Annotated in this window: 45 protein-coding genes, 1 tRNA gene and 1 pseudogene (1 of these 47 only partly in view); 18 read left to right on the plus strand and 29 right to left on the minus strand. The window is 49.3% G+C overall.

What is annotated here, in order from left to right:
- Positions 1-111 precede the first annotated feature (111 nt).
- The 13 genes from recD to A1WG_RS25245 form a co-directional block, all read right to left on the minus strand.
- Positions 112-1,938 (minus strand): exodeoxyribonuclease V subunit alpha, encoded by a 1,827-nt coding sequence (recD, locus tag A1WG_RS17235; RefSeq protein ID WP_001516983.1) that lies wholly within the window; start codon positions 1,936-1,938, stop codon positions 112-114.
- A complete protein-coding gene (recB, locus tag A1WG_RS17230) occupies positions 1,938-5,480 on the minus strand; it encodes an exodeoxyribonuclease V subunit beta (RefSeq protein WP_001516984.1) in 3,543 nt (1,180 codons plus the stop codon). The genes recD and recB overlap by 1 nt, the downstream gene beginning before the upstream one ends.
- Complete coding sequence (ptrA, locus tag A1WG_RS17225; RefSeq protein WP_016242539.1) at positions 5,473-8,361, minus strand: pitrilysin; 2,889 nt, start codon at positions 8,359-8,361, stop codon at positions 5,473-5,475. The genes recB and ptrA overlap by 8 nt, the downstream gene beginning before the upstream one ends.
- A gap of 175 nt (positions 8,362-8,536) precedes the next feature.
- A complete protein-coding gene (gene recC, locus A1WG_RS17220) occupies positions 8,537-11,905 on the minus strand; it encodes an exodeoxyribonuclease V subunit gamma (RefSeq protein WP_001516986.1) in 3,369 nt (1,122 codons plus the stop codon).
- Positions 11,906-11,917: 12 nt separating this feature from the next.
- Positions 11,918-12,241, minus strand: coding sequence for a prepilin-type N-terminal cleavage/methylation domain-containing protein (locus tag A1WG_RS17215; protein ID WP_001276464.1), 324 nt, complete (start codon positions 12,239-12,241; stop codon positions 11,918-11,920).
- Positions 12,226-12,633 carry a DUF2509 family protein gene (locus A1WG_RS17210; RefSeq protein WP_001516987.1) on the minus strand — a complete coding sequence of 136 codons (408 nt, stop codon included), beginning with the start codon at positions 12,631-12,633 and terminating at the stop codon, positions 12,226-12,228. Before A1WG_RS17210 ends, A1WG_RS17215 begins: the two co-directional genes overlap by 16 nt.
- Complete coding sequence (locus A1WG_RS17205) at positions 12,630-13,193, minus strand: prepilin peptidase-dependent protein (RefSeq protein ID WP_001516988.1); 564 nt, start codon at positions 13,191-13,193, stop codon at positions 12,630-12,632. Before A1WG_RS17205 ends, A1WG_RS17210 begins: the two co-directional genes overlap by 4 nt.
- Complete coding sequence (locus A1WG_RS17200) at positions 13,184-13,654, minus strand: prepilin peptidase-dependent protein (RefSeq protein ID WP_016242540.1); 471 nt, start codon at positions 13,652-13,654, stop codon at positions 13,184-13,186. The genes A1WG_RS17205 and A1WG_RS17200 overlap by 10 nt, the downstream gene beginning before the upstream one ends.
- Before the next feature lie 185 nt (positions 13,655-13,839).
- Complete coding sequence (gene thyA / locus A1WG_RS17195) at positions 13,840-14,634, minus strand: thymidylate synthase (protein WP_001516989.1); 795 nt, start codon at positions 14,632-14,634, stop codon at positions 13,840-13,842.
- A 6-nt stretch (positions 14,635-14,640) separates the two neighbouring features.
- Positions 14,641-15,516 (minus strand): prolipoprotein diacylglyceryl transferase, encoded by an 876-nt coding sequence (gene lgt, locus A1WG_RS17190; RefSeq protein WP_000204650.1) that lies wholly within the window; start codon positions 15,514-15,516, stop codon positions 14,641-14,643.
- Positions 15,517-15,666: 150 nt separating this feature from the next.
- On the minus strand, positions 15,667-17,913 hold the full coding sequence (gene ptsP / locus A1WG_RS17185; RefSeq protein ID WP_000957931.1) for a phosphoenolpyruvate--protein phosphotransferase: 2,247 nt from the start codon (positions 17,911-17,913) through the stop codon (positions 15,667-15,669).
- A gap of 12 nt (positions 17,914-17,925) precedes the next feature.
- The gene (gene rppH, locus A1WG_RS17180; RefSeq protein ID WP_000564487.1) at positions 17,926-18,456 is read right to left on the minus strand and encodes an RNA pyrophosphohydrolase; all 531 of its coding nucleotides are present in this window, start codon (positions 18,454-18,456) and stop codon (positions 17,926-17,928) included.
- A gap of 352 nt (positions 18,457-18,808) precedes the next feature.
- Positions 18,809-18,955: a hypothetical protein gene (locus A1WG_RS25245; protein WP_001516990.1), complete on the minus strand. Its 147-nt coding sequence runs from the start codon at positions 18,953-18,955 to the stop codon at positions 18,809-18,811.
- A gap of 185 nt (positions 18,956-19,140) precedes the next feature.
- Between A1WG_RS25245 and mutH the strand changes: the two genes are divergently transcribed.
- The 6 genes from mutH to A1WG_RS25075 all read left to right on the plus strand — a co-directional run bounded on the left by mutH (position 19,141) and on the right by A1WG_RS25075 (position 23,062).
- Positions 19,141-19,830: a DNA mismatch repair endonuclease MutH gene (gene mutH / locus A1WG_RS17175; RefSeq protein ID WP_000082178.1), complete on the plus strand. Its 690-nt coding sequence runs from the start codon at positions 19,141-19,143 to the stop codon at positions 19,828-19,830.
- A gap of 69 nt (positions 19,831-19,899) precedes the next feature.
- Complete coding sequence (locus A1WG_RS17170) at positions 19,900-20,613, plus strand: TerC family protein (protein WP_000895631.1); 714 nt, start codon at positions 19,900-19,902, stop codon at positions 20,611-20,613.
- Between the two features lie 137 nt (positions 20,614-20,750).
- The gene (ygdR, locus tag A1WG_RS17165; protein WP_000758660.1) at positions 20,751-20,969 is read left to right on the plus strand and encodes a lipoprotein YgdR; all 219 of its coding nucleotides are present in this window, start codon (positions 20,751-20,753) and stop codon (positions 20,967-20,969) included.
- A gap of 107 nt (positions 20,970-21,076) precedes the next feature.
- Complete coding sequence (locus A1WG_RS17160) at positions 21,077-22,117, plus strand: NADP(H)-dependent aldo-keto reductase (protein WP_001516991.1); 1,041 nt, start codon at positions 21,077-21,079, stop codon at positions 22,115-22,117.
- A 281-nt stretch (positions 22,118-22,398) separates the two neighbouring features.
- Positions 22,399-22,728 (plus strand): DUF4140 domain-containing protein, encoded by a 330-nt coding sequence (locus A1WG_RS25070; RefSeq protein ID WP_233432068.1) that lies wholly within the window; start codon positions 22,399-22,401, stop codon positions 22,726-22,728.
- The gene (locus tag A1WG_RS25075) at positions 22,688-23,062 is read left to right on the plus strand and encodes a DUF4139 domain-containing protein (protein ID WP_001516993.1); all 375 of its coding nucleotides are present in this window, start codon (positions 22,688-22,690) and stop codon (positions 23,060-23,062) included. The genes A1WG_RS25070 and A1WG_RS25075 overlap by 41 nt, the downstream gene beginning before the upstream one ends.
- A 38-nt stretch (positions 23,063-23,100) precedes the next feature.
- On the opposite strand, the gene lplT is transcribed toward A1WG_RS25075, so the two are convergent.
- Positions 23,101-24,294 (minus strand): lysophospholipid transporter LplT, encoded by a 1,194-nt coding sequence (gene lplT, locus A1WG_RS17150; protein ID WP_001516994.1) that lies wholly within the window; start codon positions 24,292-24,294, stop codon positions 23,101-23,103.
- Positions 24,287-26,446, minus strand: a complete 2,160-nt coding sequence (aas, locus tag A1WG_RS17145; RefSeq protein ID WP_001516995.1) for a bifunctional acyl-ACP--phospholipid O-acyltransferase/long-chain-fatty-acid--ACP ligase — start codon at positions 26,444-26,446, stop codon at positions 24,287-24,289. Before aas ends, lplT begins: the two co-directional genes overlap by 8 nt.
- Before the next feature lie 587 nt (positions 26,447-27,033).
- Here aas and galR point away from each other — a divergent pair.
- Complete coding sequence (gene galR, locus A1WG_RS17140) at positions 27,034-28,065, plus strand: HTH-type transcriptional regulator GalR (RefSeq protein ID WP_001516996.1); 1,032 nt, start codon at positions 27,034-27,036, stop codon at positions 28,063-28,065.
- A gap of 6 nt (positions 28,066-28,071) precedes the next feature.
- Here the strand turns inward: galR and lysA are convergent, their stop codons facing one another.
- Positions 28,072-29,334 carry a diaminopimelate decarboxylase gene (lysA, locus tag A1WG_RS17135; protein ID WP_001516997.1) on the minus strand — a complete coding sequence of 421 codons (1,263 nt, stop codon included), beginning with the start codon at positions 29,332-29,334 and terminating at the stop codon, positions 28,072-28,074.
- Between the two features lie 121 nt (positions 29,335-29,455).
- Between lysA and lysR the strand changes: the two genes are divergently transcribed.
- Positions 29,456-30,373 (plus strand): DNA-binding transcriptional regulator LysR, encoded by a 918-nt coding sequence (gene lysR, locus A1WG_RS17130; RefSeq protein WP_001516998.1) that lies wholly within the window; start codon positions 29,456-29,458, stop codon positions 30,371-30,373.
- A gap of 4 nt (positions 30,374-30,377) precedes the next feature.
- On the opposite strand, the gene ygeA is transcribed toward lysR, so the two are convergent.
- The 5 genes from ygeA to A1WG_RS17105 form a co-directional block, all read right to left on the minus strand.
- Positions 30,378-31,070, minus strand: a complete 693-nt coding sequence (gene ygeA / locus A1WG_RS17125; RefSeq protein WP_001516999.1) for an amino acid racemase — start codon at positions 31,068-31,070, stop codon at positions 30,378-30,380.
- Positions 31,071-31,200: 130 nt separating this feature from the next.
- Entirely contained in the window at positions 31,201-32,619 is a 1,419-nt protein-coding gene (gene araE / locus A1WG_RS17120; RefSeq protein WP_000256427.1) for an arabinose-proton symporter AraE, read from the minus strand.
- Positions 32,620-32,933: 314 nt separating this feature from the next.
- Positions 32,934-33,695 carry a 2-dehydro-3-deoxy-D-gluconate 5-dehydrogenase KduD gene (kduD, locus tag A1WG_RS17115; RefSeq protein WP_001517000.1) on the minus strand — a complete coding sequence of 254 codons (762 nt, stop codon included), beginning with the start codon at positions 33,693-33,695 and terminating at the stop codon, positions 32,934-32,936.
- Positions 33,696-33,724: 29 nt separating this feature from the next.
- On the minus strand, positions 33,725-34,561 hold the full coding sequence (kduI, locus tag A1WG_RS17110) for a 5-dehydro-4-deoxy-D-glucuronate isomerase (protein ID WP_000383241.1): 837 nt from the start codon (positions 34,559-34,561) through the stop codon (positions 33,725-33,727).
- Positions 34,562-34,849: 288 nt separating this feature from the next.
- On the minus strand, positions 34,850-36,031 hold the full coding sequence (locus A1WG_RS17105) for an acetyl-CoA C-acetyltransferase (RefSeq protein ID WP_000656046.1): 1,182 nt from the start codon (positions 36,029-36,031) through the stop codon (positions 34,850-34,852).
- Positions 36,032-36,286: 255 nt separating this feature from the next.
- Here A1WG_RS17105 and A1WG_RS17100 point away from each other — a divergent pair, with 255 nt between their 5' ends.
- The 5 genes from A1WG_RS17100 (at position 36,287) to A1WG_RS17085 (ending at position 42,307) form a co-directional block, all read left to right on the plus strand.
- Positions 36,287-37,516 (plus strand): amino acid permease, encoded by a 1,230-nt coding sequence (locus tag A1WG_RS17100; protein WP_000036848.1) that lies wholly within the window; start codon positions 36,287-36,289, stop codon positions 37,514-37,516.
- A 458-nt stretch (positions 37,517-37,974) separates the two neighbouring features.
- Positions 37,975-38,607 carry a helix-turn-helix transcriptional regulator gene (locus tag A1WG_RS17095; RefSeq protein WP_001517001.1) on the plus strand — a complete coding sequence of 211 codons (633 nt, stop codon included), beginning with the start codon at positions 37,975-37,977 and terminating at the stop codon, positions 38,605-38,607.
- A 344-nt stretch (positions 38,608-38,951) separates the two neighbouring features.
- The gene (locus tag A1WG_RS0121465) at positions 38,952-39,767 is read left to right on the plus strand and encodes a winged helix-turn-helix domain-containing protein (RefSeq protein ID WP_010378573.1); all 816 of its coding nucleotides are present in this window, start codon (positions 38,952-38,954) and stop codon (positions 39,765-39,767) included.
- Complete coding sequence (locus tag A1WG_RS17090) at positions 39,754-40,236, plus strand: hypothetical protein (protein ID WP_001517003.1); 483 nt, start codon at positions 39,754-39,756, stop codon at positions 40,234-40,236. Before A1WG_RS0121465 ends, A1WG_RS17090 begins: the two co-directional genes overlap by 14 nt.
- A 664-nt stretch (positions 40,237-40,900) precedes the next feature.
- Positions 40,901-42,307, plus strand: a complete 1,407-nt coding sequence (locus A1WG_RS17085) for a winged helix-turn-helix domain-containing protein (RefSeq protein WP_001517005.1) — start codon at positions 40,901-40,903, stop codon at positions 42,305-42,307.
- A 480-nt stretch (positions 42,308-42,787) separates the two neighbouring features.
- Here the strand turns inward: A1WG_RS17085 and A1WG_RS17080 are convergent.
- The 7 genes and pseudogenes from A1WG_RS17080 to actS all read right to left on the minus strand — a co-directional run bounded on the left by A1WG_RS17080 (position 42,788) and on the right by actS (position 49,498).
- Positions 42,788-43,667 (minus strand): annotated as a pseudogene (locus tag A1WG_RS17080) (hypothetical protein).
- 69 nt (positions 43,668-43,736) lie between these two features.
- Positions 43,737-44,246 (minus strand): hypothetical protein, encoded by a 510-nt coding sequence (locus A1WG_RS17075; RefSeq protein WP_001517008.1) that lies wholly within the window; start codon positions 44,244-44,246, stop codon positions 43,737-43,739.
- Between the two features lie 297 nt (positions 44,247-44,543).
- Complete coding sequence (locus A1WG_RS17070) at positions 44,544-45,272, minus strand: Rha family transcriptional regulator (RefSeq protein WP_000082601.1); 729 nt, start codon at positions 45,270-45,272, stop codon at positions 44,544-44,546.
- Between the two features lie 931 nt (positions 45,273-46,203).
- Positions 46,204-46,857, minus strand: a complete 654-nt coding sequence (locus tag A1WG_RS17065) for a DUF4145 domain-containing protein (protein WP_001517009.1) — start codon at positions 46,855-46,857, stop codon at positions 46,204-46,206.
- Positions 46,858-48,456, minus strand: coding sequence for a site-specific integrase (locus A1WG_RS17060; RefSeq protein WP_001517010.1), 1,599 nt, complete (start codon positions 48,454-48,456; stop codon positions 46,858-46,860).
- A gap of 134 nt (positions 48,457-48,590) precedes the next feature.
- Positions 48,591-48,664: transfer RNA gene (locus A1WG_RS17055), tRNA-Gly, on the minus strand.
- Between the two features lie 78 nt (positions 48,665-48,742).
- Positions 48,743-49,498 carry an amidase activator ActS gene (gene actS / locus A1WG_RS17050; RefSeq protein ID WP_001517011.1) on the minus strand — a complete coding sequence of 252 codons (756 nt, stop codon included), beginning with the start codon at positions 49,496-49,498 and terminating at the stop codon, positions 48,743-48,745.
- 388 nt (positions 49,499-49,886) lie between these two features.
- Here actS and xdhA point away from each other — a divergent pair, with 388 nt between their 5' ends.
- From xdhA to xdhC, 3 genes are read left to right on the plus strand one after another with little or no spacing between them, the layout of a single operon-like run.
- Complete coding sequence (gene xdhA, locus A1WG_RS17045) at positions 49,887-52,184, plus strand: xanthine dehydrogenase molybdenum-binding subunit XdhA (protein ID WP_000388122.1); 2,298 nt, start codon at positions 49,887-49,889, stop codon at positions 52,182-52,184.
- A gap of 10 nt (positions 52,185-52,194) precedes the next feature.
- A complete protein-coding gene (gene xdhB / locus A1WG_RS17040) occupies positions 52,195-53,073 on the plus strand; it encodes a xanthine dehydrogenase FAD-binding subunit XdhB (RefSeq protein ID WP_001517012.1) in 879 nt (292 codons plus the stop codon).
- Entirely contained in the window at positions 53,070-53,549 is a 480-nt protein-coding gene (gene xdhC, locus A1WG_RS17035) for a xanthine dehydrogenase iron sulfur-binding subunit XdhC (RefSeq protein ID WP_001016641.1), read from the plus strand. The genes xdhB and xdhC overlap by 4 nt, the downstream gene beginning before the upstream one ends.
- 39 nt (positions 53,550-53,588) lie before the next feature.
- On the opposite strand, the gene A1WG_RS17030 is transcribed toward xdhC, so the two are convergent.
- A complete protein-coding gene (locus A1WG_RS17030) occupies positions 53,589-55,367 on the minus strand; it encodes a sigma-54 interaction domain-containing protein (RefSeq protein WP_001517013.1) in 1,779 nt (592 codons plus the stop codon).
- A 478-nt stretch (positions 55,368-55,845) separates the two neighbouring features.
- On the opposite strand from A1WG_RS17030, the gene ygeW reads away from it, so the two are divergent.
- Entirely contained in the window at positions 55,846-57,033 is a 1,188-nt protein-coding gene (gene ygeW, locus A1WG_RS17025; RefSeq protein WP_001360948.1) for a knotted carbamoyltransferase YgeW, read from the plus strand.
- A gap of 57 nt (positions 57,034-57,090) precedes the next feature.
- On the plus strand, positions 57,091-57,671 hold the beginning of the coding sequence (dpaL, locus tag A1WG_RS17020) for a diaminopropionate ammonia-lyase (protein ID WP_001517014.1). It continues 616 nt past the right edge of the window; 581 of the gene's 1,197 nt are visible here — the first part of the coding sequence; the start codon lies at positions 57,091-57,093; the stop codon falls past the right edge of the window.

The raw sequence follows: 57,671 nt of genomic DNA on the forward strand, positions 1-57,671 counted from the left end.
TCGAAGACGTTGATGGCGGATTTAGGGTAAGTGGTTGAAATCGCCAGATGCGATATGCGCAATGCCCGGGGGCATAATAAGACGCGCATGCGTCGCATCAGGCATTCGCGTTTATCCCCGCGAACTAAATAACGCTGCCAGTCCGCTACGCCGCTCGGTACGTGTGGCGATTGCCGCACTTAATATGCGCTCATCGGCATACAACGATAAACGGCGACGCGCACGGGTCACTGCGGTGTAAACCAGCTCTCGCGTCACGACCGGCGTGCGCTGGCTCGGCAAAATCAACGCCGCATGGTCGAACTCAGACCCCTGCGATTTATGTACCGTCATCGCCCACGTGGTTTCGTGTTCCGGTAAACGACTTGGTTGCACTGACTTGATATTACCGTCCGGCATTGCAAACCAGACGCGCGTTCCTTGCCCGCGATCCAGTGCAATACCAATATCACCATTAAACAACCCAAGGGCGCTGTCATTGCGGGCAATCATCACCGGCCTGCCTTCGTACCAACGCGAGTGCGGATGGCGATGGATTTTGCGCTTCTGTTGCATAAACTGCTCAATTCGCTCATTCAACCCGGCTACGCCAAACGGCCCTTCCCGCAAGGCGCACAAAAGCTGGTATTCATTGAATGCCTGAATAATTAAATCCGGCTCGGCACGCGCTTGCAGCAGATCCAGATAGCGTCCGTAACCCGCAAGAGCTTCCTCAAGCATCGCAATATAATCTTCGCCACTCTGTAAAATCCGTTTTTCGATATCAGTAAAATCCTGCTGAAAAACGGTTTTTACTGCCGTTTTATCGCCGCGATTGATAGCCGCCGCGAGCTGACCAATGCCAGAATCGCTGCCGAAACGGTAACTTTTTTGCAAAAGGCAGAGACTATCGCGCAAAGATGCCGCCTCTGTGCCACTGCCCGCAGGAACGTAGCTCCCCGTCAGGCGACTTAGCTGCTCCGCTCGTTCTGCGGTAAAGCCCGCATTGGCATAAGCGCAAATATCGCCAAGAACAGCCCCAGCCTCAACAGAGGCCAGTTGATCACGGTCGCCAAGAAAGATCACTCTGGCATGATCGGGCAATGCGTCGATCAATCGTGACATCATGGGCAGATCGATCATTGACGCTTCATCGACCACCAACACATCAAGATGCAATGGGTTACCCGCATGATGGCGTAAACGCTGACTGCCCGGCTGCGCGCCCAGCAAGCGGTGCATAGTGCTGGCATCTTCCGGAATACGTTTCTTTTGTTCATCCGTCAGCGGTAACTGGCGCAAAGCTTTGCCAAGTGATTCGGTTAAGCGCGCGGCGGCTTTCCCCGTCGGCGCAGCCAAACGGATGCGACAACGTTCACCGTCGGCCATCTGAATTAACGCTGCCAGCAACTTCGCCACGGTGGTCGTTTTACCGGTGCCGGGGCCACCGGAAATCACCGAGATCCGCCTCGTCAGCGCCACCGCTGCCGCCACTTTTTGCCAGTTAATGTCATCGCTTACTGGAAAAAGTTGGTCCAGGGTTTGCGCCAGTAGAGCTTCATCAACCTCAATGGCATGATTCACTTCATTGAAAAAGCGCGCCACCGTGCGCTCGTTACACCACATGCGGTTGAGATAGAGACGATCGCCACAAAGGATCATTGGTGTAGGTTCATCTCCCCGGCTGACCGCATGTGAAGCCAGCAGACACTCTTCCCAGTTTTGTAGCTCACCGATTTCACTGACGCAGGTCGCCAGGAGCGGGTGCGAGGCTTCGTTGTTCTCCAGCCGTGAAAGCGGCAAACAGACATGTCCTTCCCCGGCATCATAACTTAACAGTGCCGCCGCAAGGGTGACGGCGGGATGTTCATCACCCGCCACGGTCAGGGCAAACTGCACGTCCAGCGGGCGTAGCTGTTTGTGCTCCACAGCTTCCAGTAATTGCTTTTGCAATTTCATTACGCCTCCTCCAGGGTCATACCAGCAAACATCTCATCCATCAGGGCAATCAACCCGGCATCGGGGCGGGTCGCGTAAATCCCTTGTTGCGGATGCTCTTTATCAACGCCGCGCAGGAACAGATAGATAACGCCGCCAAAGTGGCGCTCATAGTCGTAATCAGCAATGCGATGGCGCAGATAACGATGCAATGCCAGGGTATAAAGCTGATATTGCAGATCATAGCGGTGTGCTTGCATCGCCGCTGCCATAGCCTGTTGGGTGTATGCTGAGCTGTTTTCACCCAGCCAGTTGGATTTATAGTCGAGCAGGTAATAACGCCCTTCGTGGCGAAACACCAGGTCGATAAAGCCTTTTAACATGCCACGCACCTGCATGAACTCCAGCGACGGGCAGCCAGCAGAAAGCGGGTCAAACTGGCGGATTAGCGCATCAAGTTGGCTGGCGACGAGCGGTTCACTAATTGGCAGATAAAACTCCATCTCCACCTGTTTATCGCGGGCGGAAAGCTGACTCAGGCTGACTCCCGTTTCATTGAGCGGTGCCTGGAGAACAGCCATGATCCACTCGGTCAACACCGGTTCCCAATGCGCTTCAAAACCACCAAGTTCCAGTTTTTCCCGCACCCAGTCAGGCTCAACCGGCTGGGTAAAATCCAGATCCTCAAACAAACTGTGCAAGAACGTCCCCGGTGACGCTCCGCGCGGAAACTGATGCGGTGTTAACGTCGGTTCTTCAACGACGCTGACCACACCTGCGGCGTCAACATCCAGCCGTGGCATCAAATCCTGAGCGATACCGTGACCACGCTGCTGCAAACCAGAGTAGCTGGTGACCCGCCAGTTATCGCCAGGTAAACGTTGTAACGTCTTCGCATTCAGTTCTGCTGTAGAAACATCATTAACCTGCCAGGGCTGATTATCACCGGTTTGTGCCGTTTGCCAGGCAATATCCTCATCGCACAATGCTTCAATACAGGCGCGAAGTCCTGCCGCATCCTTTGGTTCCCCTTTTTGCAGCAAGCGTCCGAGCGCACTTTGATGGACGTCGGTGTCACCTTTTTTATCGCCTCGACGGCGCACCAGTGGTGCGACGCCAAGACTGCAATGCCAGACCGAACGCGTCAGCGCCACATAAAGCAAACGCAGATCTTCCGCCAGACGTTCGGCCTCAGCGAGATCGACGCTTTCTGGCGCAGCGTTAAGATCCAGAACAGCCTCAAATGAGTGACGATCGTGATAGAACGCCTGATCCTGGACGCGGAAATTGGTAATAAATGGCAACCAGACTAGCGGATACTCCAGTCCTTTCGACTTGTGGATCGTAACAATCTGCACCAGATGTTTGTCACTTTCGAGGCGCATTTGCTGGCTGGACGCGTTACTGTCTGGCTCGAGGATATGCTGTGATAACCAGCGTACCAGCGCATGTTCACTTTCAAGCTGCGTTCCCGCTTCCTGAAGTAATTCACTGATATGTAAAATATCTGTAAGACGCCGCTCACCACCCGCCGTTGCCAGCAGGTTTTCTGCAATGTTGCGCGCCGACATCAGCGCCCGCAGCATTGGCATAACGCCGCGTTTTCGCCAGATTTGTCGATAACCATCGAACTCTTCAACGACTGCATCCCAGGCATGTTCGTCATTATTCAGCATTTCGATATCCAGCGCGTTCAGCCCCATCATTGACGTTGCCAGCGCGCTACGCAGAGTATTTTCACGTTCAGGCGTCATCACTGCCTGCAACAGCCAAAGCATCTCCTGCGCTTCCAGAGTTTCAAAAACACTGTCGCGGTTCGAAAGGTAAACGGAAGGGATTTCCAGCAGCGTTAAGGCATCACGTATCTGGGCGGCCTCCTGGCGGCTGCGCACCAACACACTGATGTCTGAAGCACGCACCGGACGCGCGTCATCGCCATTCATCAACAACGCGTCTCCGCGCTGCCCGGCCTGCAGCCAGTCGCGGATTTGCGCGGCGCATACCTGCGCCATGGTACTTTGATAATCGCCAACGCCGCAGCTTTCGCCTTCCATCAGCCACATTTTCATCGAAGGCTGCGTTTCACCTTTAAATACGAAACGCAGCGCCTGATTTTTCCCGGCTGATTTCACAGGAATAAACGGTATTTCGCGAAACATAAAAGCGTCATCAGTCTGGCTAAAAAGCGTGTTCACACTGTTCACCATTCCTGGTGCGGAACGCCAGTTGGTATCCAACGTGTAATGAGCGTGAACTTCGCTACGCGCCTTCATGTAGGTGAAGATATCCGCACCACGGAACGCATAAATAGCCTGTTTCGGATCACCAATCAGTAACAATGCGGTTTCCGGCTGATGGTGCCAGATGTGGCGGAAAATCCGGTACTGCTGAGGGTCGGTATCCTGAAACTCGTCGATCATTGCCACCGGGAATCGCGTGCGGATCGCCGTCGCCAGCGCCTCTCCGCTTTCGCTACACAACGCGGAATCCAGCCGACTTAACATGTCGTCAAAACCCAGTTCGCCACGGCGGCGTTTTTCACGCGCTACCGTTTCACGGATCTCAGCTAATGCGCGAGTGATCACCAGATCGCGGATCGATAATGGTTCGGCAAGTAATTGATCGATCGCCTCAAACAGCGGATGGCGCGGTGTCTCGCCCCCTGCTTTTGTGCGATCTTCTAAGAAACGCTGAGAGAATTTTTCCAGCGACTCCGGCAACTGATAACTGTTGGTCTCTTCTTCTGCCCAGGCGCTAATCTTGTCAATCCATTTAGCCTGATTGCTACGGTTAAACTTGCGTCGATCAATACCTGAAGATTCGATTAGCGCATCCAGTTCACCTACCGCATCACGCCACTGCTGTTTTACGGTATCGATACGCGCCACAATTTGCGCGTGGCGGGAAGCCAGCGTTTCATCATCGGGCGGCGGCGCTTTAATAACTGGCGCTTCCCCTTGCAGATATCGATTAATATCGCGCAGCAACGCCTGCGGCCCTTTCCATGTTTCAAAGACCACCTGAGCAATTTCACGCGGCAGAGGATAGCAGTGGCGACGCCAGAAATCGGCGCAGGCCTGGTAGCGCAGTAGCGATTCATCTTCAATCAGTTGCTGCTCAAACAACATACCAGATTCAAAAGCATTCAGGTTGAGCATTCGCTGACAAAAACCGTGAATGGTAAAAACTGCCGCTTCATCCATCTGTCGTTCGGCTAACAGCAGCCACTGCGCGGCCTGCGCTTTATCGTCAATCTCTTCCAGCAGGCGCGCATACAGAGGGTTGTCGGTGGTTTCACGTAGACAGGCGATGCGCAACTCATGAATATTGCTACGGATACGACCGCGCAACTCTGCGGTGGCAGCCTCGGTAAAGGTCACCACCAGCAGTTCTTCAACGGTCAACGGGCGGGGAAAGGCAGCAGAACCACCTAGTCCAAGTAACAGGCGCAAATAGAGCGCTGCTATCGTAAAGGTTTTGCCTGTGCCGGCAGAGGCTTCAATCAGGCGCTCACCCAGTAAGGGCAAGCGCAAAGGATCTAGTGTCTCAGCGACATCACTCATTCTTTTCACTCATCAGGGGCATTGTTTGCTGCAACGCGCTGACGTTCTCCCACACTTTCCAGCCTTCAGGATGCACATATTCAGCTTTCCCATTCTGGCTGCCGGAAATCTGCGACAGGATAGCCATGCCTTGCGGCTCGACCACTGCCTGATGGAAGAAATCGGCAAGTTTTTGCGGCGTCAGCAGTTTTATCTGTGCCACGATTTTATCACGCGAATCAAAGCGCATATTGCCGCGATCGAAATCTTTACTTAACTTCGATGCTTCTTCGCCCAGCGTTTGCGGTGCCTGTAGCATCTGGCTGATAACCGCCTGCTGGATTTGCGCGAACTCTTCTGGCTTCATCGCGCGCAGTTTCGCCTCAGCCGTTGGGAAAAAGGCCTTGTAACGATCCCACAGGTACGAAGGCTGTTTATCATTACTTTGCAGTAAGAAGCCCATGCCCCACTGACGTCCCACGCTCATTGGGAACGCGAACACGGCGTACCCCAACTGCTCTTCAGTACGCAACTGATTGTAGAACCACGGTTGTACAATCTGCGCCAACAGAGAACTGTAGGCTGAACTGGTGTATTCATCGTAGCCAGTCGGTACAAATACTGCTGCCAGTGCGGAGTCGGTACTGTTACCGGCTTTTTCAAAAATGACGGACTGTTTTTTATCGACCAGGACATCTTTGTTACGACACCACTCTGAGCCATCAGCCCCTAACTGTTTTTGCACATCGCGCGCCAGCGTTGTTGCCTGGGCTTCGGTCATGTTGCCGATAACCATGAACTCTGGTCGTGCCCCGGATTTTAAGGCGTCGCGATAGGCCATCACCTCTTTCAGGGTGATAGTGGGCAAAATTTTACGGCGCTCATCTCGCGAGAAGTACGGCATCTGCGAGAGCATCTGCGCGGGCATAATCGCCTGCTCAAACGCTTTGCCTTTTTCTGCGGAATCCATCATCTGGTTATACCAGGATTTCGCCTGTTCAAGCTGCTCTGGTGTAGCGGTATAGCTAAAGTAGCCCTCCAGCAGAGCCTGAAAAAGTTGCGGCAGACGCTGAGTGTAACCATTAGCATTAACCATAAGGCCGTTGTTAGCATTGGTGGAAAAACTAATGCCGCCAACCGACGCCTGGTTGCTTAACTGATCAAGCGCCAACCCTGCGAGATAATCATTGAGCGCAAACATCACCTGGTTACGGGCGCTGTCCATCGCTTTCGGGTTACGCAAAATCAGGCTGACATCGGCTTTTGGTTCGCTGGCAAAATAGCGACTCGGCGCATACACCACACGCAAATTGGATTCATCAACAATCAGCTCTGGATGGTCGTATTTCTTCTCTGATTTAATCAGCGAGAAATCGTCAGGAATATAGGGATTAAGCTCCGGCAGGGAGAGCGCTATGTCGGCAGCTTTTTTCTGCCAGTCAGCGAAAGTTTGCTCGCTGATTTTATCGACCTGATACGGCGCATCGACAAAGTAAGCCATTTTATTGTGTGGCTCTTTCGGGCTGATATACCAGATACGCGCGTTTTGCGGCGTCATCATCGCCAGACGTTCTTTTACTGCTTTAGCATCATACTGATCGGCTATATTGACCGCGTCCAGCGTATGCTCAACGGGAACGCGAATCATGGTATCTGCCAGCCACTCGACGTAATCCATATCACGAGTGATTGACGGATAACGGAAATCGATATCCAGCACATTCGCCAGTTCATCGAAATACTGTTTATCAATCCCTTTTTCGCGTAACAGATTGAGGTAGCTGAAAATAGCCGCTACAACCTGATCGCGATTAGCCAGACCTTTATCGGTTAAGGACGCAGAGATCGCTAACACGCCACTGTTGCCATTGACGATAGGATCGGAGTTGGCGCTAATGCCCTCAACTAATCCCTGTTTTTGCAACCAGTCAGAAAGCGTTCCTGGGCTGCGATTGCCAATCAGATAGGTAATTAACTCATCAGTTTTACTACGGAACTCCGCCGAATTGTTATCGATGCGAAACTCGACACGCAGCACTTTACGCGGCAACGCCGGGACGTAATGAATGATAATGCCCTTTTGTGCATCGGTGACTACCGGCACGGTGATTTCCGGTTTTTTGCTCTCTTTGTTCGGCACTCGACCGAAGGTGTCCGCCGCCATCTTCGCCAGCTCCTGCAGCGGTTTGTTACTGTAGATAACAGCCTTCATCAGATTGGCGGAGTAATATTTCTCATGGAAATTTTTCAGCGCCTGCTGCACCGGATTACCGGGTTTGTCGCTTAAGGTTTCCAGGTTGCCACCAGAAAACTTTGCACCAGGGTGGGCCGGGTTAATGGTTTCTGCGCTGACCTGCGCCATACGCATCCCGTCACGCGTGCGCGCCATAGTTAATTCGGCGTTCACTGCATTACGCTCACGTTCGGCATATTTCTTGTCGAGTAAAGGTTCCGCAATGGCGTCCGCCAGGCGGTCTACCGCCCCTGGTAAGGCGTCATTTTCCACTTCCAGATAGAAAGCGGTGCGATACGGTGCCGTGCTGGCGTTATGACTGCCACCGTGCATTTTGAGGTATTCGGCCAGACTGTCAGCCTGCGGGTACTTTTTCGACCCCATCAGGCTCATATGTTCAAGATAATGTGCCAGCCCCTGATAAGCCTCGGGATCTTCCAGCGATCCAACGGGCACCACCAGTGCAGAAAGGGATTTTACCGCCTGCGGGTCAGAAACCAACAATACCACCATGCCGTTATCCAGACGCACAGCCTGATACTGACGGTTATCTTTATCACTTTTACGGATGGTTTCCTGAATCGGCTGCCATCCCGTTTCTGCCTGACTTAAGGGTGCCCAAAGGGCAACAAACAACAGTACTGCTTTGAACCAGGTGCTGCGGGGCATTCACGGACCTCATTATCAACTTTATTTTTCAGCCAGATTCAACACGTTAACGTAAATCATCCGGCAGAATTTAATCTCGCGCTGAACAAGTCAGCCTATGTCTATATAACCATCAGTCCGTGACTGGTGCGCATCATAAAGTAAGCAAATGGATTGCGCAATTTTTATACAGCACTCATGACTGATTAAAACGAAACAGCGGTAACAGGAAACGTTGCGACTGCTCAACGATGGCTTCCATTGTCTCTGGCGTTAATTGCCGCCAGAGCCTCTGATACCAGATATCGTCACCTTCTCCACGCACCATCATGTTGCCTTCGTAAGCCTGAAGGAATTTCGTACGGGCTTTTTGCACAGTGGACTCGTCATCCAGCATGACATCGTGTTCAGCGTCATAACAGGTTTTTAGCCACGCGCCGCCACTTTCAGGTAACACCAGTAACGGCGCGGACATTCCTTCACGATACCCTTCAACCAGTTGTGAGAGGTAATGTAAAGCCTGTTCGGCTGCAAGCGGCGGAAAACGCCACTCACCGTATTTACGCAGGAAAAGGCGACTCTCACCGTTACCACCGCTGGCACAGTAGACAAGGTGTTCCAGCCAAAGTTGCATTCCCTGTGCCACACTGAGCAAAGAGGGACGCCAGCGCAACAGACCATCCGGCTGGACCTGCGGCAACCAGCCCGTAATTTGCACGCCATTGCAGGTGAGATCGATTTCTAAACTCTGCCCCGGTTGCCGACAGGCAATGACTCTGTCGGCAAGTTGCTGCATCTCCTGGCACTGCGTTTCCCAGAAAATTTCACCAAATGCGCCATACGGCAAATCACCTGCCGCCCGGAACCGGCGGAACAAACGTTCGGCATCATCCTGCTCGACCAATGCATTTAATAGCTGCTGGTTGATCTGATAACGGCTAAGTCCCTCCAGAATAAATGGCTCGGTGTCGGGGATTTCGCTGTCTTCGGTGCGGAAGTTCACCTGCAAGCGCATCTGGAAAAATGCTCGCACCGGATGTGACCAGAATCGTTGTAGCGTCTCCAGCGGCACAGTTTCCGGCAAGGTAAACGGCAGTGGCTGAACAAATTCAGAGTGCGCCTTGCCTGCCTGGCTGGCTGCCGGTAGCCACTCGCGCGCATAGCTTTGTCGCTCACCGGGTTGGTAGTTTTGCGGATCAAACGGCATCCGGGTATGGAGGCAAGTAAGATGCGCTTTCACCCTCGCCTCACTTTCATCGCAGTTAAGCGCTTCATCGCCCGGCAGATAATGGCTTTGCCCGATGTAGTCGATCAGTTCCTGCACCAAAACCGACGGGAAACGTTCGCTGTTATCCTGAATGGAGCGCCCAATATAGCTGATATAGAGTTTTTGCTGCGCGGAAATTAACGCCTCCAGGAACAGATAGCGGTCGTCATCGCGACGACTGCGGTCGCCACGCTTTGGTTTCTGGCTCATTAAATCAAAACCCAGCGGCGCGAGCTGGCGCGGGTAAACACCATCGTTCATTCCCAGCAGGCAAACTACTTTGAACGGGATGGAACGCATTGGCATCAGGGTACAAATATTGACCGGACCGGCAAGAAAACGCTGGCTGATACGTTCTTGATCCAGACGTTGTGCCAGTTCATCACGTAACAGTGACAGCGGCACCACGTCGCCATACTGCGCTCCCAGCCCTTCTGCGATGATAGCCAGCCACTGTTGCTCAATAAGCGTCATCGCCGCTTCGGTTTCCGCATCCGGCAGGAAGAAAGCATTGAGCATGTCGCGGCATACCGGCAGCCACTCTTCCAGCGGTCGCTCCTGTGCCAACCCGCGACGCCAGATGTTGATCTGCATCAGCAGTGACGCCAGATGCCCCACCAGCTCTGCAATTAAGCCGCTCGACTCATCATAAGGAAGAACAGATTGCCATTCTCCCTGAGCACTCTCCATCGCGTAGCCCAGCAACATACGCGTCAGGCCAAATTGCCAGGTGTGTTGCCCGGTGGCGGGAAGTTCCAGCTCGCGAACGTTGTCGTCATCAATCCCCCAGCGAATGCCGGATTCATTGACCCACTGGCGTAAATAACGCAGCCCTTCTTCGGTGATATCAAACCGCGCCGCCAGCACCGGTACGTCCAGCAGCGCCAAAACGTCCTCCGATACAAAGCGGCTGTCAGGCAACGATAACAGGCTGATAAATGCTTCCAGTACCGGATGCGACTGTCGCGCCCGACGGTCGGAAATGGCGTAAGGCAGATAACGATCCGCCGGAGCACTACCAAACACCGCCTGAATAAACGGACTGTAGCTATCGATGTCAGCCACCATCACGATGATATCGCGCGGAGTGAGTGTCGGATCTTCTTCCAGCATCGCCAGCAATCGATCGTGCAAGACTTCAACTTCGCGCTGCGGGCTATGGCAAACATGGAAGGTGACGCTGTTATCCTGCGGATCGAGCTGCCGTTTGTTATCGCTGCGGGAAAACTCTTCAAGGTTCACGCCTGCGACGGCGCGGTTTTCCAGTTCCAGAATGTCGGACTGAATGTTATGCAGCAGGCTGTCTGGAGTAACATCGACAAAGGCATCCAGTTCCTGACTGCTCTGGAGATCAGCAAGCAGATAGATGTAGTCTCGCCCCAGCTTGCCCCATGAGGCCAGCAGAGGGTTGCCAATATCCTGTTCGCCGTCGCTGTTAAACAACTGCCCGGCATTTTCGCTATCGCGAAATAGCGGCAATTCGCGATCTTCAAAGCTGTGCCGACGCTGGCGGGTTAGCAGTTTCGCCAGATACGCAGGATCTTTAATATCGCCCCAGTAATAACGGCAAGGGTTGGTAAACAGAAGATGGATTTCAATATGTTTACCCAGCGCCTGTAACGCCTGTAGATAAACTGGCGGTAATGCGGAAATACCGCAGATAAATACGCGCGAAGGTAGCCCTGGCGGGCAGGTCGTTGCAGACTCCAGCGTTTCGATAAAGCGTTGATAGAGATTGGCACGGTGCCAACGAGGTTGCCCCAGCTCGTCAGTATATTCTACCAGCGCCTTCCACAATGGAGCTTGCCAGGCCTGCGCTTCTCCCAGCCCTTCAACCAGATGTCCCGCTTCCCACTGAGCCAGCCAGTCCGGGCGATAGACCAGATACTGGTCAAACAGGTCCGCCGCTTTTGAGGAAAGCTGAAACAGTTTCCGCTTGTCACTATCGTCAGTCAGGTAATGGCGCAACAGGGTAAAATCTTCGCAATCCAACAGTTGCGGCAGCAGAGTCATCAGTTTCCAGCTCATGCTCTGCTTGTTAAAGGCACTCTCTTTGGGGATCTCCGGCAATACGCGGACGAACATATCCCAGATAAAACTCGCAGGGAGCGGGAAATCAATGTTTGCCGCAATACCGAACTTCTGCGACAGGGTCATTTGCAGCCACTGTGCCATACCGGTACTTTGCACCAGAATCATCTCTGGCTCGAAAGGATCGTCCAGCCGCTCGCGTTCGACGATAAACTCCATCAACGCTTCCAGCACGTCCAGACGATTGGAATGGTAGACCCTTAACATAGCGGCTCCTGACTACTGACGATTCGGGCAATGCAGGCGGGTCATCTCGCCTTCTCTGCCCCCGGGTGAAACTAACGTAACGCTGATGCTGACACATCCCGCCTGCGATGTCTGCATTCGGTTGACCTGCCAGTTGGCAGGTGGCGAAATCGCGCGCAGTTGCGTTTGCTGCCAGCCATGCCGCCAGAGCTGTTGGTACTGGCCTCTGCTGGTAAGACTGTTCATTAATGTTCGCTGGAAACCGGATAACGCAGTGACAATCATCACCATCAGCACCATCGCCAGCATCACTTCCGGTAGACTAAAGCCTTGTTGATTCTTCAGGGAAGCTGACATAACGCCACCTCTTTCTGCGGACAAAAATCACTCCAGCCGTGTGGCGAAAAAGCAATATTTCCATCGTTCACTTCGCCTGTTCGCCATAATGAAACACCTTCATAACTGGCAATCAGCAAGATTTCACTATCAGCCAGTAAACGCAGACAAACTCGGGCACCGGTTGCAGCGAACTGTGAGCACTGAACTACGGGTTGCGTCTGCCAGGTGTGCATTTTTCCCCATTCCAGCGCCGACTGTATAATTGCCTGACGACGCAATGACTGGCTTTCCATAGTCACCCGAGAAGCAAAACTGCGCTCCTGTTGGCTCATTCCTTGTAGCAGCAAGCTGCCCAATACCAGCAACATCAGGACCAGTGCCAGCGATGAAACGCCCCGTTCACGGTTCACAGGTTGAATCCTGTTACGCTATAGCTGGCATCCACCACGGTTTGTGGTTCAGCCTTACTGGTACCGCGCATACTAACCGTTAATACCGGCGAGAATCCGCTGACATCCTGACGCAGGACCTGAAAAGTGTCGATAATGACGGCGTCCGGGTTGGTGACTTTATCCCAGCCTTTACCTTCACAGGATGCGGCACCACGTAACGTTTCCAGCACATGCTCTTTCAAACGAAATCCAATCTGGTCGGACTCTTTTACCGGCTCACGATCCCAGATACCGTTACTGTTCGCGTCCCACTGCACAATGATGCAGTCATCCTGCCCGACAATTTCCAGCCCTTCACCAGTGCAGTTACCATGACAATAACCAGCCCTTTGAAGATGCTTCGCGACGGTGTAGACCCGCAGCCAGATCTCATCTTCCAGTGCCAGCTTGCGCGTTGTAATCAAGCTTTCCCGCTGTAATGCTGGCAGAAACCGCGCAGCCCCCAGCAGCAATACGCTACTGATAGCCATAGCAATCAGCACTTCCAGCAGCGAAAATCCTTGTTCTTTTACAGACATCCTTGTGTTTCTCCTTGCTGACAAAGCCGGAGTCTTCCCCACGGTGAAATCACCAGCCACCACTCGCCCGCTGAGTTTTTGAAGTGAATATGCCCGGCCCATGCGGTATTGCGCAGGCCAAAGAACGTAAGCGAAGGGGTCAGGTCACTCATTTCGACTTCGGGCCAGCGTGACACAAAGACCAACGGTGAATGGCCATGACAGGTATTCGTCCCTGCGGCGGCACTTACAAGACACCATGACGTTCCCTCCCTGATGACGCTGATACTGTGGTCGCGGTTATGCCAGTTGGCATCCTCACGTAAATAGAGCAAATAATCCCGCGCCTGGCTGGCGGTTTGCCATAGCCGTTGCGACTGCTGCCAGTATTGCCAGCCATAGAGTCCAGTTGCGCTTAACATGACTAAAATCAGCATCGCAACCAGTGTTTCAATCAGCGTATAACCACGTTGTGTTTTCATGTCGGCAGTATGCGACGAGGAGAAAAAAAGGCGAGGCCCTGTTTCTATTTTCTCGGCGCGTCTTCCGCACTATTTACGTTGTTGCAGGGCGTTGCAAAATTTCGGGAAGGCGTCTCGAAGAATTTAACAGAGGGTAAAAAAAACCGACGCACACTGGCGTCGGCTCTGGCAGGATGTTTCGTAAATCAGATAGCAACCGGAGCCTTAATGCCCGGATGCGGATCGTAGCCTTCAATCTCAAAATCTTCGAAACGGTAGTCGAAGATGGATTCTGGTTTACGTTTGATAATCAGCTTCGGCAGCGGACGCGGCTCGCGGCTTAATTGTAGATGGGTTTGATCCATATGGTTGCTGTACAGGTGCGTGTCGCCACCGGTCCAGACAAAATCACCCACTTCCAGATCGCACTGCTGCGCCATCATATGCACCAGTAGTGCGTAGCTGGCGATGTTAAACGGCAGGCCGAGGAAGACGTCACAGGAGCGTTGATAAAGCTGGCAAGAAAGCTCGCCGTCTGCCACATAAAACTGGAAGAACGCATGGCACGGAGCCAGCGCCATTTTATCCAGTTCGCCCACGTTCCACGCCGAAACAATAATGCGGCGGGAGTCCGGGTCGTTTTTCAATTGATTCAATACCGTGGTGATTTGATCAATATGACGACCATCTGGCGTTGGCCATGCGCGCCACTGTTTGCCATACACTGGGCCGAGATCGCCATTTTCATCGGCCCATTCGTCCCAGATAGTGACATTGTTTTCATGCAGATAAGCAATGTTGGTATCGCCCTGCAGGAACCATAGCAGCTCATGGATGATGGAACGCAGGTGGCAACGCTTGGTTGTCACCAGTGGGAATCCATCCTGCAGGTTAAAACGCATCTGATGACCAAAAATGGAAAGCGTTCCGGTTCCGGTACGGTCGTTTTTCTGTGTGCCTTCGTCGAGCACTTTTTGCATCAGTTCTAAATACTGTTTCATGGTTCCTCAGGAAACGTGTTGCTGTGGGCTGCGACGATATGCCCAGACCATCATGATCACACCCGCGACAATCATCGGGATGGAAAGAATTTGCCCCATGCTGATGTACTGCACCCAGGCACCGGTAAACTGCGCGTCGGGCTGGCGGAAAAACTCAACAATGATGCGAAACGCGCCATAGCCAATCAGGAACAAGCCTGAGACAGCCCCCATTGGGCGCGGTTTACGAATGTAGAGGTTAAGGATGATAAACAGCACCACACCTTCCAGCAGCAGTTCGTACAACTGTGACGGGTGGCGCGGCAGCACACCGTAAGTGTCGAAAATGGATTGCCACTGTGGGTTGTTTTGCAGCAGCAGAATGTCTTCGGTACGGGAGCCAGGGAACAACATGGCAAACGGGAAGTTCGGGTCAACGCGGCCCCACAGTTCACCGTTAATAAAGTTGCCCAGACGCCCGGCACCAAGACCAAACGGAATGAGCGGTGCAATAAAATCAGAGACCTGGAAGAAGGAGCGTTTGGTACGGCGGGCGAAGATAATCATCACCACGATAACGCCAATCAGGCCGCCGTGGAAGGACATGCCGCCGTCCCAGACGCGGAACAGATACAGCGGATCGGCCATAAACTGCGGGAAGTTGTAGAACAGAACATAACCAATACGTCCGCCCAGGAAGACACCGAGGAAGCCCGCATAGAGTAAGTTTTCAACTTCATTTTTGGTCCAGCCACTGCCCGGACGATTCGCCCGACGCCCCGCCAGCCACATTGCAAAAATGAACCCCACCAGATACATCAGGCCGTACCAGTGAAGCGCAACGGGTCCTATTGAGAAAATGACCGGATCAAATTCCGGAAAATGCAGATAGCTACTGGTCATCTGTCACCACAAGTTCTTGTTATTTCGCTGAAAGAGAACAGCGATTGAAATGCGCGCCGCAGGTTTCAGGCGCTCCAAAGGTGCGAATAATAGCACAAGGGGACCAGGCTGGTTGCCGGATACCGTTAAAAGATATGTATAGGAACCGCGCTATAATCCTCCGCGAATCAGCCCACCCATGCCGCGACGCTCCATAAATGCCGCAACCTGATGACGAACTTCAGTCGCCAGTTGCGCTTCCAGACTGCGCTGAGCAAGATTTTCTGCTTCGGCAAAATCAATGCGCCGCAGCAAGTATTTTACGCGCGCGACAGAGCGTCCGTTCATAGATAGATGGCGATACCCAAGCCCAATGAGGATCGCCACACACATGGGATCGCCCGCCATTTCACCGCACAAACGTAAGTCGATCCCCTGCGCTTCCGCTTCCCGGGCGATCATCGCCAGGGCTCGAAGCATTGCAGGATGAAGACTGTCATAAATGTTTGCCACCCGCGTGTTGTTGCGATCGACAGCCAGAATGTACTGGGTCAGATCATTGGTGCCTACCGAGATAAAATCGACCCGGTTTGCCAGATGCGGCAACATAAATACCATCGATGGCACTTCCAGCATGATACCGATACGCGGTTTAGGAATTGCGTAACCAATCATTTCTTCGACTTCACGTCCGGCACGCTCGATCAGGCGGCGTGCTTCGTCAACTTCATCGAGACTTGTGACCATCGGCAACAGGATGTTCAGGTTGCCCGTGGCGGCGTTAGCACGCAACATCGCCCGTACCTGAATCAAAAAGATCTCCGGCTGATCGAGCGTAATGCGGATCCCACGCCAACCAAGACATGGATTCTCTTCGCTGATAGGCATGTAAGGCAGTTGCTTATCAGCACCGACATCCAGCGTGCGCAGCGTGACGGGCTTATCATTAAACATTTGCAACATGCCCTGATACTGCGCCACCTGTTCTTCTTCCGACGGGAAGCCGCTTTGCAGCATAAAGGGAATTTCAGTGCGATAGAGTCCGATGCCATCAATGCGGCTGCCTAATTTTTCTTCATGTTCCGGACTTAACCCCGCATTGAGCATAACTTTTATGCGCTCGCCGCTTTTTAGCTGCGCGGGTAAATTGACATCATCTTCTGCCAGACGGCTAAGCTCAATCTCTTCGCTAATCAGCCGCTGATATTCATGCAGCAGCACCGGCTCCGGGTCGACCAGCAATTCCCCACGATAACCGTCAACGATCAACGTCCGACGATGCAGCACCGAAGGCTGAATGTCCGCGCCCATCACGGTGGGGATCCCCAGTGCACGCACCATGATCGCGGCGTGGGAGTTGGCAGCACCATCGCGCACGACAACGCCGACTAAGCGATCCTGAGGCAGTTCCGCAAGGGTAGTCGCTGACAGTTCATCTGCCACCAGAATGAAACGTTCCGGCCAGGCGTTCGCCCCCTGATTGGCATCATCAAGATGAAACAGTAATCGCTGACCCAGCGCGCGTAGATCGCCCGCTCGTTCTTTGAGATAGCTATCGCTTAGTGTGGCGAACTGTTCGGCAAATTTTTCAATGACCGTTTTCACCGCCCACTCTGCGACCGAACCTTTATCCACTTCAGCAAACAGTTCGCGACGCAGACGCGTATCGGAAAGCAAGTGTGAGTAAAGATCGAAAATAGCCGCCGTTTCTTTTTGCGCCCCGGCGGCAAAGCGTTTGCTGTAACGGCGAAACTCATTGGCCGCCTCTTCCAGCGCCCCGGTCAGTCGCTCACGTTCCAGCGCCGGATCCAGCGTTGATGCCTGATACACCTGTTCCATTAAGGGTAACGTTGCATCCTGCCAACCTTCGGCAATCGCTACACCGGGCGCGGCCGGTAATGCGCGGATTCTCGTCTGGCGATATTGCCCGAACAACGCAGTCAACTGCGACTGGGATAGAATGGCGGCCATCTGGGTGGCGAGCGTCACCAGGAAGGATTCTTCGCTTTCGTTGTACTGCCGCAGTTCGCGTTGCTGCACCACCAGTACACCAAGCAACTGGCGACGTTGAATAATCGGCACGCCTAAAAACGCACGGAAACGCTCTTCTTTTACGGAGGGGATATATTTGAAGCTGGGGTGTTTTTGCGCATCCGCAAGGTTTATCGGTTCCGCCAGCCTGCCAACCAGACCGACGATCCCTTCATCAAACGCAAGCGTTACAGTGCGACCACGTGGTTTTTTTAATCCCCGGGTCGCCATCAGGTAGTAACAACGTCGGTCGTGATCGGCCAGGTAGACCGAACAGACCTCAGTATCCATCGCAAGACAGATGTCGGTAACCAGAATATTTAACGCCTCGTTCAGGCGTGGTGCGCTGGCTACCTTTTCGACTATTTCGCGCAGGCGAGTGAGCATAATTGGCGTGACTTAACCTCTTTTACGTCGATAAGCTGATGCGTTTTGTGGTTTAGGCGTATTTTCCTGAAGCGCCATCACAACACTCGCGAACTCTTTCATTACCCTACGGTAGACATCACGTTTAAATGACACCACCTGTCTGACCGGATACCAGTAACTTACCCATCGCCAGCCGTCAAACTCTGGTGTACTGCTGGTTTGCATATTGATTTCCGCATCGCCGCTCACCAACTGCAAGAGAAACCATTTTTGTTTTTGGCCGATACAAACCGGCTTCGTGTCCCAACGCACCAAACGTTTCGGTAATTTGTAGCGCAACCAGTTACGTGTTGAAGCAAGGATTCGAACGTCTTTACGGCTTAATCCTACTTCTTCAAACAATTCACGGTACATCGCCTGTTCTGCGGATTCTCCGGGATTAATTCCGCCTTGCGGAAACTGCCAGGAGTGCTGACCAAATCGCCGGGCCCACATTACTTGCCCCTGACGATTACAAATCACGATACCTACGTTTGGGCGGTAGCCATCGTCATCAATCACCGGACTACCTCAAAATAAAGCTTTATATACGAATGATTGTTTCATACTCCAGGAAGACGGTAAACCACTCTCTGCAGGGCATTACACACTAATAACAATTGAATAACTCACAGTTAAGTGCAGAGTTATAAACAGAGGAAGGGGCGGATAACCGTTTTTATTCACCTTTTCTGTGGATAGAGTTGTGAAGAAGTACGGAATTACCACGGGAAAACCCAGAACACTCTGAATCAGCCGGATAAACGCGCTTTAAAATATTTTTTATTAATCAGTATATTATATACATAAAGAGTGATGAAACAGAGATATTTGTAACCATGGTAACACCACTCATTTACTCGTTGGCGAAAGATCAACCAACGTCGTATTTATCCACAGAATGTGCCACTAAGTTAAGCACCGTACCACTAAAAATTAGAGTTTCGTCGCACGTCAAGGCTGTAAATGGAAACAGTAGTGAGGGTTTTTCACAGTTATCCCAGCTTTCTGTGGATAACATGGTGTAAGATCCTGTTTATTTTCAGTGACCAGAATTGGAAAACCCACCTGGACGTTGCGCAACACAGTAGCCTGTAGATTAAAAAACAAGATAAATCATAGAATTGAACAACGCATGTGGAAAAAGTTACACTCTGAGTATTCGGCACAGAATAGCTGCTTGTTTTTTAACCAAGGTGTTAAGCCATGTCCCAACCTCGCCCATTGCTCTCTCCCCCCGAAACTGAAGCGCAGTTACTGGCGCAAGCACAGCAACTTTCTGGTTACACACTAGGTGAACTGGCGGCGCTTGCCGGGTTGGTTACACCGGAGAATTTAAAACGCGATAAGGGTTGGATCGGTGTGTTACTGGAGATCTGGCTCGGAGCCAGCGCTGGCAGTAAACCTGAACAAGATTTTGCTGCTTTAGGCGTGGAACTCAAAACGATTCCTGTGGATAGTCTGGGACGTCCGCTGGAAACGACATTTGTTTGTGTTGCACCGTTAACCGGCAATAGCGGCGTGACCTGGGAAACCAGCCACGTGCGCCACAAACTCAAACGGGTGCTGTGGATACCGGTTGAAGGCGAGCGCAGCATCCCGCTGGCGCTACGTCGCGTAGGGTCACCGTTGTTGTGGAGCCCGAATGAAGAGGAAGACCAGCAGTTGCGCGAGGACTGGGAAGAATTGATGGATATGATTGTCCTCGGTCAGGTTGAGCGAATCACCGCTCGTCATGGGGAATATTTACAAATACGGCCGAAAGCAGCGAATGCGAAAGCTCTGACCGAAGCCATTGGCACCCGGGGCGAACGGATTCTGACGCTGCCACGCGGTTTTTATTTGAAGAAGAATTTCACCAGTGCGCTACTGGCGCGTCATTTTTTGATCCAGTAGCCATCACTTTGACCTGCCGCATTCCGGGCATATAATTACCGCTTCATTTTTTTTGGCAGGGCTTTTTAGATGTTATTTGCATGGATAACCGATCCTAACGCCTGGCTTGCGCTCGGTACGCTGACGCTGCTGGAAATCGTTCTTGGGATCGATAATATTATTTTCCTTTCTCTGGTGGTCGCAAAGTTGCCCACCGCACAGCGTGGTCATGCACGGCGTCTGGGGCTGGCTGGAGCCATGGTTATGCGTCTGGCGCTGCTGGCATCGATTGCCTGGGTTACTCGCCTGACGAATCCGCTTTTTACAATCTTCAGTCAGGAAATTTCCGCTCGTGATTTGATTCTGCTGCTGGGCGGTCTGTTCCTTATCTGGAAAGCCAGTAAGGAGATCCACGAGTCTATCGAAGGCGAAGAAGAAGGGCTGAAAACACGCGTTTCTTCATTCCTCGGTGCTATCGTGCAGATTATGCTGCTGGATATTATTTTCAGCCTCGACTCGGTCATTACCGCCGTGGGTCTGTCGGATCATCTGTTTATTATGATGGCGGCCGTAGTGATTGCCGTAGGCGTGATGATGTTCGCCGCACGTTCAATTGGTGATTTTGTTGAACGCCATCCATCAGTGAAAATGTTGGCGCTCTCTTTCCTGATTCTGGTGGGCTTTACCCTGATTCTGGAAAGTTTCGATATCCACGTACCGAAAGGTTACATCTACTTCGCAATGTTCTTCTCCATTGCAGTAGAAAGCCTCAACCTGATTCGCAATAAAAAGAATCCACTCTGATGTTCCGTTCGCTCTTCTGCGGGAGAGCGAATGCCTTCCCTTTATCCTCACAGTTTAAGACTTTCCTGCTTTCAAGATGTATAACGTCAGATTATAAACAGACTATTATCATTGATGGGCTTAATGAGGATAACCGGATGAAAAAATGGGCAGTATTAATCTCTGCAGTCGGACTGGCATTTGCTGTTTCCGGTTGTAGCAGTGATTATGTGATGGCAACTAAAGATGGTCGAATGATCCTGACGGATGGAAAACCGGAAATTGACGATGATACCGGGCTTGTGAGTTATCACGATCAGCAAGGTAACGCTATGCAAATTAACCGTGATGATGTCTCGCAAATTATTGAACGTTAAAAAATAAGGTCAGCATCCGGCTGGCCTTAAGATTTTTCGCTTTCCCTTTTCCCTTCCCTCTGCCATTTTTATATTCCTTATGTCGTGATTATAAAAAGGAAACGGCTATGCAATATCACCGTATACCCCACAGCTCGCTGGAAGTCAGCACGCTGGGGCTTGGCACGATGACGTTTGGTGAACAGAACAGCGAAGCCGACGCCCACGCACAACTCGACTATGCCGTCGCTCAGGGCATTAATCTTATTGACGTTGCCGAAATGTACCCCGTACCGCCGCGCCCCGAAACTCAGGGTTTAACCGAAACCTATGTCGGTAACTGGTTGGCAAAACATGGCAACCGCGAAAAGTTAATTATCGCCTCCAAAGTGAGCGGACCGTCGCGCAATAATGACAAGGGCATTCGCCCGGATCAGGCGCTGGACAGAAAAAATATCCGCGAAGCCCTGCATGACAGCCTCAAACGTTTGCAGACGGATTATCTCGATCTTTATCAGGTGCACTGGCCACAGCGCCCGACTAACTGCTTCGGCAAGCTCGGTTATAGCTGGACGGATTCTGCCCCTGCGATTTCTCTGCTCGACACGCTGGATGCACTGGCGGAGTACCAACGCGCGGGAAAAATTCGTTATATCGGCGTGTCGAATGAAACCGCATTTGGCGTAATGCGTTATCTGCATCTGGCAGACAAACACGATCTGCCGCGCATCGTCACTATTCAGAACCCCTATAGTCTGTTAAACCGCAGCTTTGAAGTGGGTCTGGCGGAAGTCAGTCAGTATGAAGGCGTCGAGTTACTGGCCTATTCGTGTCTGGGTTTCGGCACGCTGACCGGGAAATATCTCAATGGTGCAAAACCGGCTGGCGCACGCAATACACTCTTTAGTCGCTTCACCCGCTACAGCGGCGAGCAGACGCAAAAAGCCGTCGCGGCGTATGTTGATATCGCCAGACGTCATGGTCTCGATCCTGCGCAGATGGCGCTGGCCTTTGTACGCCGTCAACCGTTTGTTGCCAGCACTCTGCTGGGCGCAACGACGATGGAACAGTTAAAAACCAACGTCGAAAGTTTGCATCTGGAGTTAAGCGAAGACGTATTGGCTGAAATTGAAGCGGTACATCAGGTTTATACTTATCCGGCACCGTGATCCTTTCGCCTGGTGTTATGCGCCAGGCTTCTCTTTTCTCCACTTTTCAGAATATATTCACTACTTTTCGCCGCATCTTTCCTGACAAAGCGCAATAGACTCTTTTGGTCAACGCCAGAGCGCGTTTCAATGTCTGTGCCCATTGTTAAGGATAACCATGTTGATTTTCAAACCTCTTCCCCTCGCCATGTTACTTACCGGGTGTATGTCCTCCGCCTGGGGGGGCAGTTAACCCAGCGCTAACACTTAAAGACGTCACTGTTTATCTGCATGGTGCCAGCCTGCAAGGTGAAGAGACACTCAACTTACCGGCAGGTGAAAGCGAAATCATCTTCACCCATATTGCCAATTCGGTAACTGACGACAGCATCGCCATCTCTATCGATAACGGAGTGACGGTGCTTTCCTCACGTATCGAGCTACAGGAAACACAACCGAATGCGTTGCCGTCAGAGATTCAGCAACAGTTAAAAGCAGCAAAGGTGGAACAGGCAAAACTAACCGCCGAGAAAAACAATATTGCGGCTCAAATTAAGGTATTAGTGGCAAATAGCACATTAACCAATAAAAGTGCCGCCGGAAGATGGCAAGTCGCTGGATATTCAGCTTAACCGCGATCCTAAGTTGATTATTCAGCGTAAAGCCGCTCTCAAAAAAGAGAATGCGTTATCTATCTTTAACGACAGCGCAATACGTAACTTCAGTTACACCCTTAATGTGAAGAACAGCTACGGCGAAGCGGTGGATATCACTCTGCTCGACCAGATCCCAGTCAGTACTAATAGTGATATTACGGTAGAAAAAATGCAGTACGGGCAGGCGCAGTTTGATGCGAAAACGGGTGAACTGACCTGGACGCTGAAACTGTCGGGCAAAGAGAACGTGAGTCTGCCATTCTCTTACAGCGTGAAGTATCCGAAAGGTATGCCCCCTTCGGGAATGTGACCTTCACCAGATGGCTGAATGTGCCATCTGGCAAAAGATTAATGACGGCGTTGCCAGATCCACAGCGCCGTTATTGCCAGCGCAAACAGCGCACCAAAACCAATGCCAATGGGCACAACCGGAATTCCCACCATTACCGCCAGTGAATAAATCCCCAGCATCAGCAACATAGCACTATTTTCGCCCAGGTTCTGTACCGCAATGGCATTCCCCGCCCCGACGCTTTTTTTGCCTCGCTCCTGTAATAACGCATTGAGCGGTACAACAAAAAAACCACCCAACATGCCAATCAACATCAGCAAGGCATAGGCAGGCAGCAGATCGTGTTGTAGGGAGAAAATCAGCACCACCACGCCAATCAAAATTCCAGCAGGCATACAGCGTGAAACGGTTTCCAGCGTAACCAGCTTCGCTGCCGCGCCTGCGCCAACCACGATACCGATCGCCACCATCGCGTTGAGGTAGGTTGGTGTGGCGTTATCAGTAATGCCCAGCGCCACCGGCACCCACAGCACTAAAAGGAAACGCAGCGTGACGCCGGCTCCCCAGAACAAACTAGTGCCTACCAGCGAGAATCTCGTTTCGCCATTGCACCACAGTGAAGTGCAGGCCAGTAGGAAACTACGGGTCATGTTGATGAGATTCCACGACTGTCCCGGACGCGCCGCCACCAGCTTCGGAATGTACAGATTTGCCGCGACCGCGCCAGCATAAGCCAGAGCACAAGCAGCCAGAGCAGCAAGAACATGCCAGTCAGCCAGCACACCACCAGCTACGGAACCGAGCAAAATTGCCGCAATGGTGGAAGCTTCCATTAAACCGTTAGCTTTCACTAACTTGCTGCCGGTGGTTAATTCACCAAGAATGCCGTATTTTGCTGGTGAATAGGCTGCCGCACCAACGCCCACCAGCGTATAACCGAGAAAGGGGTTGAGGCCAAAGCAGATACTGGCAGCACCCAGCAGCTTAAGACCGTTGGCAAACATCATCACCCGACCTTTGGCAAAACTATCGGCAACCTGACCGACAAACGGTGCAAAAAGAATGTAAGCACCTACAAACACCATTTGCAGGATGGGCTGGCTCCACTCCGGATAGAACTGCGCTTTCAGTAACGCCAGAGTGGCAAACAGCAGCGCGTTATCGCCAAACGCAGAGAGAAACTGCGCGACGATAACCGCTTTCATCCCTTTCGACCATAGCGAAGTGTTAGTTTGCACTGACTCACTCATCGTGTTTTTCCGCTTCGTCTACCCAGCTTTTCAACGTGACAAAGTCAGGTTTGCCGCTGCCCAGTAATGGCATCTGCTTCAGATAGCGAATGTCGCGCGGTACGGCAAGTTCCGGCACACCGTGCTCGCGGGCATATTGTTGCAGCTTATCGCGAGTCAATTCATTGTCTGTGGTAAAGAGCACCAACGCCTCGCCTTTGCTGGCATCACTCTTAATGGCGGTGGCATGCATCTTGTCTGGTGAAACACCAATAGCCAGTTGCTCAACCATTTCCAGCGACACCATCTCCCCGGCAATTTTGGCAAAGCGTTTCGCTCGCCCCTGAATCTGCACAAATCCCTGCTCGTCGAAACGCACAATATCGCCAGTGTCATACCAGCCGCGCTCCATCTCGCCGTGGATATTCTCGGCCGCAGGTACTTCCAGCACGCCCGGCTTCTCCACTCGCAGGTAGCCGTTCATAATGTTCGGCCCCTTCAGTTGCAGGCGACCGCCGTCTTCGATACCCGGAACCGCCAGCAGTCGCGCATCCATACCTGGCAAAATACGCCCTACCGTACCGGGTTTCGCCGCCATCGGTACGTTGATGGACACCACCGGAGCACATTCCGTCACGCCGTAACCTTCAAGAATGCGCAGGCCAAATTTATCCTGCCAAAGCTGTTTGGTGCTTTCTTGCAGTTTTTCTGCGCCTGCCACCACATAGCGTAGACGATAGAAATCATACGGGTTGGCAAAGCGCGCGTAGTGACCGAGGAAGGTCGAGGTGCCGAAAAGCACGGTGCAACTGCGGTCGTACACCAGTTCCGGCACAATTCGATAGTGCAACGGGCTTGGATAAAGGAACACTTCCGCCCCAGTCAGCAGTGGCGTAAACAGGCCAACAGTCAGACCAAAAGAGTGGAACAGTGGCAATGCCGACATAAAGCGATCATTGGTGGTGAAGTCGGCAATAGTTTTAATCTGCTCGACATTCGCCAGAATGCTTTTATGGCTATGAACCACGCCTTTCGGATGGCCTTCTGAACCGGAGGTGAACAGGATCAGCGCCTCTTCTTCCGGCTGCTGTTTTACCTGTGCCAGGCGCGGCATCAGCAAATGCGCGAAGATCCACACTTTGTCGGCGGTAGTGACATCCGCTTTTAAATCTTCCAGATAGACCCAGCGTACCTGGGTAAGCTGTTCCGGCAAATGCCAGAGTTTGCCTTTATCGAGAAACTGACGGGAAGTGAAAATGGTTTTGATTTCAGCCGCGGTAATGGCGCTGGTCAGCCCTTTTACCCCGGCGGTGTAGTTCATCATTGCCGGGATACGGCGACGGGCGATAGCACCGAAAATTACTGCTGCGCTAATACCTGCGTTAGGCAGCATTAAGCCGATTCTTTCCCCTTCAGCAGTGTATTTTTCGAGTATACGCCCAACAAACAGTGTCTTAGTGAGTAATTTGCGATAGGTATCCGGGGTGAAGTTGACGTCTTCAACACACTTTTTTCCGGCCCCGAAACGGTACATCGCGCTCAGCAGCGATTCGTACAGCGTTTCACGTGGACGCACGGCCATACGCGCTTCCATCATAATTTGATGCAGCATTTCGCCTGCAATTTTGCGACGATCACGCGCGCGCGGCGCATCTGGCATCTGCACTTGTGTTGGCGGCAAAATATGCAGATGAATTGTCGGGAACAAGCGGCGTTTAACCAGCCCTTTCAGGCGGCTGAAGTGCGTAAGCTCCGCCCCTTCAATACGCAGCGGAACAACCGTCGCGCCTGACTTCGCCGCGACAAACCCCGCGCCATCGTAGATTTTCATCAACGAACCGGTTGTCGTGATTCGCCCTTCAGGGAAAATCACCACCGGGCGGCCCTGTTCCACCAGACGCACCAGATGTTTAATCGCCATGGGTTGCGTCGGATCGAGGGGAACGAAGTCGATAAATGATTTCAGCCAACGCATATACCACTGCTGGCTAATGGAAGTATAAACGGCAAAAACAGGGCGAACGGGTAAAAACAGCGCCAGCAATATGCCATCAATAAATGAGACGTGATTGGGCGTGATAAGAACGCGCTCGCCCTTCAGTGCCTGGGTATCGCCTGTCACGCGAACGCGGTACAGAACACGGCACAAATTACGAAAAAAGCTAAAAAGCATTCCAACTCCCTTTGCTCATTCTTCAGTAATAATGAATGGTGCGAGATTACACCAGAAGGAGAACTCGAGCGACAGTAAAATCGGTATGAAAAAAAACCTGCGCATCCGCGCAGGTTGGTGCAAGAGACAGGGTACGAAGAGCGTACCGAATAATCTCACCAATCAATACCTCTGGGATCTTGATTGTGGTCTGCGCAAAGCATGTTCGCCAGCGAGAAAACGCAAAGGAATGAAGGGAAATGCAACGAGGTGTGTAAATTATCGGTTACTGTTACAGATTGATGTCAGGCGAAAAAAAACCTGCGCATCTGCGCAGGCTGGTGTAATTCATGTGCTCAACCCGAAGTTGACTTCACCTATCAATACCTCTGGGATCACCACTTTAGCAACCTGAAGCCAAACGCCACCAGCGGTCAATCGCAACAGCGTTTCGCAAAGTGTAACCAAAGGTTTGTAATCTCTTTTTTTGTCTTACTTATTCGCGTTTCGCTCACATTCCCCGCGCAGAAAACACCACACCCCTTGAACCAACGGGCGTTTTCCGTAACACTGACAGAATGTAAGCGTTTACCCACAAAGGTATTTTCATGGCGACCATAAAGGATGTAGCCCGACTGGCAGGCGTTTCAGTCGCCACAGTTTCCCGCGTCATTAATAACTCTCCAAAAGCCAGTGAAGCTTCTCGTCTGGCTGTGCATAGCGCGATGGAATCTCTTAGCTATCACCCAAACGCCAACGCCCGGGCGCTGGCACAACAGACAACTGAAACCGTTGGCCTGATCGTTGGCGATGTTTCCGATCCCTTTTTCGGCGCAATGGTGAAAGCGGTCGAACAGGTGGCTTATCACACCGGTAATTTCTTATTGATTGGTAATGGTTACCACAACGAGCAAAAAGAGCGTCAGGCCATTGAGCAGTTGATCCGTCATCGCTGCGCCGCACTGGTTGTCCATGCCAAAATGATCCCGGATGCCGATTTAGCCGCATTGATGAAACAAATGCCAGGCATGGTGCTGATCAACCGGATACTCCCTGGTTTTGAGAACCGTTGTATCGCTCTGGACGATCGTTACGGTGCCTGGCTGGCGACACGTCATTTAATTCAGCAAGGCCATACCCGTATTGGTTACCTTTGCTCTAACCACTCTATTTCTGACGCCGAAGATCGCCTCCTGGGGTATTACGATGCCCTTACTGAAAGCGGTATTCCAGTTAATGACCGGTTAGTAACTTTTGGTGAACCGGATGAAAGTGGCGGCGAACAGGCAATGACTGAACTGCTGGGAAGAGGCCGGAATTTCACCGCGGTGGCCTGTTATAACGACTCAATGGCGGCGGGCGCGATGGGCGTACTCAATGACAATGGGATCGATGTACCGGGCGAGATTTCGTTGATTGGTTTTGATGATGTGCTGGTATCACGCTATGTGCGCCCACGGCTGACCACCGTACGTTACCCCATTGTGACGATGGCAACCCAGGCTGCCGAACTGGCATTAGCGCTGGCGGATAATCGCCCCCTCCCCGAAATCACCAATGTCTTTAGTCCTACGCTGGTACGCCGCCATTCAGTTTCAACGCCGTCGCTGGAGGCAACGCATAACACCGCCAGCGACTAGCGGTGATTAAAGCAACTCTAACGCCAGTAATTCTTCAATGGTCTGGCGGCGGCGAATCAACCGCGCCTGACCATTATCAAACAGAACTTCTGGCAACAGTGGGCGGCTATTGTAGTTTGATGACATTGACGCGCCATATGCCCCCGTATCATGCAGCACCAGATAATCACCCGCCTTCACTTCCGGCAAAGCGCGGGTTTCGACATTTCCCCCCTCCTGCTGGGTAAAAACATCGCCCGATTCACATAACGGCCCGGCGACAACGGTTTCCACCGTTGGTGCCTGTTCAAGAGAACGACCATCAGCCGCCAGGGCGCTAATATGGTGGTAACTGCCGTACATTGCCGGACGCATCAGGTCGTTAAATCCGGCATCAACCAGCACAAAGCGGCGACTGCCCATTTGTTTGACGCTCCGCACCTGAGTAATCAACACGCCAGACTGCGCCACCAGGAAGCGACCCGGTTCAATTTCCAGTTTCACGTGATGCCCCAAATGGCAAGCGATCTGCTCACGCGCGGCATTCCACAGACCATAATAATGTTCAGTATCAACCGACTCCTCTCCCTGCTGATAAGGAACAGAAAGCCCACCACCTGCAGAAATAGCCTGTAAATCCTGACCAAATTCGATGACCTGACGCACCATCGCCCCACACACCTGCTCCAGATGCGCGTAATCAACACCGGAACCAATGTGCATGTGAATGCCGACCAGTTGCAGATGATGACGTTGTATCACTTCCAGTGCGGCGGGAAGATCGGCATACCAGATGCCGTGCTTACTGTTTTCGCCACCGGTATTGGTTTTTTGGCTATGACCGTGACCAAACCCCGGGTTAACGCGCAGCCATACCCGATGCCCTGGCGAAACCTTCCCCAGTTGGTCGAGCATATCGACAGAGCCAGCATTCACTGGAATTTGCAATTCACTGACGCGCTCAAGCGTTGCCTGATCGATAACATCCGCGGTAAAGACGATGTCATCGGGATGCGTTTGCGGATTGTATCCCGCCGCCAGCGCACGCTCGATTTCACCCAACGAGACGGAATCTACTTTCACGCCCTGCTCACGCATTAAGCGCAAAATATGAATATTGGAACAAGCTTTCTGTGCGAAGCGCACCACATCAAACTGTTTCAACGCCGCAATCTGCCGACGAATAATTTGTGCATCGTAGACCCACACCGGGCAGCCAAATTCTGCGGGCAAGCGCAGCAGATTTTCGGCGCTGAGATCGGTATCAGTGCTGAACAGTGAATGTGGCATAACAAACTCCGAATAAGTGCTTTTTTATGATTACGCCACATCATAAAAAGAATAAAAAATATCGATTTATGCCGAGTCTATGCAAAAATGATATGGATTACCGGATTGCGAGAGAAAGTCGATGGCCGCCGTTAACTTACGTCATATTGAAATTTTTCATGCGGTTATGACCGCCGGAAGCCTGACTGAAGCCGCACAACTGCTGCACACCTCACAGCCAACTGTCAGCCGCGAACTGGCACGTTTTGAAAAGGTGATTGGGCTGAAACTGTTTGAGCGCATACGCGGAAGATTACATCCTACCGTGCAAGGACTGCGGCTATTTGAAGAGGTGCAGCGCTCCTGGTACGGGCTGGATCGCATCGTCAGCGCCGCTGAAAGTCTGCGCGAGTTTCGCCAGGGAGAACTTTCAATTGCCTGCCTGCCGGTCTTTTCGCAGTCTTTTTTGCCCCCGCTGCTACAACCTTTTCTGGCCCGTTATCCTGAAGTCAGTTTAAATATCGTGCCGCAGGAATCGCCGCTACTTGAAGAGTGGCTTTCGGCCCAGCGCCATGATTTAGGACTCACCGAAACGCTGCATACGCCTGCGGGTACGGAACGTACCGAATTACTGTCTTTAGATGAAGTCTGTGTTTTACCGCGGGCGCATCCGCTGGCGACAAAAGAGGTATTAACGCCGGAAGATTTTCAGGGTGAGAATTACATCAGCCTTTCCCGTACTGACAGCTATCGCCAGTTGCTGGATCAACTGTTTAATGAACATCAGGTTAAACGCCGCATGATTGTGGAGACCCATAGTGCCGCGTCAGTCTGCGCGATGGTACGGGCGGGAGCGGGCGTTTCGATAGTTAACCCACTCACCGCTCTGGATTATGCAGCAAGCGGATTAGTCGTGCGGCGATTCAGTATTGCGGTTCCCTTCACCGTTAGCCTGATTCGCCCCCTGCACCGCCCGTCTTCAGCACTGGTACAGGCATTTACAGAGCATTTACAAGTCGGTTTACCGAAACTGGTTGCCTCGCTTGACGCTATTTTGTAGTCAGTTACGACAGCATAAAGGCAACCGCATCCTCGGCATGGATCGCTGCAGTATCAAATACGGGAAGAACGCTGCGTTCTTCAGGCACCAGTAAACCAATTTCTGTGCAGCCGAAAATCACGCCCTGCGCGCCCTGTTCTGCGAGGCGAGCAATCACTTGCGCATAATAAGCGCGCGATGCTTCGGTAAATTGCCCCAGACACAGCTCTTCAAAAATAATCTGATTAATTTTCGCCCGTTCATCTGCTTCAGGCACCAGACAATCGATAGAAAATTGCTCCGCCAACCGCCCACGATAAAAATCCTGCTCCATAGTGTAGCGCGTGCCCAGTAGCGCTACGCGCGTCATTCCGGCGCGGCTGATTGCTCGTCCGGTGGCATCCGCAATATGTAAAAAAGGCAGCGAGCAACGGGATTCGATGACATCTGCCACTTTGTGCATCGTATTGGTACATAACACAATGCCCTCTGCACCCGCCCGCTGTAAGCCAATCGCCGCCTCTGCCAGAATCTCCCCGGTTTTATCCCATTCACCACGACGTTGACACTCTTCTATTTCATGAAAATCGACGCTATGTAGCAGCACTTGCGCAGAGTGAAGTCCACCAAGCCGCTGTTTAATGCCTTCATTTATCAGGCGATAGTAAGGGATGGTGGATTCCCAACTCATTCCCCCCAGCAAACCAATTGTTTTCATTCCTCTCTCCTGTCTTGTGAGTTACCGCAGCGAGGCAGAATAAAGGACGTAACGAACGCCTCAACGGCCAGGTGCCCGATCTCTATTAGCGAAAAAAAGGCCGGATGTACAGCACATCCGGCCAGTGAAATCAGACGCCGATATTTCTCAACTTCTCGCCAGACATCAGTTTACGTTCGATATGTTCCAGCGTGACATTCTTGGTTTCAGGAATGAGCCAGAAAGTGATGCCCACAAACGCAATGTTCAATGCGGTGTAGAGCCAGAACGTACCGGCAGCGCCAATGCTGTCGAGCAACGTCAGGAAGGTCGCGCCGATAATCATGTTCGACACCCAGTTGGTGGTGGTCGAGCAAGTAATACCGAAATCGCGACATTTCAGCGGCTGAATTTCGGAGCACAGGATCCACACCACAGGCGCGGCACTCATCGCATAACCGGCAATACACATCATCGTCATGCCAACAGAGAGCCAGGACAAACCACTGGAAGCCGTTCCGTTATCAAACTGCATCAGGCAATAACCCAACACCAGAGTTCCCAACGCCATCACGCTGAAACCAATTTTCAGCGCCGGTTTACGCCCCGCTTTATCGACCGTAAAGACGGCAATAAAGGTGGCGAACATAAAGGTCAACCCCACCACCAGAGTCGCAATCATCTGCTGTTCGGTAGTCGTAAAGCCCGCCATTTTGAAGATACGCGGCGCGTAGTACATGATGATGTTCATACCAGTAAACTGCTGCATCGCCTGCAACAACATACCGAGGAACACGGCACGACGGACGTTACGGTTGATCTTAAACAGCGCCCAACCGCCCTGTTTTAATTTCAGGCTTTCACGTATTTCGTTGAGTTCTTCTCGCGCTTTTTCCGATGTATCGCGCAGCATACGCAGCACTTCTTCCGCCTCAATATGACGCCCTTTCTCCGCCAGCCAGCGCGGACTATTCGGCAGGAAGACCACCAGAATAATCAACAGGACTGCAGGTAAGGCAAGAACACCTAACATTGCGCGCCAGTTACCGCTATAGCTGAAGGCTGTATCGGATAAAAACGCCAGCACAATGCCGAGTGTGACCATCAACTGGTACATACTGATCATCTTGCCACGAACGTTTTCACTCGCCATTTCTGAGAGATAGAGAGGTGCAGTATAAGAGGCGATTCCGACAGCAATCCCCAGCACCACACGGGCGGCAATCAGCATTTCAACGCTGGTCGCAAAAGCCGACCCTATCGAACCGAGCACAAAGAGGATAGCCCCCGCCATCAGACTGTATTTACGCCCCAGGCGGAACGACAGCCAACCGTTAAACAGCGCACCGATTGCTGCGCCAAGCATCATGCTGCTGACCACCCACTCCTGCAAACGACTGGTCAGCACAAAGTGATCGGTGATGAACGGCAACGCTCCGGCAATAACTCCGATATCAAGACCGAATAACAATCCCGCGACCGCAGCAGCTACCGAAACAAACATATTCATACGCCGCGTATCGCGCAGAGGGCGCGGCGTTAAAGCAGATTCCGTATTGATAGTAACCATTTTTTCCTGCCAGCACAGAGTAAGACATAGTGAAAAAATACGTGAACAATTAACTCAGGTGTCAGGTCGGAAACATCATAAATATGGATTAAACTGCTGCTACATACTGTTATGTGATGGACATTACACTTTTAAAATTAAGTGAAATTAATGACATTATAATTAAGCATCTAATTTTAAAGCAGATAAAAATCATAAAGTTTACTAATTGATAATTAATATGGATTATTTCATAACCATGATATGGATTATGCTGATTATCAGAAATAAAAAACCCCGCCGTCAGGCAGGGTCTTAATAGCAAACTGAATAAATTAACGTGCCAGCCAGCCGCCATCCACAGCAACGGTATAACCATTCACATAGTCTGAAGCACTGGAGGCAAGGAATACCACCGGCCCCATCAGATCGCTCGGTAGCCCCCAGCGTCCGGCAGGAATGCGCTCAAGAATTTCCGCACTACGTTGTTCATCAGCCCGCAATTGCTGAGTATTGTTGGTCGCCATGTAACCCGGAGCAATCGCATTAACGTTGATGTTATGTTTTGCCCATTCGTTCGCCATCAGGCGCGTCACGCCCATCACGCCGCTTTTTGATGCGGTATACGAAGGCACACGGATCCCGCCCTGAAATGAAAGCATTGACGCAATATTGATAATCTTGCCGCCGTTGCCCTGAGCGATAAAGTGTTTCGCCGCAGCCTGAGACATGAAGAACACGCTTTTGATATTCAGGTTCATCACATCATCCCAGTCTTTTTCGCTGAACTCGAGGGCATCTTCACGGCGAATCAATCCGGCGTTATTCACCAGGATATCAATATGACCGAACTCTGCTACCGCACGATCCAGCAGTGCTAGGATGCCATCAATCTTACGCAGATCGGCAGTCAGACTTAAAAAGCGACGCCCCAGCGCAGTAACCTGTTCAATAGTCTTTGTTGGCTCAACAATGTTGATGCCGACAATGTCACAACCCGCCTGTGCCAGCCCCAGTGCCATTCCCTGTCCCAGCCCGGTGTCACAACCGGTGACTACCGCAACTTTACCTTCAAGAGAAAATGCATTTAAAATCATAATAATACCTTATTCATTTATACTCGCGACTAGCGCAGATCTTTAACGGCAACGTGGTCCATATCATCAAAGACCTGGTTTTCACCGACCATGCCCCAGATAAAGGTATAAGCTTTGGTTCCTACGCCAGAATGGATAGACCAACTTGGGGAGATCACTGCCTGTTCGTTATGTATCACAATATGACGCGTTTCTTGCGGCTGCCCCATCATGTGGAAAACGCAGGCGTCATCGTCCATGTTGAAATAGAAATAAACTTCCATCCGACGTTCGTGGGTGTGGCACGGCATCGTGTTCCACAGGTTACCCGGTGCCAGCTCCGTCAGCCCCATACTCAACTGGCAGGTTTCCAGCACATCCGGCACAAAATATTTGTTAATCGTGCGGCGGTTGCTGGTGAGGTTATCGCCCAGCGTAACCGGAGACACTTCGGACGGAGTCACTTTTTTGGTGGGATACGTTGTGTGAGCAGGCGCACAGTTGTAGTAAAACTTCGCTGGAGTGGCACTATCGATGCTGGCAAAGACAACCTCTTTTGCACCTTTACCTACATACAAGGCATCGCGGTGACCGATTTCATAGCATTGACCATCGACAGTAATCGTTCCGGCACCGCCAATATTGATAACACCCAGCTCGCGACGCTCAAGGAAGTAGCTCACGCCCAGTTGTTTTCCGACTTCCCCGCCAACGGAAACCGTTTTTGCTACCGGCATAATACCGCCAACAATAATACGGTCAATGTGGCTGTAAACCATGGTGTACTCATCCGCGACGAATACCTTTTCAACCAAAAATTCATTGCGCAGCCCCTGGGTATCCAGCGTTTTCGCGTGCGCACTGTGGATGCTCTGTCTTACGTCCACATCAACCTCCGATAATCAGTGAAGCATGAAATTACAAACGATAGTGAAACATCGTTTCGTTTTCTCTTTAAAGGGATGATATGCCCATGGGATATGGTTTTCAATTAAAAATAAAACATTGTTTCATTTTCTGAAAAAGGATTGAAAAAAGTGTAGTACCGATCACGAATCAGCCAGGTAGAAGGAGAAAAGTCAGGTTTTATATGAAATGTGCATAGCGGTGCCAGCCATCATCATAAAGCAGATTGATGGCGGCAGATGTTTAACGGATAAGGAAGAAATACAGATCTAATCGTCACGCTCAATAGTTAATGCCACCCCCTGACCACCACCAATGCAGAGTGTAGCCAATCCTTTACGAGCGTTGCGTTTCACCATTTCATGAACCAAAGAAACTAAAATGCGGCACCCGGAGGCACCAATCGGGTGGCCCAACGCAATCGCGCCCCCATTGACATTGACCCGGCGTTCATCCCACTCGAGCATCTTGCCAACAGAAAGCGCCTGCGCGGCAAATGCTTCATTAGCCTCAATAAGATCGATATCGGCCAGTTGCCAGCCAACACGCTCCAGGCAACGGCGGGTTGCATACACCGGGGCAATGCCCATCAGTGCAGGATCGACACCAACGCTGGCAAAGGCGCGAATACGTGCGAGCACGGGTAAATTCAACGCTCGCGCTTTGGCTTCGCTCATCATCATTACCGCAGCAGCACCATCATTGATGGATGAGGCATTTCCCGCAGTAACAGAGCCGTGGCTATCAAATGACGGATTTAAACTGGCTAGCCCTTCTGCACTGGCATCAGTACGCGGCTGTTCATCGGTATCAACGATCAATAACTGCCCGTTGCTTTGCGTTCTGACCGGGACGATCTCATCTTTGAATCGTCCGGCGTCAATGGCCGCCCGCGCTTTTTGCTGCGAACTAAGTGCGTAGGCATCTTGTAACTGGCGGCTGATACCATATTCGCGCGCCAGATTTTCGGCGGTGACACCAATATGGTAATCATTGAATGCATCCCACAAGCCGTCATGCACCAGGCTATCAACCAATTGGCTATCGCCAAGCTGTGCTCCGGTGCGGCTATCAGTCAAAACATGCGGCGCGCGACTCATATTTTCCTGGCCACCGGCAATAACAATATCAGCCTCACCACACTGGATCGCCTGAGTGGCGAGATGCAAAGCTTTTAGTCCGGAACCACAAACATCATTAATGGTAATTGCCGAAACGCTGTTGGGAAGACCACCTTTAATCGCTGATTGCCGTGCTGGATTCTGCCCTGCCCCGGCGGTCAGAACCTGTCCCAGAATCACCTCATCTACCGCATGTGCTGCAACACCAGTGCGATCTAATAATGCTTTCACGACCAGGCTGCCTAATTCCACGGCGGAATGGCCTGCCAATGCTCCACGAAAGCAACCGATAGGTGTTCGTAACGCCCCGACAATCACAACGTCTTTCATCACAACCTCGCACCAATTAACCGCGTAATAGTAAATGATTGTTAACAACAATTATCTTAAATGTTTAAAAATAGTGATTTTTATCACAAAGGAAATTCGTCGGAATGAGGGATGGAGATACCAGGCTGGCACGCAAGGTTTGCATCTACTAACACACCAATCCACGGTTGATATAGCGTTAATCTCCCATGTCTGGCCTGGTTTATGGTAAATTGCCCTCCATTTTGTTTAATTTGTAGATGATACGTTCAAATAATGTCTAAGATTTGGTCAAAAGAAGAAACTCTCTGGAGCTTCGCACTCTACGGCACTGCCGTTGGCGCAGGCACACTCTTCCTCCCTATTCAGTTAGGTTCAGCGGGAGCGGTGGTCCTGTTTATTACTGCACTGGTCGCCTGGCCTTTAACATATTGGCCACATAAGGCCTTGTGCCAGTTCATCCTTTCTTCAAAAACATCAGCAGGCGAAGGGATCACTGGCGCGGTAACTCACTACTATGGCAAGAAGATTGGTAATCTGATTACCACTCTGTACTTCATTGCTTTTTTTGTCGTCGTGTTGATATATGCAGTGGCAATCACCAACTCACTCACTGAACAACTGGCGAAGCATATGGCCATTGATCTACGCATCCGTATGCTGGTGAGTCTTGGTGTTGTGTTGATCCTGAATCTCATTTTTCTGATGGGACGCCATGCCACAATTCGGGTAATGGGATTTTTGGTTTTCCCGCTGATTGCCTACTTTTTATTTCTTTCCATCTACCTGGTCGGTAGCTGGCAGCCTTCTTTATTAACAACCCAGGTAGAGTTCAATCAGAATACCCTTCACCAGATATGGATATCGATTCCCGTGATGGTTTTCGCCTTTAGCCATACACCGATTATTTCTACGTTTGCCATCGACAGACGTGAAAAATACGGCGAACACGCTATGGATAAATGCAAAAAAATTATGAAGGTCGCTTATCTCATCATCTGCGTGAGCGTGCTATTCTTTGTCTTTAGCTGCCTGTTATCAATTCCACCTTCATATATTGAAACGGCAAAAGAGGAAGGCGTCACCATTTTATCGGCACTGTCTATGTTGCCAAATGCCCCTGCATGGTTGTCAATTTCTGGGATTATTGTCGCGGTAGTTGCAATGTCTAAATCATTTTTAGGCACCTACTTTGGCGTTATTGAAGGTGCGACGGAATTAGTCAAAACAACGTTACAGCAGGTAGGGGTTAAAAAAAGCCGTGCATTTAACCGCGCACTGTCAATTATGTTGGTATCACTGATTACTTTCATCGTCTGCTGCATCAACCCTAACGCAATTTCGATGATCTACGCAATCAGCGGTCCGCTCATTGCCATGATTCTTTTTATCATGCCTACACTGTCTACGTACCTCATCCCTGCGCTTAAACCCTGGCGTTCCATCGGAAATCTAATTACGTTGATCGTGGGTATTTTGTGCGTTTCGGTAATGTTCTTTAGTTAATCTCTGAGGTGAATGGTTCAAAATAGTCATAATTTTGAACCATTCCAATTCTTACAATGCCTGCCCACCATTAATCCTCCCTCTGACTATTCATAGCATAAACAAGCATTATCAAGCTGTTATCATCAGTAAAAATCTGAACATCTTAAATAAGACTATTTAAGATGCTTCACTTAGATTTACAAGATATCTTCTGGTTATTCGAAAACAATTTGCAGTATAGATATTCCTAATGCATTAGGTAGTTATCTGATTTGCAATAAAGCCAATATGGTTAACCAAGTGAAATCAAACCATATTTAAAACTTAACGACGTATTCTTAAATAGTTTATTGAGAATAATATCAAATACAGATTAAACGCAAATTTCTATTAAAAGCTTATTAAATCAGAGTGTATTGACATCATCAATAACCAATGAAATTATGCGATTATCTATGAATAGGGAGGTTATTAACATGAGACTTTGTAGTAGATATAAAAGTCTTACATGCAATAGTTGCTCAATGCATTGTCAAATAATGCCAGAAAAGTCACCACGTTTGCAGTATTGTGCAAACGCATGCTTTTGTATGTGGCCCGAAGATAGTTCGTATTTTAATCGTGGTGTGGTTGAAGGCATATTAAGTAAAAACCATAACGCACGATTAAGCGGATACATTTTTGTAGATTTTTCAGTAAGTTTTTTACGTCTTTTTTTAGATAAAGACTGGATTGACTATCTTACGAGTACTGATATGGGAATTGTATTGGTAAGCGACAGGAATATGCAATCTCTTGCTAATTACTGGAGAAAACATAACCCAGCAATATCAGCCATTATATATAATGATGATGGACTGGATGTTGCTAACGAAAAGATCAGACAGTTGTTTATCGGTCGTTATCTGTCGTTTACCAGAGGCAATACGTTAACTCAAATGGAGTTCACCATAATGGGGCATATGGTCTCTGGCTATAATCCATATCAGATTGCAGAAACACTCAACATGGATATCCGTAGCATCTACGCCTACAAGCAAAGAATTGAAAAAAGGATGGGTGGTAAAATTAACGAATTGTTTATACGTTCAAACTCAGTTCAGCATTGAAACGTAACTATCAATAATCATAATTATTGTATATACGGGCATTTATAAAGATGCCCGTATTTTATATCACGCACTTTTAACGCCATTTGTTAAATATTTAGTTTAATCATGTAAGTTTTGTGTGTTATCTCAAAAGATGAAGAGACATCATGAGAGAAAAATCATAAAAACGTCGTTACAACTGTTAAATTTGTTAATATATATAGAATTTTAAGTTACATTAACATATTGCAATCATGATTATCGGAATGAATATAAAATTAATATATATTTATTAGATAAATACTAATATACTTATCAAACTATTTAATTTCAATTTTCTTGATGCCGTATTTTATTGACGTATGTACTGGATTATTAACAATAATATTGAGTTCTGGCCGGAACACAGGAAATTAATTTCGGTACATGACGCCGAGCTGAACGTCGTTCTGACAACGCCAGCAAGCAGGTGTTTATCGTTGCTACTTGAAGCTTTTCCAGATGTGGTCGCCCAACAAGATTTTTTCTCCAGAGTCTGGGAAGAAGAAGGTATGCGTGTACCGGTCAACACGTTATACCAAAACATATCGATTATAAGACGCGGATTTCGTGCGGTTGGTGAGACTACGCATTCGCTTATTGCAACCGTGCCGAGAAAAGGGTTCAAGATCAATAATGATATAAACATAGGAAGTCATACCCTCCCCTCTTCAGTAGATGTTCAAAAGAACAATTCTCCTCACAGTCTGAACGTTACAGATGAGCTTAGAGACATAAATGTTGCTCCAGATAATCATGTCAGGAACATACTCTGGCGCTCTAAATTTTATTTACCAATGTTAAGTGCGTTTGGTGTAGGTTTGCTTACCGCATTTTTACTATGGAATAATAGTCAACCCAGATCATTTTTCAAAGATTACAGAACTGTTGCACAAATAAATGGTTGTCATTTTAATGTTGCAGAAGATAGCATCGATGGTTTGAAAGATTTCGATAAATATAAGAACCGTATATTAGGGTCAGGAATTGACTGTAAAAAATATCCGTGGCTATATTTTTCACTCTCCAGGTCGTCTCCGGGTTTGATTGTTATGGCATGCAAAAAAAACTACAGTAATAACGAAGTTGCCGGCTGTTTAACTCTGTCTTATCGTGAGGTTAATCGTGACTCGCTGTAAAAAAGTCCTGCTTATTGTTTTATGCTTTATCAGTGGGTTTATTTTATTCATTGCCTATCATTATTCTAAAGAACAAATCGCATATAATGAAAAATGTACGGCTAATTGGGTTATCTTTAATGACCAGGGACAAGCCAATCTTACTCTTGATTTTATGTATAATAAAAACCAAAAGACTGGAACAGTTGCACTGAGTGGCACATGGAAACAAAACACAAAGGTTTATAAAGCAATTCGACGAGATATTGAATATACATGGAGTGAAAATTATAATACTTTGCATCTCATCTCCAACAAAATAAACAAATTTGATATTATTGATCAAGTTGAGGATGATAAACTTGCACTACTCCTTCCTGATTTTTATGTCTTTTCAGGAAAAATAATAAGCTATAATATACAAAAACAACGTAATCATGGATTTCTTTTTAATATTAGTAATAGAGCAATTATGTACTGTGCAAGATAATATAATATCATTATAGAAACAAAAATGTTAAAAACAACCATTTGAATATTATTGGTACTGAAACACGCCATAATTTTTTGAAATTTATAATTCTGTACATCTAAACTCTTATACATAACTCCCTCGCGCTATAAAAACACCAATAGTACATCCCTCCCCCGCATGACAATTACTTTACATAATATTTTTGTCAGAAAACATCAAAAGCACTCTTTGGCGAAGATGCTACATTATAAAAACAGATGATTTAACGGTGCAAAAAGCAAGCGCATATGATTATCTTAACCTATTATATCAAAAACAATAGTTAGCTAATGAATAGAAGTGTTACTCATATTGTTTCTACAAACAGATTGTATCTCGATATATAGATTACCTTTTAGTATTTTATCTTTCTTAAATGAAATTAATGCTCAGTTAAGAAATGAAACACCCAGTTTTTATCTATGTATTTCAATTAGTTATACACATACATGATTAACATGCATTACTTAAGAATATTTCAGATTACATTCAAAGCAATTCTGGATAAATTAATGCCAACAGTCATGGGAATTTTGTATATACAAAGTCATATACAGTTTAATGAAATATATATGAGTATCAGTCATATCTATTACTCATGCAGGACGCAAATAGCCATAAAATTCACAGAGGTTAGCTAATGGATTTAGAAATTAAATTTTCATATCATTTCCCTGATGGGATAATACTGACAGAAGATGGTATTCTTACTAAAGGGAATGAGCAATCTTACATTCCCCCCAAAGAGCTAGGTGTATTATTTGTATTGCTTGAATCTGCTGGCAATGTTGTATCAAAAGATATGATCATCGAATCCGTGTGGAAAAATGTAATTGTAAGTGATGAGTCCCTTACACGTTGTATATATTCATTAAGATGTATTTTTGAACAAATTGGTTATACCCGTTGTATAGAAACCATATATAGAAAAGGTTACCGATTCAGTGGACAAGTATTCAAAATAAAAGGAAATCAATATAATGAAGCAGGAAGCACTATTGCTTTATTCCCATTTACAACGTCTCACAGCCACCAGGATCCATTAACACTTAATCAAGAGCTTATACAGTTCATTTCAAATAAAAAAAACGATAACCTATATATATACCCAATGGCTGCAACCCAGTATTGTATAGATAATAAATCCCAAACAGCTTTTCTGGCCAGATTCAAACCAGATTATTTTATAACAGGAAGGATTAACCAACATGACACATCAAACAGCTTATATGTTGAGGTGATCGATGCAAAAAGTTTTTATCTTGTTGCCAGCACTCATCTTCAGGCTGATGATATACAAAAAATATCACAATTTATAATAAGTAACTTGTATATGGTCATGAAGGATCCTGAAACTGCACCAGGATTGATTAGCCAAAACGAATCATCTAATGAGCATGTTTTATCCAAAGAAATGTCTGCTGGGAAAAATGCACTAAATGAGTTCACACCAGAAAGCATTGTCAAAGCAATAACTATATTTGAAAACCTGATAAAAAAATACAATGCTCAGTTATTAATAAATGAATGCTATTGTCTGTTAGCTGAATGCCATATGTCTCTAGCTCTTCATGGTATATATGAACATAAACATGCTACTCAAAAGGCATTAGAATTTATAGATAAGGTATCAGATAAAGCTATTTTTGATGGTAAGATATTAGGAATTATGGGGCTGATAACTGGTCTTTCCGGACAAGCAACAACATCACGTATTTTTTTTGATCATGCACAAATAAAAATATTAGATGTCGCTTCCCTATACTACTATAAGTCACTGGTAAACATATATAATGAAAGAATTGAGGATGCAATCTCTTGTATAGAACAATCACTGTTACTTGAACCAAAAATACATAAAACTGCGATAATAAAAAAATCCATTGATGCATATGTCTCTACAATGCAGAATAAAAAAAGCGTACTCTCTTATCACTGCACTGAGAAAGAACACCATTTAGCTATTATTAACAACATCCAAAAACTAAGGCAATTGACAAATTATAACAATACTATCGATTTTAATAATCAATATGCGGTAGCTTGATGCATTATAAAGAAATAATATATGAGGGCGTAAAAAAACTGGAGCGGGCGAAGGGAGCCTAAGACAAATCGAAGACAACCAGCTAACCTCTTGTTTCTTAAAGACTGATGAATCCAGTTGGTTGTAGTGATAGTCACACATTTAGCGATAGACGGTCAAGACTTGAAGCACGTAATATTCCCTCTAAAGGAATAGAACTCACGGTCTGACTACCCGGCCCTTTTGGTCTGACTCAGGGTCGGGCTATGGGGACTTTTGGCTCGCTCTTTATATTAGATGAGGTCTCACATTTTTCAGTCAAAACTCATCGTCTAATAGCCCATAGCCAGACCACCAGTCCCAGCTTTAGCAGGAAGACCACGAGATAGACTTTGTGTAGGTCCATTTGGTCCTCCTCCCTTCTACATTCACGAACTAGATTACTAGTACAAAATAAAGGCCAGACATCCAGTTCGGAAGTCTGACCAATAGTCGTTATTGTTAGTTAGCTTCTTTAGTGAAGCTCAGGCGTTTGACTACAGGCAGGACAGCAGTAGCCGAGCCAGTACCCATCTTGATGGTCGTAGCAGCTTCAGCTACAACAAACACCTTGCCGAGAATCTCAAGGTCGTGAGACTGGGAGTCACCATCACGTGAAAGGACCACAGTAATGTGGTCGCCATCGTGACGGAAGCAACCGAAGCTCAGAGCCGTAAAACGCTTAGCCATCATGAACACGCCACGGTCTTCACCGTTGTAATAGGCGATGTCAGCCCCCAGCATATCGACGATAGCGTCTTCACCACCAAAACCTTGCTTAGCAGCCAGACGGGAGAGAGCCTTGAGGTGTGACTCATGGGCGATAATGCCGTAGTCAGAAACCTCAGAACCGAAAGAAGGCTCGGTGTTCTCATACAGCGCGTCCATGATAGTGTCTGCCTTAGCTGTCAGGCTACCAGTCAGGACCGGAAGCTCTACAGTCTTCAACAGCTTGGAGGATTCCAGTACATCGACCATGCGACTATTGATGGTACGGACCACGTTATCGCAGATGTTCAGAGCGTCCTGCTGGAGCGTCCCCAGAGTGAAACCAGTGGAAGACTTAGCGTCCCAAAGCTTTGTCTGGTGAGACACGAGGATAGCCTGTTCAATCGGCTCAACGGTGATTTCAGTGCCAGACGGAGCGGTCACAACTTCAGGTCGCTTACCACCACGGACAGGGACCAGCACAGAGCGGTCAGCCAGAGTGTGAGCAATGATTGGAGTCGGTAAGCTGTTACGGGTCGGCGTTAGTCGGCAGACCTTCATTGACCTGAATGTTGTCGGTGTCGGTGATGCGTACTGGCTCAATGCCGAACTGGAAAGCGTCTTTAATCGTCATAATAATCAATCTCCTAAATTAGTTTGGATACTGTGGGTCCCGACATCGGGTCAGGACCACTTGTGTGTCTTACAGGCTGTCCATCCAGTTGTCCGTGGACTCAATGTCAGCGACCATAGAAGCACGGGAGCGACCAGCGGAATGGGTAGCACTGCGGAGGTTCTCACCGTAGGTCCGGCGGTCAGCTTTGACCTGTTCGCGACGCTGTAGCTCTTTTTGCCATTCGTCTTCAGTCATGAACATCTCGCGGGTACGCTCAGCCTGAAGCCGCCGCTCTTTAGCGATTCGCTCAGCCTCAGCTCGTTTGTTCATCTGGCGGCGTTGGTAGGCGGTCATCAGGTCATTACTGAAGAAGTTGCCAATAGCTACACCAGCTTCAGCCAGAGCTTCCAGTAACTCCATTGCCTCGCGGCTGGTAGACGGCAGGCCTGACAGGTAGCCCGGAATGAGGGTCTTGATAGCGAGGGACAGCGGATAGGACTGACCGTCCAGACTCACAGTATTGTCGTAGAGATTGATGTCGGTGACTGATAGTTTCCAGTCTTGGTTATTGAATAACGCACTAGCTTTGCTAGACATGTAATTACTCCTCTTGAGTCTGAGACTATCGGTCGACCACAGGCGTGTTTAGTCCTGCGGCGTCTCCCCGCATCGGTCATCTCAAAAGGTTTAAAATTAGGTATTGAGTAGGTGAGCTACTAACGGTTAGGCGACAGTTTCATAGCGACCAGTTGGGCTATTAGCTCGTCTCGTGATTGGTGCTGGCGGGTCCCATCTTCCGGGTCTAGACCAAGCTCCTTCAGGATGACCTCAGTCCGGTAGCCACGGTAACGGAGAGTCATGCGCCCCTCAGGTGTGCGCGGGTCAATCATCATCTTAGATTCCCTCCACCTTACCGGATTGTGCCAGCTTCAGGAGGTGCTCTTGCTTCTGCTGGTCGGTGCCAGTGAATGCAATAAGGATGCCTCGCATCTTGTCAACCATCTCAGGCTTACCGAAGACCTCCAGCCCCTTAGCGTTGAACCGGAAGTTATACCCACCTGCTGAGAACTTCTGGTCTGACGGCTTAATGATACGAAAGCAGTCGGAATACTTCGGATTTACAGACCACTCGTTACTGATTGGGTTCTTACGAAAGAGGCCACGATGCTGGAGAAGTGCGGTCATTAGCTTCTGAGCGGGCAGACCATAGGTTTTGCAGTAGTCGCCCCAAGTCACGCCTCGGCGGTTAGCGGACTGAATGGCTGCTCGCTTCTTCTGGTCTTCCAGTTGAAGGACTCGACGCTCTAACGTCTGAATATGGTCGTAACACTTGGCGCGGAGGTGAACGGAATAGCCAGCGACCAGAATGAAAGTATGCTTACGGTCGAGACGATACAGCGGCTGCTGTTTCCCCTGCGCGTTTAGATAGACATCTTCAGTCACCCCGATATGACTGCTCAGTTTTGAGCACTGCTCAGTTTTGAGCGCGTTAAGCTCCTCAGCCATATTGCGAATATCACGCAGGACATTTCGGTGCTCCTTGCCTGTCAGCTCAGCAATTTCAACTGAGGTCATGGAGACAAGCTGGTCGAGGTTAATGACGCTGATTTCTTGTTGGGACATTTACGTGTACTCCTTTTGTTTGCACCCTGAAGTCGCACCCCCACTGACCTACTCAAGCCCCCACGTAAAGGGAGACCAGCAGGCAACAGGACGCAAACAGAATGACTTGAGGTAATTGGGGTTAGTGGTCTGCGATGACCATAGAGATGAAGGTTCGACAGCATGTCCGAGCGTGTGTGGTGATAGACTTAAGTCACGAGACCAAAGAACACACAGGCTGACCAGAGGCTGTCTTGCCTTAGGCTGGTGGCTAGCTTGCTAGCGTGGACCACGGTTTCTCGCTTGCCGTCTCTCAGGAGGTCAGAGGCGAGGTATGGTCCCTATAGTGATAGTTTAGTCAAACAGGAATGAACTTCGGAGAACTTGACGCGAAAGTGTTCAGTACTTCCAGTAAGACCCGAAGCATGGAGACCACATCATAGCGACCATAATTTTACTTCGGGTTGGCGGGAGTGGAGGCTGGACTTAAAGTTCTTCTTATTGGAATTGTGATAACACAATCCATAACAAGATAAACTCATGGTCTCCTCAAGCCTGCTGGTCAAGACTCAAAGCTCCAACCTCAGACACCACCACTGGTCTAACCTCTTTGAGTTTCCGCCTGTCCACAAATGGATGGCAGACCTCAGTAATGGTGTCTTGGTTCTTCAGTTATCCGCGCAGCGATTATCACAGAGCCAACTTAAAGTCGGATGTGGTCTTCTGCTCCCCGCCTGTCAAAAGGGAAGATAACCTACGTTAAAGATAATGGTCTCAGGCCAAGGTGATTTAACACTAGGCGTCTGCGGATGGTTTCCAATCGGTCCGCTACCGGAAGCCTGAGACTTAATGAATGTGTGGGTCGGTGGCTGTTATTAAGCCGGGGGACTTAGGGTCTCCCTATAGTGATAGTTTAGGGTCTCCCTATAGTGATAGTTTAGTTCCGTCAGCCCTACTCGTTAGCGGCTTTCTGTCCTTCTCGCGCCTTCCTGTCCCGGTCCTCAATGCCCTTGAGCGCCCTTTCCGGCATACTGTTAAACATGGCTTCGACTTCTTTCGGTCTGGTAATCTGCTCAGTGACAATAATGTTCAGCAGCTTAAAAAGACCATGCGCTAACTGAGGGTCGTCATCAATGTTAATTTCACCCGGATGTACCGCTTGATTGCCAACGATACGACAGATGTCAGCAGCTCGCTGGACCAGTGGAGACAGCCCTTTAGCTACAAGAGACTTAATGTCCGTGTCGATATGCTTCCCCGGCTCACCGAGATGAACCATCAGCTTTTGAAGACTCAAACGCAGGAGTGCGGCAGCGCCTTTAGGTGACAGATTAACGATGCTTCTGGCTTCCATGTAGTCGGACTTACAGTCTTCTGGCATGTCTGGGCTAGGCATCTCGACACTCGCTGATGCAGGAATAATCATGGTCGATTCATACCAATAAGCGTAATCCTTACAATGTTCGCATTGCGATACAAACATTGGAAAGTCTGTATCGTCGTAATACGCATATAGCTGATTCCATTCCTGCCTGGCAAAAGCATGACAATAGGGGCAATTGAAAGCTTCTTTTTTAAATACTGCTGGTGTATAGGGCGTCGTCACCTAGTTAGTCTCCTTATAAACATAAGCCATCACATTAACCAATCTATCTACCTCGACCTCTTTCGCGTAACGGTCGTAAGTTATAGACCCTGAGCTATGACCCATAATCGCCTGAGCATATGCTAACTCGACCCCATGTTGTTTTAACTGGGTCGCAACTGTATGTCTAAACGAGTGAAAAGCTAAGCCGCTACGGTCAGCGAGGACTTTAGGCAGCAACGTCCGGTTAAACCATTTGCTCACCTGCTCACCGTAGCCGTTCTTCATCAGCTTGAGGCCATCGAATACCATAGCATTATCACCCTTAGCCTTTCTACGGTCTTCCACAAGCGACATAAAGTCAGCCAATACAAAACCATAAGCACCATCTACCAACGGGACACAGCGATCACTATGCGCATTCTTAACGCTCTTGCCCGGTAAGCTGCTATCGTCTTCGTTGATATGGATATACACGGTCCCGGCCTCAGTGACCCTGACGTCTTTGACCTGTAGCTGAGCGACCTCATTAAGTCTTGCTCCAGTGATTGCCGCCAGAGCAGTGACGTAATAGTGGTAGGGCTTACCTGAGGTCTTCTGAGAGTACGCTTTAGCAGCGACCAGTAGCTGCCCTACCTGCTCAGGACTGAACGCATCACGAGCGTCGGAGGCTTTACGCTGCGGGACTTTCAGCTCAAGACCTTCGGTCAGGTTCTTAGCTATCAAGTCGTTGCGTACCGCCCACTTAAACACAGCAGCCATCTTGATAAGATATTTATTGTTGATGGTAACGACATCAAGACAGTCAGTTTTAGACTCCCGGTTCAGCAGGTCAGACAGCGGCATAGACTTAAAGCGTTGCTTGCGGTTCTTCGGTATCTGCTGGAGGACTTCACGGACCCTGAGCATATCTGAACGGGTCGCCTTGCCGACATCGTGAATAGCCAGATAGTCGAATATCTCGATTAACGTAGAGTGTGACGCTCGGTTCTCGCTTAGGGTCGCTGGCTTCCAGTTCTGGGCGTTCTCCTGCTCGTACTGCTCAATGAGAGACGCGAGGGTCAGTGCTTTAGGTTCAGGGACTTCAGGCTCCGATGATACAGATAGGGAGACGGACGGTCTTAGACTGCCAGTCTCAGGCTCAAGGTAAGACAACAGGCCAGAGCTATCGCCCTTGAGTCTATCCTGACAGGCTTTAAGCACACCGATAACGTCATTGATATAGCGATGCTGGTCTACAGTCAGACGCTCAGTTGCTACAGCTTCCCGAAGGTTGGACTTAATGTCGTCGTACTGGTCAACATAAAGCTGGTAGGACTCCGGGTCGTTCAGGTCATCACGGCTGACACCAAGTTCCCACTCAACAATGGTCTTCAGGTGCTCCCGTAGTTCCTCATAGGATGCGCTAGGGTTGTCTGCGTGTATTGCTTTAAGTGCTGACTTGATGTGTCGAGAGTGAGCCATAGCGGTGCGTCTGTCCTTAGTCCGTAGTGATACTGACGCTAGTTTATAACGGTTGTGAGAAGGAAGCGAAGCGGTCAGGCGACCAGTAGTCTTCATCCTAAGGCGGATGTAAAAGACACCGTTACGCTGATAAAGGTAGGTTCTTGAATTGAGCATGTACTGAGACCTTAGGTCTGCTCACTACTTCAACAAAGTTAGTCACAGTGTTGGTTACAGTGAGTAAAACTATCGGAAGGCTTTAAGCCGTATCCCTTAGGATTCAGTAAGTTAGTAGACTTTAAGAATGGTCATGGAGCGGGCGAAGGGAATCGAACCCTCGTATAGAGCTTGGGAAGCTCTCGTTCTACCATTGAACTACGCCCGCTTTGAGATGCGTAAGGCATTATAAACCTTACGCTCTTCTTAGCAAGTGTCTTGCTACTGACTGCTGATTAATTCACCATCAACACTTTGGTTTGCTGCCCTGTGGCGGCAAGTAGCGCAAAGGATCAATTGCCGTAGCACGGTAACGAATCTGGAAATGTAACCGCACGGATTCTGCATCAGTACTGCCCATCGTCGCTATCTTTTGCCCAGCCTTAACGCTTTGCCCATTGTTTACCAGCATCGTGTCGTTATGAGCGTAGGCTGTGATGTAATCTTCACTGTGTTTAATCATGATGAGATTACCGTAGCCGCGTAATTGGTTACCGACATACACCACCTTACCGGCACCGGCTGCGTATATTGGCGTCCCGCGCGCTGCAGCAATATCAATCCCTTTATTGCCGCCATCTGCCATTGAGTAAGGCATGATAACTTTTCCACTCGTTGGCCATAACCAGCAACGTTGTCCAACAGGTGGCCATGAAGATTTCGGAACCACTGGCGGCGGCGTTACTGACGCTGTTTTCGTCGTTGATTTGGCGGTATATTTCCGCGAACTGCGGTTGCTTTTTGCCCCACCAAGTTTCAACTTTTGGCCTACTTCGATGGTATAGGGGGGAGAAATGCCGTTGAGCCGGGCAAGTTCTTTTACGCTTGTTCCCGTGGTGCGTGAAATACGATAAAGCGTATCCCCCCGTTTCACGGTGTAAACGGAGCCGGAATACGTTCCTGTGTCTGATGATTTGCTACCCGAACAGCCCGCCAGAAGCAGTCCAGCCGATAACAGCATCACGATACCCAGCATTTTTTTATTCGGGCGTCCTGCGCTCAAAATCTTTCCTCGCTCAAAAAACAAGACGCTATATCATAGCAGTCACCTGTCAGATACCCAATCCATTGCTCGGAAAATGGATGTACAAATCAAGAATTGTTAATGAATCTATTAGGATAGGATAACCATCATTAGTACATCATAACGAAAAAGAAAGCATCCTGACTGCCTCCTAATATTCATTTATCACAATGATTTTTATCACACTCATATTGATACACAGCCCTCTCTTGCTTTGCTGATAAAAACCACATCATCCCTGGCGTTTTATTAACAACATCACACTTCCCCCCTCCCCTCATGCTTATAGTCGTTTCTGGCGTAATTCTTGCCTTCAAAGACTAAATCATTGCCATAAGAACCAAATGTTCAAATCAAGGGGATTTCTATGGAAGCGCGGGAAGCAACCGCTACAGGTGAATCATGTATGCGCGTAGATGCCATTGCTAAGGTTACCGGGCGGGCACGATATACTGACGATTATGTTATGGCGGGCATGTGTTACGCGAAATATGTACGTAGTCCTATCGCACATGGTTATGCCGTAAGTATTAATGATGAACAAGCCAGAAGTCTGCCTGGCGTACTGGCTATTTTTACCTGGGAAGATGTACCGGATATCCCATTCGCCACGGCAGGGCATGCCTGGACACTTGACGAAAATAAACGCGATACCGCCGATCGCGCACTGTTAACTCGCCATGTTCGCCATCATGGTGATGCCGTTGCCATCGTCGTGGCCCGAGATGAACTCACAGCAGAAAAAGCAGCGCAATTAGTCAGTATTGAGTGGCAAGAATTACCCGTTATCACCACACCAGAAGCGGCACTTGCAGAAGACGCCGCTAAAATTCACAGCCGCGGTAATTTGCTTAAGCAAAGCACGATGTCTACGGGCAATGTCCAGCAAACAATCGATGCCGCCGATTACCAGGTGCAGGGACACTATCAGACCCCCGTCATTCAACATTGCCACATGGAAAGTGTGACATCGCTGGCGTGGATGGAGGATGACGCGCGAATTACCATCGTCTCCAGTACGCAGATCCCGCACATTGTTCGCCGCGTTGTCGGTCAGGCGTTGGATATTCCCTGGTCATGCGTGCGGGTAATCAAACCGTTTGTCGGTGGAGGTTTTGGTAATAAACAAGATGTGCTGGAGGAGCCAATGGCGGCATTCCTGACCAGCAAGCTCGGCGGTATTCCGGTGAAAGTTTCCCTTAGTCGTGAAGAGTGTTTCCTGGCGACCCGTACCCGCCACGCTTTTACCATTGACGGGAAAATGGGGGTTAACCACGATGGTACGCTGAAAGGCTATAGTCTGGATGTTCTGTCCAACACGGGTGCTTATGCCTCTCACGGCCATTCCATTGCTTCCGCAGGTGGTAACAAAGTCGCGTATCTTTATCCTCGTTGCGCCTACGCTTACAGCTCAAAGACCTGCTATACCAATCTACCCTCGGCTGGCGCAATGCGTGGTTATGGCGCACCGCAAGTCGTTTTTGCCGTCGAATCAATGCTGGATGACGCCGCTACCGCGTTAGATCTTGACCCGGTAGAAATTCGTTTACGTAATGCCGCCCGTGAAGGCGATGCAAATCCACTCACTGGAAAACGCATTTACAGTGCCGGATTACCTGAGTGTCTGGAAAAAGGGCGGGAAATCTTTGAATGGGAAAAACGACGTGCAGAGTGCCAGAACCTGCAAGGCAATTTGCGCCGCGGCGTTGGCGTTGCCTGTTTTAGCTACACCTCTAACACCTGGCCTGTTGGTGTAGAAATCGCGGGCGCACGCTTGTTGATGAATCAGGATGGAACTATCAACGTGCAAAGCGGCGCTACGGAAATCGGTCAGGGTGCCGACACTGTGTTCTCGCAAATGGTGGCTGAAACCGTGGGTGTTCCGGTCAGCGATGTCCGCGTGATTTCGACACAAGATACTGATATTACGCCATTCGACCCAGGTGCGTTTGCTTCACGCCAGAGCTATGTTGCAGCGCCTGCGTTACGCAGTGCTGCATTGCTATTGAAAGAGAAAATCATCGCTCATGCCGCTGTAATGCTACATCAGTCAGCGATGAATCTGACACTGATAAAAGGCCATATCGCGCTGGTTAAAAGGCCGGAAGAGCCATTGCTGTCGTTAAAAGATCTGGCGATGGATGCTTTTTATCATCCTGAGCGCGGCGGGCAACTTTCTGCTGAAAGCTCGATCAAAACCACCACTAACCCACCGGCATTTGGCTGTACTTTTGTTGATCTGACGGTTGATATTGCGCTGTGTAAAGTGACCATCAATCGCATCCTCAACGTCCATGATTCGGGCCATATTCTTAACCCGCTGCTGGCTGAAGGTCAGGTTCACGGCGGAATGGGAATGGGCATTGGCTGGGCGTTATTTGAAGAGATGATTATCGATGCGAAAAGTGGTGTGGTACGTAACCCCAATCTGCTGGATTACAAAATGCCGACCATGCCGGATCTGCCACAACTGGAAAGCGCGTTTGTCGAAATCAATGAACCACAATCCGCATACGGACATAAGTCACTGGGTGAGCCGCCAATAATTCCTGTCGCCGCTGCGATTCGTAACGCGGTGAAAATGGCTACCGGTGTTGCAATCAATACCCTGCCGCTGACGCCAAAACGGTTATACGAAGAGTTCCATCTGGCAGGATTGATTTGAGGATAACATCATGTTTGATTTTGCATCTTACCATCGCGCAACCACCCTTGCCGATGCCATCAACCTGCTGACTCACAATCCGCAGGCCAAACTGCTCGCCGGTGGCACTGACGTGCTGATTCAGCTCCACCATCACAATGACCGTTACCGTCATATTGTTGATATCCACAATCTGGCAGAGCTTCGGGGGATTACGCTGGCGGAAGATGGCGCGCTACGAATCGGTTCCGCGACGACCTTTACCCAGTTAATTGAAAATCTATTAACCCAGCGTCATCTCCCGGCGTTATGTGCTGCGGCTTCGTCAATTGCCGGGCCGCAGATCCGTAACGTCGCGACCTACGGTGGAAATATTTGCAACGGTGCCACCAGCGCAGACTCAGCCACGCCAACACTGATATATGACGCGAAGTTGGAGATCCACTCCCCGCGCGGTGTTCGCTTCGTCCCGATTAACGGCTTTCATACCGGGCCGGGCAAGGTTTCCCTTGAGCATGATGAAATCCTTGTCGCATTTCATTTCCCACCGCAGCCGAAAGAACATGCAGGTAGCGCGCATTTTAAATATGCCATGCGCGACGCGATGGATATTTCAACCATCGGTTGCGCTGCTCATTGCCGCCTGGACAACGGCAATTTCAGTGAATTACGCCTGGCATTTGGTGTTGCCGCACCAACGCCGATTCGCTGCCAACATGCTGAACAGGCAGCACAAAACGCGCCATTAACTCAGCAAACGCTGGAAGCTATTAGCGAATCAGTCCTACAGGATGTCGCCCCGCGTTCTTCCTGGCGTGCAAGTAAAGAGTTTCGTCTGCATCTCATCCAGACGATGACCAAAAAAGTCATTAGCGAAGCCGTCGCCGCGGCGGGGGGAACATTGCAATGAATCACAGCAAAAGTATTACCATTGAATGTGTCATTAACGGTATGCCTTTTCAGCTTCACGCCGCACCAGGAATGCCACTTTCGGAGATGCTCCGCGAACAAGGACTGCTTAGTGTCAAGCAAGGTTGCTGCGTTGGCGAATGCGGTGCCTGTACAGTACTGGTTGACGGAACGGCAATCGACAGTTGTTTATACCTGGCCGCATGGGCTGAAGGAAAAGAGATCCGCACGCTGGAAGGCGAAGCAAAAGGTGGCAAACTTTCTCATGTTCAACAGGCTTATGCGAAATCCGGCGCAGTGCAGTGTGGCTTTTGTACGCCAGGGTTGATTATGGCCACCACGGCAATGCTGGCAAAACCACGAGAGAAACCATTAACCATTACGGAGATTCGTCGTGGCCTGGCGGGAAATCTCTGTCGCTGCACCGGTTATCAGATGATTGTGAATACAGTACTGGACTGCGAAGAAACGAAGTAAAACGAAATCCGGCCTGAATTCAGGCCGGATTTACCGTGGTTACACGCTTAACAACTCATATTTTTTAATCTTACGATAGAGGGTAGCAATGCCGATACCCAGTTCATCAGCGACTTGCTTCTTGCTGTTATGACGTGAAAGCGCCTCGCGTATCATCTGTTTTTCCATCTCCTCCAGCGCCGTGCCGCCAGTATCATCAAGTGCCAAATGTGCCTCGCAAGCTTCTGGCATCTCACTTTGCTCCATCGCACCGTTATTTACCAGATTGGGTGGCAAAAGCGTGCTGTCAATGACTTCACCAGAAGGAACAACGTTGACCAGATATTCCATCAGATTGCTTAACTCTCGCAGGTTCCCTGGCCAATAATGCTTACGCAGTAACTCCACAACATCGGGAGCAATACCTGGGTAAACCGATCCCAAACGACGGGTATGTAGATGTAAAAAGTAATGCACCAGCAGTTCAATATCTTCCTGACGTTCACGCAGCGGTGGCAAAGTTAAAGGAATGACATTGAGTCGGTAGAAGAGATCTTCGCGAAATTTACCTTCGGCAATGAACTGGGCTAAATTCTGGTTGGTTGCAGAAATGATGCGGATGTCGACCTGTATTGGACTACTGGCACCAATCGGCAGGATTTCACGCGCCTCAATAGCTCGCAGTAATTTAGCCTGCAACATCAATGGCATATCGCCAATTTCATCAAGAAACAACGTGCCTGTATTCGCCGCCTGAATCAACCCTATTTTGCCGTTGGCTGAAGCGCCAGTAAATGCGCCTTTAACATAACCGAACAGCTCACTCTCCAGAAGCTGCTCCGGAATCGCCGCACAGTTGATAGCAATAAATGGTTTGTTCCGCCGTCCACTCAGCTTATGGATTGCGCGAGCCACCACTTCTTTCCCGGTGCCACTTTCACCAACGACCATAACACTGGATGGGCTAGGCGCAATGCGGCTAATGAGTCGTTTTAATTGCCGCATAACCCGGCATTCGCCAACTAATTGTTCAATATGCGGTTCATCAGAGGCATTCGCCACGGAAAAACTGGTATGAGATTGGTGAAATGCCATTAAAAATAACTGTCGGCCCTGTATGTTATGCAACTGACCAATTATCAATTCACTTTTATCATCCCACGAAACGATATGCTGCATATGGCCATGTGTAAAATTACTCTCAAATGTTAATGGCCTGAAACGAACAGGTTTCCCAACCATATTATTTTGAGCAACACCGAGAGTTTTTAATGCAGTCTGGTTAACAAACTGAACACGATTGTCTTCATCAATAACTAATACTCCCTGATCCATATTATCAATCATGGTAGCGAATATTTTACTTATATTATCTCCTGGCCCCTGATCTTCCAGAAGCTTTGAAACAAAAATAGTCGATATATGGCGAACGTAATCTGAAAATTCGCGTAAATTATCACTGATATGTTCTTGTTGCTCATGAGTAACAGCAATCAAACTTATTACCCCGACACAGCGTTCCTGTAGAATAACAGGCGTGCCCAGAAATGCCTTTTCACGACAACTCTCTTTACTGTCGCAACCTTCACAAAGGGGATCGAAGCGAGATTGTGTCACAACCTTTTCGGTTTTGGTTTCGAGGACATAGCGGAGCAAGCGCGAGTTGCCACTCAACTGGCGACCAAGAAATTTCCCATATGCGCCAGTTCCAGCGACGCGGCACAAGTTTTCATCAACGATCTCAACCTCAAGCTGCAAAACGCTGGCTAGCATTCTGGCAAAACGCTGAATTGTTGGTTGAATTTGCATCAATACTGACTGCGTAGAAACAAGCTCCATAGCTTTACCTTCCAGAATCACTTAAAAGTCGATCATTGAAGACGTTGATGGTTCACAGGTCATGACGATATTAACTCAGACAAATATAGCTTTGCTAAAAACATAGGATTTTTATCATTTTCTAATGAAATTATGGAAGTGATATCACATTTCTATATCAATATGAGAATTACGGGAGTGCATTTATCAAACTGACGACGATTTACCTGCCTCTTTATCTTATTTCTGATGCTTAGCAGCAAATAAATAACTGCATAAAAAAAGCCAATCGTTTCCGTATATTTTGATGTTCCATAGCACATCAATAATTTGTGATCAAACCCACACATTATTCGTTAAATTAGCATTTCATAACCATGCAGATAATTCTGGCATGTTTATTGTTAGTTCCTGGTATAGCTGTGAAAACACCAATCACATTGGCATGTCACAGTGAAATAAACCACTTTGCCTGTCATTCCACTATCGGGACTTTATGATGAAAACTGTTAATGAGCTGATTAAGGATATCAATTCGCTGACCTCTCACCTTCACGAGAAAGATTTTTTGTTAACGTGGGAACAGACGCCAGATGAACTGAAACAAGTACTGGACGTTGCCGCAGCGTTAAAAGCACTGCGTGCTGAAAACATCTCGACCAAAGTCTTTAATAGTGGATTAGGTATTTCCGTATTCCGCGACAACTCTACCCGCACCCGTTTTTCTTATGCTTCCGCGCTTAATCTGCTCGGCCTGGCGCAGCAAGATCTTGATGAAGGTAAATCACAAATTGCGCACGGCGAAACCGTTCGTGAAACGGCCAATATGATCTCCTTCTGTGCCGATGCTATCGGTATTCGTGACGATATGTATCTGGGGGCAGGCAACGCCTATATGCGTGAAGTGGGAGCCGCGCTTGACGACGGCTACAAACAGGGCGTACTGCCGCAGCGTCCGGCTTTAGTTAACCTGCAATGCGATATCGACCACCCGACTCAGTCTATGGCCGACCTGGCATGGTTACGTGAACACTTTGGTTCACTGGAAAACCTGAAAGGTAAAAAAATCGCCATGACCTGGGCGTATTCCCCAAGCTACGGTAAACCGCTCTCTGTACCGCAAGGCATTATCGGCCTGATGACTCGCTTCGGTATGGATGTCACCCTGGCTCATCCGGAAGGCTATGACCTGATTCCGGATGTCGTTGAAGTGGCTAAAAACAACGCTAAAGCATCCGGCGGTAGCTTCCGTCAGGTCACCAGCATGGAAGAAGCATTCAAAGACGCAGACATCGTTTATCCGAAGTCATGGGCACCTTATAAAGTGATGGAAGAGCGAACTGAACTGCTGCGCGCGAACGATCACGAAGGCTTAAAAGCACTGGAAAAACAGTGCCTGGCACAGAACGCGCAACATAAAGACTGGCATTGCACTGAAGAGATGATGGAACTCACCCGCGACGGTGAAGCCCTGTATATGCACTGTCTGCCAGCCGATATTAGCGGCGTATCCTGCAAAGAAGGTGAAGTCACGGAAGGCGTATTCGAAAAATACCGTATCGCTACCTACAAAGAAGCCAGTTGGAAACCCTATATCATCGCCGCGATGATCCTTTCCCGTAAATATTCCAAACCTGGTGCACTGCTCGAACAACTGCTGAAAGAAGCGCAAGAACGCGTGAAATAACCCCTCGAGCCGATCGGCAGGTCGGCTCTCTATTTCCAGAGGCCAAAAGGATAGGATATGTCCGTTTTCTCATTGAAGGTTGATATCGTCGATAACAAATTTTTCAACGGCGAAACATCACCGCTCTTTTCGCAAAACCAGGCAAAACTGGCGCGCCAGTTTCACCAGAAAATTGCTGGCTATCGCCCAACACCGCTTTGTGCGCTGGACGATCTCGCAACTCTTTTTGGTGTAAAGAAAATTCTCGTTAAGGACGAATCAAAACGCTTCGGTCTGAACGCCTTCAAAATGCTCGGCGGTGCGTACGCTATCGCTCAGTTACTGTGCGAAAAATATCATCTGGATATCGAAACACTGTCATTTGAGCATCTGAAAAATGCCATTGGCGAAAAGATGACCTTCGCCACCACCACCGACGGCAACCACGGGCGCGGTGTTGCCTGGGCTGCTCAACAACTCGGTCAAAACGCGGTGATTTACATGCCGAAAGGTTCTGCTCAGGAGCGTGTAGACGCCATTCTGAACCTCGGCGCCGAGTGCATCGTCACCGACATGAATTATGACGATACCGTCCGCCTGACCATGCAACACGCTCAGCAACACGGCTGGGAAGTCGTACAAGATACCGCCTGGGAAGG

This window comes from Escherichia sp. KTE96 (genome assembly GCF_000408525.1).
GTDB classification, from domain to species: Bacteria; Pseudomonadota; Gammaproteobacteria; order Enterobacterales; family Enterobacteriaceae; genus Escherichia; species Escherichia marmotae.

Coding starts and splice junctions, on each gene's coding strand:
- recD (WP_001516983.1), bottom strand. CDS start 1,938: ATGAAATTGCAAAAGCAATTACTGGAAGCTGTGGAGCACAAACAGCTA.
- recB (WP_001516984.1), bottom strand. CDS start 5,480: ATGAGTGATGTCGCTGAGACACTAGATCCTTTGCGCTTGCCCTTACTG.
- ptrA (WP_016242539.1), bottom strand. CDS start 8,361: ATGCCCCGCAGCACCTGGTTCAAAGCAGTACTGTTGTTTGTTGCCCTT.
- recC (WP_001516986.1), bottom strand. CDS start 11,905: ATGTTAAGGGTCTACCATTCCAATCGTCTGGACGTGCTGGAAGCGTTG.
- A1WG_RS17215 (WP_001276464.1), bottom strand. CDS start 12,241: ATGTCAGCTTCCCTGAAGAATCAACAAGGCTTTAGTCTACCGGAAGTG.
- A1WG_RS17205 (WP_001516988.1), bottom strand. CDS start 13,193: ATGTCTGTAAAAGAACAAGGATTTTCGCTGCTGGAAGTGCTGATTGCT.
- A1WG_RS17200 (WP_016242540.1), bottom strand. CDS start 13,654: ATGAAAACACAACGTGGTTATACGCTGATTGAAACACTGGTTGCGATG.
- thyA (WP_001516989.1), bottom strand. CDS start 14,634: ATGAAACAGTATTTAGAACTGATGCAAAAAGTGCTCGACGAAGGCACA.
- lgt (WP_000204650.1), bottom strand. CDS start 15,516: ATGACCAGTAGCTATCTGCATTTTCCGGAATTTGATCCGGTCATTTTC.
- ptsP (WP_000957931.1), bottom strand. CDS start 17,913: ATGCTCACTCGCCTGCGCGAAATAGTCGAAAAGGTAGCCAGCGCACCA.
- A1WG_RS25245 (WP_001516990.1), bottom strand. CDS start 18,955: ATGTTATCCACAGAAAGCTGGGATAACTGTGAAAAACCCTCACTACTG.
- mutH (WP_000082178.1), top strand. CDS start 19,141: ATGTCCCAACCTCGCCCATTGCTCTCTCCCCCCGAAACTGAAGCGCAG.
- A1WG_RS17170 (WP_000895631.1), top strand. CDS start 19,900: ATGTTATTTGCATGGATAACCGATCCTAACGCCTGGCTTGCGCTCGGT.
- ygdR (WP_000758660.1), top strand. CDS start 20,751: ATGAAAAAATGGGCAGTATTAATCTCTGCAGTCGGACTGGCATTTGCT.
- A1WG_RS17160 (WP_001516991.1), top strand. CDS start 21,077: ATGCAATATCACCGTATACCCCACAGCTCGCTGGAAGTCAGCACGCTG.
- lplT (WP_001516994.1), bottom strand. CDS start 24,294: ATGAGTGAGTCAGTGCAAACTAACACTTCGCTATGGTCGAAAGGGATG.
- aas (WP_001516995.1), bottom strand. CDS start 26,446: ATGCTTTTTAGCTTTTTTCGTAATTTGTGCCGTGTTCTGTACCGCGTT.
- galR (WP_001516996.1), top strand. CDS start 27,034: ATGGCGACCATAAAGGATGTAGCCCGACTGGCAGGCGTTTCAGTCGCC.
- lysA (WP_001516997.1), bottom strand. CDS start 29,334: ATGCCACATTCACTGTTCAGCACTGATACCGATCTCAGCGCCGAAAAT.
- lysR (WP_001516998.1), top strand. CDS start 29,456: ATGGCCGCCGTTAACTTACGTCATATTGAAATTTTTCATGCGGTTATG.
- ygeA (WP_001516999.1), bottom strand. CDS start 31,070: ATGAAAACAATTGGTTTGCTGGGGGGAATGAGTTGGGAATCCACCATC.
- araE (WP_000256427.1), bottom strand. CDS start 32,619: ATGGTTACTATCAATACGGAATCTGCTTTAACGCCGCGCCCTCTGCGC.
- kduD (WP_001517000.1), bottom strand. CDS start 33,695: ATGATTTTAAATGCATTTTCTCTTGAAGGTAAAGTTGCGGTAGTCACC.
- A1WG_RS17105 (WP_000656046.1), bottom strand. CDS start 36,031: ATGAAAGACGTTGTGATTGTCGGGGCGTTACGAACACCTATCGGTTGC.
- A1WG_RS17100 (WP_000036848.1), top strand. CDS start 36,287: ATGTCTAAGATTTGGTCAAAAGAAGAAACTCTCTGGAGCTTCGCACTC.
- A1WG_RS17095 (WP_001517001.1), top strand. CDS start 37,975: ATGAGACTTTGTAGTAGATATAAAAGTCTTACATGCAATAGTTGCTCA.
- A1WG_RS0121465 (WP_010378573.1), top strand. CDS start 38,952: ATGTACTGGATTATTAACAATAATATTGAGTTCTGGCCGGAACACAGG.
- A1WG_RS17085 (WP_001517005.1), top strand. CDS start 40,901: ATGGATTTAGAAATTAAATTTTCATATCATTTCCCTGATGGGATAATA.
- A1WG_RS17075 (WP_001517008.1), bottom strand. CDS start 44,246: ATGTCTAGCAAAGCTAGTGCGTTATTCAATAACCAAGACTGGAAACTA.
- A1WG_RS17070 (WP_000082601.1), bottom strand. CDS start 45,272: ATGTCCCAACAAGAAATCAGCGTCATTAACCTCGACCAGCTTGTCTCC.
- A1WG_RS17060 (WP_001517010.1), bottom strand. CDS start 48,456: ATGCTCAATTCAAGAACCTACCTTTATCAGCGTAACGGTGTCTTTTAC.
- xdhA (WP_000388122.1), top strand. CDS start 49,887: ATGGAAGCGCGGGAAGCAACCGCTACAGGTGAATCATGTATGCGCGTA.
- xdhB (WP_001517012.1), top strand. CDS start 52,195: ATGTTTGATTTTGCATCTTACCATCGCGCAACCACCCTTGCCGATGCC.
- xdhC (WP_001016641.1), top strand. CDS start 53,070: ATGAATCACAGCAAAAGTATTACCATTGAATGTGTCATTAACGGTATG.
- A1WG_RS17030 (WP_001517013.1), bottom strand. CDS start 55,367: ATGGAGCTTGTTTCTACGCAGTCAGTATTGATGCAAATTCAACCAACA.
- ygeW (WP_001360948.1), top strand. CDS start 55,846: ATGAAAACTGTTAATGAGCTGATTAAGGATATCAATTCGCTGACCTCT.